Raw genomic sequence first — 57671 nt, 5'->3', positions numbered from 1 at the left:
ATCGGGTTGCCGCCGATGATCACCTGGTCGGGCCGGTCGATGAGATCGCCCTCGGGGTCGCCCGTGTAGTCGAAATCGATCAGGTCACCGCCATCCGAGCCTTCGACGATGCCGTCGGGCAGGATCGTGTTGTTGACCTTGACGGTCGCCGTGCCGGTATCGGTCTTGCCGGCCGGATCCGCGACCACGTAGTCGAAGGTCTCGGTGCCGTCGAAGCCCGTATTGGGCGTGTAGGTCACGGTGCCGTCGCCGTTGTCGACCACGGTGCCGTTCGCGGGCTGATCGAAGCTGACCAGCGTCAGTTCGGACGTGTCGTTGTCCACGTCGGTGTCGTTGCCGACCAGGTCGATGACGACCGCCTGGTTCTCGTCGGTCTCGGCGAAGTCGTCCACGGCCACGGGGCCGTCGTTCTCCGGGTTCACCGTGACGGTGACGGTGGCGGTATCGGTTTCGCCGGCCTCGTCCTCGATCGTGTAGGTGATCGTGTCCTCGCCGAAGAAGTCCGGGTTCGGCGTGTAGTTCAGCGTGCCGTCGCCGTTGATGATGACCGAGCCGTTGGCCGCCGAGGCGGACGTGACGGTCAGCGTGTCATCGGGCAGGTCCGGATCGGTGTCGTTCGCCAGGACGTTGATGTCGGTCGCCACGTCCTCGTCGGTCTCGGCCACGTCGTCCACCGCGTCGGGGCCGTCGTTCACCGGGTCCACGGTCACCGTGACGGTGGCGCTATCGGTCAGGCCGTCCGCGTCCTCGATCGTGTAGGTGATCGTGTCCTCGCCGAAGAAATCCGGGTCCGGCGCATAGTTCAGCGTGCCGTCGCCGTTGATGGTGACGGTGCCGTTGTCGGCCGAGGCGCTGATGACGGTCAGTTGGGAGTCGAGCCCGTCGGGATCGGTGTCGTTCGCCAGGACATTGATGTTGTTGACCGGCGTGTCTTCCAGCGTGGATGCCGTGTCGTCGTTGGCCTCGGGGGCTGCATCGCGACCGATGAAGGTTTCGATCTCGAAGAAGTCGAAGCGCCCGGTTTCATTGCCCGACCCGTCCAGAAGGACGACGGTGCCGTCGAAGCCGTTGCCGTTGCTGTCGGGACGTTCGTCGATGATCTTGTAGTTGCCGATCCCGCTCAGATCCAGCGTGTCGCTGTCGGTATTAATTGACGGATCGTTCGAGAAGCCACCCGAGCCGCCATCAATCGTATCATAATTGGAACCGCCGAGGATGGTATCTTGGTCTGCCCCGCCAAACAAGTAATCCTTTCCATCTCCAGCACCGCCGTCCAGAAGGTCACGTCCGGCGCCACCGTCGATCGAATCGTCACCCTCGCCGCCGTCGATCGTGTCGTTTCCACCTTGGCCGAAAATCGTATCCTTCCCTTCATCGCCGGAAATGGAGTCATCGCCGAACACTTCGTCCGCAGAGTCCGCCGCATCGTCGCGAACCGTGGCACCGTTTTCCAGAGTGGCACCCTTTAGCGTCGCGAAACCGGCCTGGTCGCCTAGGACCAGCGGCGCCGAGCACGATGTGTGAATATTCATGCTCTGCAGCAACTGACCGCCAGCCTGGTCGTAAACCTTGAAGAAGGTCTCGCTGTCGAACTTCTCGCCATCGGTCGTAGTCGCAGTGAATTCATCTCCAATCTTGACGGATCCCTCGAACAGGACCACTCCGTCCTTGTCGGTGACCACGACATAGCCGGTGTCGTCGCTATCGCTGCCCTGCACAGGCCCGATCTTGTGCTTGTCGTCAGTGAAGCCACCTTCGACCGTTGACGACGGCCCGTTATAAAGAAAAGTCAGACTGGTAGGCTTCCCACCGTCCGCATCGCACAAGTCCGCGCCATGGCTTTGGCCCGTTTCTCCATCATCGCCATAGATCAGATCGTCATCCAAGCCGCCGTGGATGGTATCGTTTCCACCTTGGCCGAAGATCGTGTCCTTCCCTTCATCGCCGGAAATGGAGTCATCGCCGAACACCTCGTCCGCAGGGTCCGCCGCATCGTCGCGAACCGTGGCACCGTTTTCCAGAGTGGCACCCTTTAGCGTCGCGAAACCGGCCTGGTCGCCTAGGACCAGCGGCGCCGAGCACGATGTATGAATATTCATGCTCTGCAGCAACTGACCGCCAGCCTGGTCGTAAACCTTGAAGAAGGTCTCGCTGTCGAACTTCCCGCCATCGGTCGTAGTCGCAGTGAATTCATCTCCAACCTTGACGGATCCCTCGAACAGGACCACTCCGTCCTTGTCGGTGACCACGACATAGCCGGTGTCGTCGCTATCGCTGCCCTGCACAGGCCCGATCTTGTGCTTGTCGTCAGTGAAGCCACCTTCGACCGTCGACGACGGCCCGTTATAAAGAAAAGTCAGACTGGTAGGCTTCCCACCGTCCGCATCGCACAAGTCCGCGACCTTCTGGTCAGGGCCGGCATCACCGTAGATAAGATCGCCGTAGTCGCCACCAAGAATGGTGTCATCCTCATCTCCACCAATGAGAGTATCGTTTTTCTCACCGCCGGTAATCAGGTCTTTACCGTCGCCGCCGAAAACAAGGTCCTCAGATCTGCCGCCATGCAACTCGTCGTCACCGTCGCCGCCGTAGACGGTATCCTTGCCGTCGCCGCCGAACGCCGTGTCGTTGCCTTTGCCGCCGTCAATGTAGTCGTCGCCAGCTCCGCCTTCGAGCAGGTCGTTACCCATGCCCTCTTCGGGCGTAGTTACTTCATTGATAGGGTTGAAGGCGATATCGGTGATGTTAATGCCGCTGTCGGCATCATTGATCTGTTCGTGAACAACGCTGATCTTGGTCACCGGACCGGGAATATTGACCAACACCGAATAGTAGTCGCTATTATCGTCCTTGTACCCGCCCTCGGACGTAACCGTGCTGCCATTCTGTGTCAGCTTGTCACCGGCCTCTAGGGTCACCGACACCGGCCCATCCGGACCTTCGGCGAGAATCGTAACACGGCCACCGCCATCAATGTCGTTGATCCGGAATTCGACGTTCGCCACTTCGGAGTCGAAGGTGAAGTCGTACTGGTACTTGTCACCGTGGTCCTGGAGATCGGATTCGAACGAGCTATTCTCGCTGACCGCCGCATCCAGATCGTCGGTGTTCTGGTGGCTCGTTTCGTAGGTGTTGCGAACGTCGTGGTCCCAGTCCTTCAGCTTCGTCTTGGTGAAGGTCACGTCGACGTCGCCGGTATCCTGGGTGAAGTTCTGGACGTGGTTGTTGTCGCCGAAATTCGGACCCTTTCCCCAGTCGAACAGGGCACGATCGCCAAGCTGCGCTCCGCCATCGCCGACACCATCGCCCATCAGAGTATCGTTGCCTTCGCCCCCTATCAGAGTGTCGTCGTCATCGCCGCCATTCAGCAGGTCGTCATACTTTCCACCGTCCAGAAAATCGTTCCCATCCCCACCGAAGAGGGTGTCTTTACCATCGCCGCCGGACAAGGAGTCGTCACCGACATCGCCATACAACGTATCCTCCCCTTTCTCGCCCATCACGGTGTCATTGCCTTTTCCAGCAAGGACCAGGTCGTTGCCGGCCCCTGCCCGCACGATGTCGTCGTTGCTGCCCACGTTGCCCAGGATCGCGTCATTCGCGTCGATACGATCACCATCGGGATCACCGGTGTAACCGGTGTCGATCACGTCATCGTTTTCAGTGCCTTCGACGATACCGTCTTTGCCGGATCCATAGGTCATCTCAATCATCTCCATCTGGGACGCCGTCGCAAAGCGACACGCCCGGGCGTACTGCCAGACGTCCTGCGTACTGCTGGACGACTGATCCTGACCGCGATGCGGCCGGCTAAAATGTCTTGTGTTGTCGTGGGTGAAAAACTTCCCCCAGAGCAGACACGTTTCGCACTTCGGTCTGGCTCAGCCCCAACCTCGATGCCGGACGTCCCCCAACGCCCGATCGGTTTCCCGATGCATTTGTTCTACCAGATTGCCCCCCACCTCCTAGCGAAAAGAGGCGAAATCCTGTCGCCGCCTCGAACGACCGTACGGAATTTCGGCGTCCGGGACGAAGCGGGCCCTGGGTGGGATTGTTCGGTAGATGAACGCAGTTTCGGGGCATTTTCCGTGATTTATTGAAAAAATCTCCGGTTTTCGGCGGGATTGAAGAGATTGGCCAGACAATCGCAGCGCGAGCAAGACCCATTGTTTCCGGAAAATTTCACCCCCGGATGCGCAATCGGGTCAGCACTATGGCGTAAACATGGCAAGCGGCCGCCACGCGGATTGTCCTGTTGGCGCGGACGATTCATCCCCCGGCCGCAGATTGTTCGAGGAGCGTGAAGAGATTCACGAATCGTTAAGTCTCGGAGACCAACCTGAAGATCGGAGTCTGCAAGGCGATAGCGCATGAATCGCCGGTTTGGAGGCCTTTTGTCGCAGCGTCCGGCAGGGGCCAATCGATCCGCGCCCCGTCGATGTCCACCGTGACGGACTCGGAGGCCACGGAAACGATCCGGGCCGGGAGGACGGCCGGCGCGTCGGTCACCCGGGGGCCATCGCCCCCCAGGAACGTTGCCCGTCCCGGCGCGACCACCAGCCCCCAGGGTTCGTCCTCGCGCGCGGCGAAGGGCATCGGCACCGTCTGTCCCGCCACGTGCAACGTCGCGCCCGCCCCGTCCCGCGCGACCCGGCCGGGAATCAGGGCCGTGTCCATGGCGGTGTCGCTGATACGCCCGCCCGCGATACGCAGCTGGCGGTCGGCTAGCGCGAGGCTTTCGTTGGTGTCGTGGGTGACGAACAGCGCGGGGCAGCCCGCCGACCGGATCGCACGGGCCAGGTATGGCAGGATGTCCCGCTTCCGGGCAGGATCGAGCCCGGCCAAAGGTTCGTCCAACAATAACAGCCGCGGACGCGCCGCGAGCGTGCGCGCCAGGGCCACGCGCCTTGCCTCGCCCCCCGACAATGTGTCCGGCGCCCGTGAGATGAGTGGGCCCACGTCCAGCGCCTGCACCACGCGCTCGACCTCGGGCCCGGGCGTGCCAGCACGTTGGGCGCCGTAGGCGATGTTCTCGGCCACGCTCAGGTGCGGAAACAGCATCGCACCCTGGAAGACGAGTCCGACCCCGCGCCGGTGGGCCGGCAGCGGATCCAGCCGGTCGCCGTTCAGGGTGATGGGCCCCGTCGCGGGCAGCACGCCGGCCAAGGCCCGCAGGAGGGATGTCTTGCCGGCCCCGGAGGCGCCCACCAGTGCAGTCACACCACGCGCGGGCAGATCGGCCCACAGCCGCAGATCCAGCCCGGGATGCCGGATCGTCAGGTCGAAGGACAATCCGTCAGACACGCCAGCGGCTCCGACCCACGCCGTAGACGAGCACCAGCACCGCGAAGCTGCTGACCAGCAATCCGGCAGACAGGATATGTGCGGTGCGGTATTCCAGCGTTTCAACCGCCGAGTAGATCTCGACCGAGATCACCCGCGTGCTGCCGGGGATATTCCCGCCTACCATCAACACGACGCCGAATTCCCCCAGCGTGTGGGCGAAGCTCAGAACCCCCGCCGTGAGCACGCCACGCCGGGCCAGCGGCAGCGCCACGCTGCGGAAGGCGTCGAAGGGCGCGGCGCCCAGCGTCGCGGCGGCCTGCATCATGCCGCTGGGCAGCCCGGCGAAGGCGGTTTGCAACGGCTGCACCGCGAAGGGCAGTGAATAGAGGCATGAGGCAACGACAAGCCCCGCGAAATTGAAGGTCAGCGTGTCGCCGGTCAGACGCAGCCAGAAACCGCCAAGCGGGGCATCGGGGCTCATGAGCAGCAGAAGGTAGAAGCCGAGAACCGTCGGCGGCAGCACCAGCGGCAGCGCGGTCAGCGCCTCGATCAACGGTTTCAGCCGGTTGCGCGTGTTGGCCAGCCACCATGCCAGCGGCAGCGACACCGCCAGAAGGATCACCGTGGTCACGGCCGACAGCCGCAACGACAGCCAGACCGCGTCCCAGATCATCGCGCGGGCACGTCGTAGCCGTGATCCACGAGGATCGCCGTGGCGGTGTCGGAGCCGAGCCAGTCCCAGAACCGCGCGGCGGCCGGAACCTCGGCCGCGGACGCCAGCCACACGGCATCCTGCGCGATGGGGGCGTGCAGATCATCGGCAACCGCCAGGACGGACACGTCGCGCCGGGCCCGCAGGTCCGGCAGCAGCGACGCGGCCAACAGGCCATAGTCGGCATTGCCAGTGGACAGCCAGACCGCCACCTGCCCCACGTTTTCGGCCAGGAGCGGCTGGACCGCGTCGAGACCCAGCCCCCAGGCCGCGAGCGTCTCGACCGCCGCCACGCCGTAGGGCGCCAGCGCCGGATCGGCCAGCGCGATCCGTTGACCCCGCAGAAGATCGACGGGCGCGCTTTGCGGATCGACCCCCTCGGGCGCCACCAGCACCAGCCGCCCCAGCGCGTAGGGCTTGCTGGCCCGGCCAAGCCCCTCGCGCATGAGCCGCTCGGGCCGCGCGCTGTCGGCCGACAGGAAGATGTCGAAGGGCGCGCCGCGCGTGATCTGGACGTAAAGCTTGCCCGTGGCGCCATGCGCGATGCTGACCGCATCGCCCGTCTCATCCGTGAACGCGCGCGCCAGCGCCTCGGCCGCTGGAAGCGCATTGGCCGCGACGGCCAGACGGACGGTGTCGGCCAGCGCCGTGACGGGCTGAGCCAGAAGCCAAATGATCAGGAATAACCGCACCATGGGCCGGTTAAGCCCGAGCGCTGGCGGGGATGCAATAGCGACGAAAGGGCGTGGGATGATGGCGGACCATAGAGGATTCGAACCTCTGGCCTCTGCCTTCGGAGGGCAGCGCTCTATCCAGCTGAGCTAATGGTCCTTGGCGCCTTCCCTAACCGGGTCGGACTGCTTCGACAACTGCAAATCGCGGCAGGACGCGTCGGGCCGCACGGCGAAGTGGAAATCGGTGCGCAACCGTGCTACAACCTCTGCGTGCGCAATTTTCGCGCCTTCATTTGACGATTGCATTTTTAGCATTCTTTTCAAATCAAAGGATATTTCCATGACGAACATGGCTCACGGACTCTCCCGAATCGATACGTTCCTGCGCGACTGTCTTGGCGGTCACGGCACCAATGCGGCCCCGCTGCCGCAGACCTTCGGCTATCTTTTCGAGGCGAACCCCATCACCGGCAACCTCAGCCGTAAGACGATCGTCGACGGCTTCGACGCGCTGGTGGAAACCATGCGGAGCGACAAGGTCGAGGATGGTCCGGCGGATGCGGGGCAGACCTTCTTCGGTCAGTTCATCGACCACGACATCACGCTGGACACGACCAGCGCCATCGGCCAGCGGATCGACCCGCGTTCGGTGCGCAACGTGCGCACGCCGAACCTGGATCTCGATTGCGTCTACGGCGACGGCCCCGAGGCCAGTCCCTACCTCTATTCCCACGATCACGAGGGCTTCATGCTGCTGGGCCGGCCCGACAGCCCCCATGACCTGGCGCGCAACTGCCATGGCCGCGCGCTGATCGGCGATCCCCGCAACGACGAGAACATCATCGTCAGCCAGGTGCATGCCTCCTTCGTGATGCTGCACAACATCCTGATGACGATGCTGGAAAACGACGAGGCCGCGGGCCACGACATCCATGCCTGCGCTCAAATGGGTGTACGTCGGGATGTCTGGCACGAGGTCATCCCCGAGGCCATGGTCGGATTCGAAGAGGTGCGCCGTTTCATCCGGCTGCACTACCAATGGCTGGTCCTGAAAGACTTCCTGCCCAGCTTCGTCGAGCAAAGCGTCATCGACGAGGTGCTGGCCCACGATCCCTTCCACGACCGGGGTCCGATCATGCCGGCCGAGTTCTCGGTCGCGGCCTACCGGTTCGGCCACGCCACGGTGCAGGCGAAATACGACCTGAACGCCGACAAGACCGGGGTCGGCCTGTTCACCATGGAAGGGTTCGGTCCGCGCGATGCCGCGAACGATCTGGAAATGGCGCGGTTCTTCGGGGCCGACGCGCAGAAGGCCCTGCCCGTTGGGATCAAGATGGCCAAGACCCTGTTCGAACTACCGAACTCGGTGGTGGCGAAGCCCCTGATGTGGGCCGACTACGAGATCCCGCTGCCGCAGGCCAAGAAGCTCGCCCTGCGCAACATCCTGCGCGACCGCACCGCCATGCAGGTGATATCGGGCCAGCACGCGGCGGCGCGGCTGGGGCTGGACGTTATCCCGGCGCCCGAGGTGCTGCAGGACCATCACATCGACAAGACCCCGCTGTGGTTCTACTGCCTGCAGGAAGCCTCGACCTTCGGCAACGGGCGGCTGACCGGCGTTGGCGGGCGCATCGTCGCCTCGGTCCTGATCCGCGCGATGAAGCTCGACCCCGAAAGCGTGCTGAACCTGCAGGGCTTCACGCCGTGGTCGGGTTTCGGCGATCACTTCTCGATGGCGTCGCTGATGCAGTTCGTCGAGACCCATCGCGACGATGTCGCCCATCGCGAGGATCTTTACTGCCACTGACCTCCATGCGGCCCGGGTGTGCGCCCGGGCCGTGCCGTCAGGCGAACAGGTCGTGGCAGAGCTCCAGACCGTCGACCAGCGCGTCCACGTCGGCGCGCGTGTTGTAGACGGCGAAGCTTGCCCGGGTGGTCGCGGCGACGCCCAGGTGATCCATCAGCGGGCCGCAGCAATGCTGGCCCGCGCGCACCGCGATCCCGCGCTTGTCCAGAACGGTCGAGATGTCGTGCGGATGCGCCGCGCCGTCCAGCGTGAACGAGAAGATCGCGCCCTTGCCCGGCGCGCTGCCCTGCACGTTGACCCAGTTCAGCCCCGCAAGCCGCGACTGGGTATAGTCGCGCAAGTCCGCCTCGTGCGCCGCGATGGCGTCCAACCCGACATTGGTCATCCAGTCCAAAGCGGCACCCAGCCCGATCTGCTGGACGATACCCGGCGTGCCCGCCTCGAATTTCATCGGCGCATCGTTGTAGTCGATCCCGTCGCGGCGCACCTCGCGGATCATGTCACCGCCGCCCATGAAGGGGCGCATCTCGGCCATGCGGTCGGGGTGAACATAGATGCCGCCGGAGCCCGATGGCCCGTAAAGCTTGTGGCCCGTCACCGCGTAGAAGTCGCAGCCGATATCGCTCACGTCCACTGGCATGTGCACCGCCGCCTGGCTGCCATCGATCAGGGTGGCGATCCCGCGCTCGCGCGCCGCGCGACAGATGGCCTTCACGTCCACCACCGTGCCCAGCACGTTCGACATGTGGGTCATTGCCACCAGCCGGGTCTTCGGCCCCATGGCGTCGATCACCGCCTGCGGGTCCAGCGACCCGTCGGCTGCCGGCTCGATCCACTTGATGACCGCGCCCTGCCGTTCGCGAAGGAAGTGCCACGGCACGATGTTGGCGTGGTGCTCCATCACCGACAGGATGATCTCGTCACCCGGCTCGAACCGCGGCATGGCCCAGGCATAGGCGACCATGTTGATGCCCTCGGTCGTGCCGGTATTCATCACGATGCTGTCTTCGGAGGCCGCGTTCAGGAAACGGGCGAGCTTGCCGCGCACGGACTCGTAATTCTCGGTCGAGATCGTGCTGAGCGTGTGCAGCCCGCGATGCACGTTCGCGTAGTCCTCGGCATAGGCGCGCGTGATCGTGTCGATCACCACCTGCGGCTTCTGCGCCGACGCGCCACTGTCGAGATAGACCAGCGGCTTGCCGTTGATCTGCCGCGACATGATGGGAAACTCGGCGCGGATCGCGTCAACATCGAACATGGAATACCTCCTACCGGGGGACAGTTATGCCCACCAGCGTCAGCAAGAAAGAGAGGCCAAGTGCCACACCCACCATGACGAACAGGATCATCCCGAACACCCGGCCGAGGCTGGTAAAGCCGTGAAGCTCGGCGATGAAATTCGTCAGCAGCCAGAAGAACAGGACCATGCCCAGAAGCGTCAGGGCGGATCCCAGCACGGGCAAAGCCAGCAGAAGCAGCATCTGCACCAGCTGCACGCCGACCATCATGACCTGGAGCCACGTGACCGCCAGGATCGCGCCATTGAAGCTGCCAGTGCCCTTGAACTTCTTGCCGACCCAATCGATCAGGAACACCGACACCACCAGGACGGCGAACTGGATCAGCCCCACCATCAGCGGCGAAAGGGTGATGATTTCCTCGGGCGGCACCTGTTCGCTGCCCGTGACCTGGACGACGAAGACGGCGTTCACGGCCACCGAAAGGATCAGCGACAGCACCGCGACCAGCGTGAGAGCCTGCCACAGCACGTCGCGCGGCAGACCCATCTCGAGCAACACGCGGAAGGTCGGGCGCGGCGCGCGCAGGGTGCTGACCACGAGCTGACCCAGCGTGGCGGGAGACATCAGGTTCATGCGGTTCTCCCGAACTCGAACGTGTAGAGCCCGGCGAGCCACAGCACCAGGAACGCCACCAGCGCCACGATGCCGGTCAGGTCGAGCGCAGGTCCCGGCCCGATGAAGCCCGCGACCAGACCCCAGAGCAGCCAGAGCGGCGCGGCCGCGAGCAACCCCCAGAACAGGGCCATCCGCGACTCGAGCCAGCTGGCCCGGCCACCGAAGACCCGCGCGACCAGGTGGCTGATCGCCGCCAGGCCGTACATCGCCAGCGGCGCGATGAAGAGCCACCCCAGAAGCGCACCGCCGAGAAGCATGTTCAGCTCCTGCCCCGACAGATGCGCCTCGCGCGACAGGCGAGGCCATTGCGCCACGAAGATCAGGGCACAGGCCAGCATCAGCGTGACCAGCGCCCGCGCCTCGCCCCGGCCGTCGCCACTGCCGTGAAGACGGCGGCGCAGCACCGGGCCGGGGCCACGATAGCTGGCCAGGATGTCTCCGGTCAGGGCCACCCGGTCAGACCGCGTGCCGGCCCAGCCAGGCGGCGAGACGTTCGTTCAGCTCGTCGGCCAGCGTCTCGTCCTCGATCTCCTGCAAGGCCTCGGCCAGGAAGGACAGGACGAGCAGGTCCTCGGCGCGCGGCTTCGGCACCCCGCGCGAGCGCAGGTAGAACAGCGCATCCTCGTCGATGGCACCGGTGGTGGAGCCGTGCGAACAGGCCACGTCGTCGGCATAGATCTCGAGCTCGGGCTTGGCCAGGAACTGGCTGTCGTCGTCCAGCAGCAGCGACTGGCTGATCTGGTAGCCGTCGGTCTTCTGCGCGTCCTTCTTCACCAGGATCTTGCCCTGGAACACGCCCACCGCGCCGTTCTTCAGCACCTTCTTGAACACCTGGCGGCTTTCGCAGCGCAGCGCGTCGTGGGTGACGAACACGGTGTCGTCGTGGTGCACCGGGTCGTTCTTGCCGTCGCCGATCGCGGCGCCCGCCACGTGGGCCACGGCGTCGTCGCCGGTGAAGCTGACGATCTGTTCGTTGCGGCTGAGCGCGCCGTTCAGCGACAGCGTGAAGCTCTTGTAGGTCGACCGCGCGCCCAGCTTTGCGAAGGCATGGGTGTTGGTGCGGCGGTCGTGGTTACGGCCCTGGTCGCGGACATGGTGCAGCGTGGCATCGTTGGCCACGTCGACCTCCATCACCGTGTTGCAGCGGGCGCCGGGCGCGCCGACTTCCAGCAGCGTCAGTTCGGTGTCCGCGTGCAGACGCACCAGGTGGTGCAGGACCGGGTCGCTGTCGTCACGCTCGTGGACATAGCGGATCAGGATCGGCGTCTCGACCTTGTCGGTCACGTCGATGATCAGGCCATCGGTGGCGAATGCGGTATTCAGCGCGGCCAGCGGACGCTGGACCGGCGTTTGACCCTCGAGCTCCAGCTTGCCGTAAAGCGCCGAGGCCCAGTCGATATCGTTGTCCTGCGACACGGCCAGGCGCGTGATCGCGACACCCGCGGGCAGATCGCCGTCCGAGGCGTCGGCGTCGAACACGCCATCGCGGAACACGAGCGTGCAGGCGCCCTTGTCCGAGAAGACGGGGTTTTCGTCGCTTTCGTCCATGGGCGCCGCGGCCGGAGCCTCGGGCGCGATCAGGTCCTTCGGGCGGGTGAAGCGCCAGTATTCGTCACGGGGCTGCGGCAGGCCCATCTGCACCAGCCGTTCGGCCGCGTCCTGGCGCGCGGCCAGGCTCCAGCCGCCGCTGACGGGGATCTCCAGATCGGCGAGCCGTGCGTCGGTCGCGTCCTGTTTTGCCTTGGGAAGGGCCATTACGCACCCTCCGCCAGCAGGTCGCCATAGCCGTTCTTCTCGACTTCCAGCGCAAGCTCGGGCCCGCCGGTCTTCACGATGCGACCGTCGGACATGATGTGCACGACGTCCGGCCGGATGTGGTCCAGAAGCCGCTGGTAGTGGGTGATGACCAGGAAGGCGCGGCCTTCGTCCCGCAGCGCGTTCACGCCCTGGGCCACCAGCTTCATGGCGTCCACGTCGAGACCCGAGTCGGTCTCGTCCAGGATGCACATCTTGGGTTCCAGCATGGCCATCTGCAGGATCTCGTTGCGCTTCTTCTCGCCGCCCGAGAAGCCCACGTTGACCGGGCGCTTCAGCATGTCGGCGTCGATCTGCAGGTCCTTCGCCTTGGCGCGCACCATCTTCAGGAAATCGGCCGAGCTGACCTCGGGCTCGCCGCGCGCCTTGCGCTGGGCGTTCAGCGCCGTGCGCAGGAAGGTCATGTTGCCCACGCCGGGGATCTCGACCGGGTACTGGAACGCCAGGAACATGCCGGCGGCGGCGCGCTCCTCGGGGTCCATGTCCAGGATATCCTCGCCTTCCAGCGTCGCGCTGCCGTCCGTCACCTCGTAGCCGTCGCGGCCCGACAGCACGTAGCTGAGCGTCGACTTGCCGGACCCGTTCGGCCCCATGATCGCGTGCACCTTGCCCGTCTCGACGGTCAGGTCCACGCCCTTGAGGATCTTCTTGTTTTCCTCTTCCAGCTCAACATGCAGGTTCTTGATCTCAAGCATCGTCATCATCTTCCTTCGTCTGCGGCGGCGCTCACGCCGCGGTGTTTTCCGGCGGGCCCGCGCGGGTCCCGCGTCTTGGGGGCGTCCTAGCAAGGACGCGCGCGGGCCGAAAGGCACCGCGAAATCTCGTGGCCGGCTTTCAGGCCGCCTGGTCGGGCAAGCGGTCCACGTAGCTCTGGGCCGCGTTGCCGTCGATGGATCCGCGCGCCACCAGCAGGTCGAGGCAGCGCACGGCAAGGTCGAAACTTTCCAGCACCGCGTCCGACAGGATCGCCAGGTGCTTCAACTGTTCATCCGGCACCGCCTCGGGCACCATGATGTCGCGGACGAACGCCGCGTCCCCGTCAATCAATTGGTTGCCGTGACGGCGCTTGTGAAGGCCGGTATTCATGCCGCCCCGCAGGGACAGGGCCTTCATGTGAAGGAACTTGTGCAGCATCAGCCCCGCCGCGCGCAGGGCCGCCATCTGCGCGTCGAGTAGAGGCTGGTCTTCGTAGATGGGCAGGAACCCCACCTCGGTGATCACGACCGACGTCCCGCGCAGCCGGTTGGCCGCGCCCTCGAACACAAGCAACTCGCCGCCCTGCACGTCGATCTTCAGCAGATCGAACGCGTCGGGGTCGGACAGGTCGTCCAGCCGTACGGTGTCGACATCCACCCTTTGCTCGACCGTGGCCGGCTTCGACATGCGTTGCAGGTAGGCGTGGGTGCCCGCGGCCGGCTCGAGCAGCGATGTCAGCGACGGCATCCGGCACACTTTCAGCGTGCGGCGGGCGCCATCTCCCACGGCATGCGGAAGGTAGGTCTCGTTCTCGCGGCTTTCCAGCCGGGCGAACGCCGTGGGGTCCGGTTCGAACCCCCAGACGTGGCAGCCGCCCATGTCGCGCAGGTTGGCATAGGGGTTGTCGTTGATCGGGTTGGCGCCGACCTCGACCACGCGGGTCGGCCGCTCGGGCGACAACACGGCGATCAGGTCGCCGACGCGGTCCGCGTCGAAATGCCGTTGCGCAGCCCCCGCCATGTCAGCGCCGGCGCCTGTCTCGCAGAAACGCGAAGGCCACGACCCAGCCGACGAACGCCGACACGAGGGCGGCGATGACGACCCGCGGCAGGCCGCCCGCCATCCACCACGACGCGGACAAAAACAACCCCATGACGGTGGCGACGCCGATGATGACGCTCGCGATCCATCGCTTCGATTCGGGGACGCGGATCCGGTCGAGGCCGCTCATGCAGCGGCCCCCGACGGGATCAGAGAGAGGCTTGCCTGTAGCTGCCCATGTCGACCGGCAGCTCGAACTTCATGGAGGTGGCCGTCTCGGGGAAATACAGCGTGGCCCACAGCTCGGGCGCTGCCTCGGCAAGATGCGTCTCGCCCACCAGCATCGCCAGGAAGCCGGCGGCCAGGGCGATCTGCAATTCCGGCTTGTTGAGGCGCAGGGCGATCATGGCCAGCACGGCCAGCACCGCGCCCAGGCCCACGCCGCCCAGCAGAAGAAGCGTCGCGGCCAGCAGGTAGTCCAGGCTGTAGACGACCGGCTCCAGCCGCGCCGACAGGATGTTGCCCGCCAGCAGCGCGGCGCCACCGGTGATGCCGCCCACGAGAACGCGAACCGGCGTCACTGCTGCCGCCACGGTCGGCAGACGCAGCTGCGCCCCGCCCTCGGGCAAGGCCGAAAGCTGGCAAGTCATGGTGCCCGCGGCGCCCGACCGAATGGCTGCGATCCGTTCCTCGAAAGACTTGTTCCGCGTCGCCACGTGAACCCTCACTTTTTGCCGACCCTGCCCTTTCAGACAGGATTGACACTGATTCCGCAGTGAGGCGAAAAAATGGCGGTCGTGCGGAATTCATCCGACGGACCCCTCCAAGCTGATCGCGACAAGCTGCTGGGCTTCCATGGCAAATTCCATGGGCAGCGCCTGCAGGACCTCCTTGCAGAAGCCGTTCACGATCAGAGCCACGGCCTCTTCCTCGTCCAGCCCGCGGCTTTGGCAATAGAACATCTGGTCGTCGTCGACCTTCGAGGTCGTGGCCTCGTGCTCGACCCGCGACGAGTTGTTCTTGACCTCGATATAGGGAACCGTGTGCGCGCCGCAGTCGCCGCCGATCAGCAGGCTGTCGCATTGCGTGTAGTTCCGGCTGTTCTTGGCCTTCGGGTGCATGGAGACGAGACCGCGATAGGTGTTCTGCGCGTGTCCCGCGCTGATTCCCTTGCTGACGATCCGCGACCGGGTGTTCTTGCCCAGGTGCACCATCTTGGTGCCGGTATCGGCCTGCTGCCAGTTGTTGGTGATGGCGATCGAGTAGAACTCGCCCTGGCTGTCGTCGCCGCGCAGGATGCAGGACGGGTATTTCCAGGTCAGCGCCGAGCCGGTTTCCACCTGGGTCCAGCTGACCTTCGACCGCGCACCGCGGCAATCGGCACGCTTTGTGACGAAGTTGTAGATGCCGCCCTTGCCGTTCTCGTCGCCCGGATACCAGTTCTGGACGGTCGAGTATTTCACCTCGGCATCGTCCAGCGCCACGATCTCCACCACGGCCGCGTGCAGCTGGTTGGTGTCGCGCATGGGCGCGGTGCAGCCTTCCAGGTAGCTCACATAGCTGCCTTCGTCGGCGATGATCAGCGTCCGCTCGAACTGGCCCGTATTCTCGGCATTGATGCGGAAATAGGTGCTCAGCTCCATCGGGCAGCGCGTGCCCGGCGGGATGTAGACGAAGGACCCGTCGCTGAACACGGCCGAGTTCAGGGTCGCGAAATAGTTGTCCTGCGTCGGCACGACGCTGGCCAGGTACTTCTTCACCAGCTCGGGATGCTCGCGGATGGCCTCCGAGATCGAGCAGAAGATCACGCCCGCCTTCTCGAGCTCCTTCTTGAAGGTCGTGCCCACCGAAACCGAGTCGAAGACCGCGTCGACGGCGACCTTGCGCTCACCGTCCTTGGCCTCGGCCGGGGCTTCGTCGGCGCCCTCGACTCCGGCCAGGACCATCTGCTCCTTCAGCGGGATGCCCAGCTTCTCGTAGGTTTCCAGCAGCTTGGGGTCGACGTCGTCCAGCGACTTGGGCTTTTCCGTCATCGAGGCCGGCTTGGCGTAGTAATACTGCTCCTGGTAGTCGACGGGCGCGTAACGCAGCATCGACCAGTCGGGCTCTTCCATCTTCTGCCAGCGCGCGAAGGCCTCCAGCCGGAAATCCAGCATCCATTGCGGCTCGTCGTTGCGCTCCGAGATCAGGCGCACGATGTCTTCCGTCAGGCCCTTGGGCGCGAAATCCATCTCGATCTCTGTGTTCCAGCCGTGCTTGTAGGTGCCCGACAGCTGGGCCACGGCATCGACCGTCTCCTGGTCGACGCCTTCCTTGGCCTTGTCCTGCAAAGTGGTCATCTCGGTCATCGTGATCTCTCCTTCTCAGGCGGCGCGCGCCCGGTATTTCTGGTGGGCGGCGCTCCATGCGTCGACGAAGCGCGCCATGTCATCCTCTGTCGTGTCCGGCCCGATCGAGACGCGCAGGGCCGATCCGGCCGCCGTCGCGTCGAACCCCATGGCCGCCAGCGTCCCGCTGCCGCGCAGCTTGCCGCTGGAACAGGCCGATCCCGCGCTGACCGCGATCCCCGCCAGGTCCATCTGCATGACCTGCGTCTCGCCCTTCCAGCCGGGGGTGACAAGGCAGGTCGTGCCGGGCAGGCGTCGCGCCCCTTGCCCCACGAATGTGGTGTGCGGGGCCGCATTGTCCAAGGCCGATTCCAGCGCGTCACGCCGACGCGCCACGTCATCCCAGAGACCGGCGGCCAGGTCGCGCGCGGCCGCCTCGGCGGCGGCGCCGAAACCCGCGATGGCCGCCACGTTCTCGGTGCCCGACCGGCGCCCCATCTCCTGCCCGCCGCCGCGGATCTGCGCGGCCAGGTCCAGCCCGCGCCGCAGCACCAGCGCGCCGACCCCCTTGGGCCCGCCGATCTTGTGGGCCGAGACGAAGGCCATGTCGGCGCCGGACCAGTCGAAGGCGAAGGGCAGCTTGCCGAGGATCTGCGTCGCGTCGACGACCGCGATCCCCTCGGGCAGGTCCTGCACGATCCCGGTCTCGGAATTGGCGGCCTGAAGCGCGCTGCGGCCCGGATCGGTCACCGTCACCGCACCCTGGGCATCCACGGCCAGCGACGGGTCGCACCAGGCCAGCACAGCCTCGTGCTCGACCGGCGCGCAAACGAGGCCGCGCCCTGCGCAGGCCAGCGCCGCCGCTTCGGTCGCGCCCGAGGTGAACACCACGTCGGCCGCCATGGCGCCCAGGGCCTCGGCCACCTGCGCGCGGGCCCGCTCGACGATGGCACGGGCGGCACGCCCCTCGGCGTGGATCGCCGACGGGTTGCCCGCCTGCCCCAGCGCCGCGACCATGGCCTCCCGCGCCTCGGCGCGCAGCGGCGCGCTGGCGTTCCAGTCGAGATAGCTGCGGTCGCTCACGCCCGTCCCCGCTTCATCTTTCCCCAAATACCTCGGGGAGCCGCGCAGCGGCGGGGCAGCGCCCCATATGGCGCGCGATCAGGTCTCATCCACGACCTCGAACAGGTTCGGCACCGCCGGACAGGGCGCAAGGCTGTTGTCGACCACGTCCGACAGGCGCGTCTGGTGCAGGAAGACGTAAACATGGGCGCTCAGCCCTTCCCACAGCCGGTTGTTCAGCGATTGCGCCTTGGTGCCCGAGGTGCCGCCCGACACGCCCGCGCCCAGGTGCATGGCGCTGACCGTCTCGTCCACGGCGCCCAGCACGTCCGCGACCCGGATCTCGGAGGCCGGACGCGCCAGCTTGTATCCGCCGCCGGGTCCGCGCACCGATTCCACCAGCTTGGCGCGGCGCAGCTTGACGAAGAGCTGCTCCATGTAGGCCAGCGAGATCTTTTGCCGCCGGCTGAGTTCGGCCAGCGACACCAGCGCCCCGTCGCCCTGCAAGGCAAGGTCGCTCAGTGCGACCATCGCGTAACGCCCCTTGGTGCTCAGCTTCATACGATCCTCAAACGCCCGTGACAGTTGACGTTCTGACGAACGCCCTCTACCTGCTGACAGACTTGGCGACAGGCCCGGCCCGGCGCCAATTTAGAACGTTTCTAAGGTGGCAGACGCTTTCCGTCAACTAAGCCCGGCCCACCGCAGACAAGAAAGATCGTGCGCCCATGCCCGAGGTTATTTTTCCCGGCCCCGAAGGTCGCCTGGAAGGTCGCTATCACCCGCAGAAGGTCCGCGACGCGCCCATCGCCATCGTGCTGCACCCGCATCCGCAATTCGGCGGAACGATGAACAACCGGGTGGTCTACAACCTGCACTACGCGTTCCTGAACCTCGGCTTCACGGTCCTGCGCTTCAACTTCCGTGGCGTGGGCCGCAGCCAGGGCGAATACGACCAGGGCGTGGGCGAGCTGTCGGATGCCGCCGCGGCGCTGGATTACCTGCAAAGCATGAACAGCAACGCCAAGCATTGCTGGGTCGCGGGCTTCAGCTTCGGGGCGTGGATCGGCATGCAGCTGCTGATGCGGCGGCCCGAAATCACCGGCTTCGTGTCCGTCAGCCCGCCGGCCAACATGTACGATTTCAGCTTTCTCGCCCCCTGCCCCAGCTCGGGCCTGATCATCAACGGCGCGAACGACCGCGTCGCCCCGCCGAAGGACACCCACACGCTGGTCGGCAAGCTGCACGAGCAAAAGGGCATCACCATCACCCACGAGGAGGTCGAGGGCGCCGGCCACTTCTTCGAGGATCCGCACATGGAGCCGATGATCGGCACGGTGCAGGATTACGTGAAGCGGCGGCTGACCGAGAACTCCCGCTGATCGACGGCCGGGCCACCCGGCCCGGTCAGTGCAGGGTGTCGGAGAACACGTTGATGACGACGACACCCGCCAGGATCAGGGCGAGCCCCGCCAAGGCGGGGGCGTCCAGGACCTGGCCCTGCCAGATCCAGGCGACCAGCGTGATCAGCACGATCCCCACGCCCGCCCAGATCGCGTAGATGATCCCCGTGGGCATCACCCGGATCGGGATCGACAGGCAGTAGAACGACCCCACGTAGCCGACCACGCACAGGATGCTGGGCAGCAGCCGCGAAAAGCTGTTGGACCGCGCCAGCGCCGTGGTCGCCATCACCTCGAGCACGATGGCCGTCATCAGGAACAGGTAGGCGCGCGTCATCGACGCGCGCCCTGCCATGCGATCCCTGCGGACATCAGCCCACCAGCTTGGCGGTGATCTCGACCAACCTTCGGGCCTGGAACGAGATGGACCGGCGATGCACGTCCTCGAACTCGCCCGCAGCCTTCGAGAAGCCGTAGGGGTTGCCGTTATCCTCGAATTTCACGCCGTCGGTATAGCCCGGCGCGACGATGATCGTGCCCCAGTGCATCGCGGTGGTGTAAAGCGACTGGAGCGTCATCTCCTGCCCGCCGTTCGGCGTGTTGGACGATGTCGTGGCGGTGAAGGTCTTGTTGGCCAGGGCGCCCTTCTGCCACAGCGCGCCCAGCGTGTCGAAGAACACGCGCACCTGGCTGGCCACGACGCCGAACCGGGTGGGCGCCGAAACGAAGTAGCCGTCGGCCCATTCCATGTCGTCGGGCGAAACCTCGGGGATGTCCTGCATCTTCTCCAGCTGCGCCTTCCAGGCGTCCTGCCCCTCGACGACCTCTTTCGGGGCCGTCTCGGCGAAGCGGCGCAGCCGTACGTCGGCGCCCGCCTCTTTCGCGGCCTCGGCGGCGGTCTGCGCGACCGTGTGGTTGGTCCCGTAGGTTGAGTAGAACAGGATCAGGATTTTCGGTGTGCTCATGGGAATGCTCCTTGGTTCGAGCCGTCTGCTCGGTCGATGTTATGTGCCATAGATCGGATCTGCCGGCCCGGTGTCATCCTTCGCCGATGAACATCGCCTGTGCGAATGGGCGCGACAGTGAGCAGACGGGGCCCTAGCGCTTGATGATGATCCAAAGCGCGTGGACGATGCCGGGGATGTAGCCCAGGATCGTCAGCAGGATGTTGATCCAGAAATGCTTGCCCAACCCTTCCTGCAGGAACACGCCCAGGGGCGGCAGGATGATGGCGATGATGATGCGAATGATATCCATGTGTTTCTCCTTCCCCGCCAAGACGTGTGGCGGACCGATTCGTTCCGGATCGCGTCGGTATACATCCGCATACAATTATTTTCTTTCAGCGCGCCGCCGTTTGGTCTAAGACCGGCGCAAATCCAGATTTCAGCGAGGATCCCATGTCTACGACCCCGGATATCGTCTATACCACCGTCGACGAGGCGCCCGAACTGGCCTCGGCCTCCCTTTTGCCCATCGTCCGCCGTTTCGCGCTGGCCGCGGGCATTTCCATCGACACCAAGGACATCTCGCTCGCCGGGCGGATCCTGGCGGCCTTCACCGACCATCCCGACGACCTGGCCTGGTTGGGCGACTGGGTGAAGACGCCCGAGGCGAACGTCATCAAGCTGCCGAACATCTCGGCCTCGGTGCCGCAGCTGGATGCGGCCATCAAGGAACTGCAGGCCCAGGGGTTCGATATCCCCGACTATCCCTACGATCCGCAGACCGACGCCGAGAAGGCCGCGCGCGCCAAGTACGACACGATCAAGGGCTCGGCCGTGAACCCCGTCCTGCGCGAAGGCAACTCCGACCGCCGCGCGGCCCCGGCCGTGAAGAAATTCGCCCAGAACAACCCGCACCGCATGGGCGACTGGTCCAGCGACAGCAAGACGCGCGTCGCCTCGATGGAGGACGGCGACTTCTTCTCGAACGAGGCATCGGCCACGCTGGACGGTGCCGCGACCGCCAGGATCGTGCTCGAGACGGCCAATGGAGAAACGGTGTTGAAGGACGGCGTCAGCTACCCCGCCGGGACCGTGGTCGACGCCACCTACATGAGCGCCGACAAGCTCGACGCGTTCCTCATGGACGAGATCGAGAAGACCAAGGCCGACGGCACGCTGTTCTCGCTGCACATGAAAGCCACGATGATGAAGGTCTCGGACCCGATCATCTTCGGCCACGCGGTGAAGGCCTGGCTGAAGCCGGTCTTCGACAAGCACGGTGCCAAGCTGGACGAGTTGGGTGTCGACCCCAACGGCGGCCTCGGCGCCCTGCTGGCAAAGGTCGAGGGCCACGACGAGATCATGGCCGATATCGAGGCCGTCCGCGCGGAACGTCCGCCCATGTACATGGTCAACTCGGACAAGGGCATCACCAACCTGCATGTGCCCTCGGACGTCATCATCGACGCGTCCATGCCCGCGCTGATCCGGGACGGCGGCAAGGGCTGGGGCGCGGATAACGGCCAGCACGACACCACCTGCGTCATCCCCGACAGCTCCTACGCGCCGGTCTACGATGAGACGATCAAGTTCTTCAAAGAGAACGGGAAACTCGACCCGGCCACCGCCGGAACGGTGCAGAATATCGGCCTGATGGCGCAGAAGGCCGAGGAATACGGCTCGCACCCGACGACCTTCGAGATCCCCGAGGCCGGCACCGTGAAGATGGTGCTGGAGGACGGCACCGTCCTGCACAGCCACACGGTCGGCAAGGGCGACATCTGGCGCGCGGCCTCGGCCCGCAAGGCGCCGATCGAGGACTGGGTGAACCTGGCCATCGACCGCCAGCGCGCCACCGGCTACCGTGCCATCTTCTGGCTGGACGAGAACCGCGCCCACGACCGCGAGCTAATCGCCTACGTCAAGCCGATCCTCGAAGCCAAGGGCGTGGCCGACAAGTTCGAGATCATGGCCCCGCGCGAGGCGACCCGCGCCTCGCTCGAGACGATCACCAAGGGCGACAGCACCATCGCCATCACCGGCAACGTGCTGCGTGACTACCTGACGGACCTGTTCCCGATCCTCGAGCTCGCCACCAGCGCCAAGATGCTGTCCATCGTCAAGCTGATGCAGGGCGGCGGCCTGTTCGAGACCGGCGCCGGCGGCTCGGCGCCCAAGCACGTGCAGCAGCTGGTCGAACAGAACCACCTGCGCTGGGACTCGCTCGGCGAATTCTGCGCGCTGGCCGAGAGCTTCAAGTTCTTCGGCGAGGCCCGCGACAACGCCCGCGCCCGCATCCTGGGCGAAGCGGTCGAAACCGCCACGCAGGGCATCCTCGACCACGACCGGTCGCCCTCGCGCAAGGTGGGCGAGCCCGACAACCGCGACAGCCACTACTGGTTCGCGCGGTACTGGGCCGAGGCACTGGCGTCGCAATCCGACGACACCGACCTGGCCGCCGAGTTCAAGCCCATCGCCGCGGCGCTGGCCGAGAACGAGGACAAGATCGTGTCGGAACTGGCCGCGGCCCAGGGCCAGCCGGCCGAGATCGGTGGCTACTACCACCCCGACGCCGACAAGCGCGCGGCGGTGATGCGGCCCTCGAGCACGCTGAACGAGATCATCGGCTGAGATCGAGCCGATCACGGGGCGCCCGGCCAACGGGCGCCCCTTCGCAAATACACGCCCCCGCGCGACCAACGGCCTTGATTGCCCGTTTCCAAGGCATCCGCACAGGAATCGCGCCCTTATCCCGCGAAACCGCGCCGATTGGCCTTGATCCCGCGGCGCACCGGGAAAACTGTCTCCCATGTCGGATGAAAACCTGAAGCACTCAGCGCTGGAAGACGCCCAAGGCCTAGGGCTGGGCGTCTTCCTGTGCTCGGTCGGCATTCACGTGCTGACCCACCTGGGCCTCGTCACGGGGCAAACCGCGGGGCTGGCCGTGATCCTGTCCTACGTCACGGGCTGGAGCTTCGGCGCCGTCTTCTTCGTGGTGAACCTGCCCTTCTACGCGCTGGCGTGGCAGCGGCTGGGGCGGACCTTCACCCTGAAATCCCTGGGCTCGGTGACGGTGCTGTCCATCCTGACCGAGCTCATGCCCATGGGGTTCCGGATCGAATACGTGCAGCCCGCGCTGGGCGCCGTCCTGTTCGGGGCGCTGACCGGTCTGGGGCTGCTGGCCATGTTCCGCCACGGCGGCAGCCTGGGCGGGATCGGCGTTGTGGCCCTTTACGTGCAGGACACCACGGGGTTTCGCGCGGGCTACGTCCAGCTGATCTTCGACGCGGTGCTGTTCTCGGTCGCCGCCTTGCTTTTCCCGCTGTCCATCGTCGCGCTGTCGCTGCTGGGCGCCGTGGTTCTGAACCTCATCATCGCTGTCAATCACCGCCGGGACCGCTACGTCGCCACCTGAGGTAACGAGAGCGGCACGGTATGTGGGACCTGATGATCGCGGCCTGGGAGGTCTTCCCCGAGCCCATGCGCAACCAGATCGAGGGGTTCGGCACCGCGTTCTGGCGCGTCCTGCCGCAGCTGGTGGCCGCGCTCGTCTTCGTGGCGGTCATGTGGGTCGTGATCCGGCTGGTGCAGTGGATCGTGCCGCGGTCGCTGAAGAAGGCGCGGATGCGCCGCGCCCTGCGCGACGTGGTGATCATGCTGCTGACGGTGGGGCTGTGGCTGTTCACGGCCCTGATCGCCATCACCATCGCCTTTCCCACCGTGACACCCGGACGCGCGCTGGCGGCGCTCGGCGTCGGGGGTGTCGCCATCGGCTTCGCCTTCAAGGACGTGTTCGAGAACTTCCTCGCCGGCATCCTGCTGCTGATCCGCGAGCCGTTCTCGGTCGAAGATTACATCGAATGCGAAGGCATCGACGGCCAGGTGGAGAACATCACCATCCGCGACACCCACGTGCGCCAGACGGACGGACAGCTGGTCGTGGCGCCCAACGCCATGTTCTTCAAGAACCCGGTCACCATCCGCACCTCGACCGGCCTGCGCCGCACGACCGTGATCTGTGGCGTGGCCTACGGGGAAGACGTGGACCACTGCCGCACGGTCATCACGGCGGCGGTGCGCGAGGTCGACTCGGTCCGCGATGACGTGCGCGACGTGCAGATCTTCGCCCAGGAATTCGCCGACAGTTCGATCAATTTCGAGATCACGTGGTGGACCGGATCCAAGCCCGTGGATATCCGCCGGTCCCGCGACAAGGTGGTCGCCGCGGTGAAACGCGCGCTGGACGACGCGGGCATCGAGATCCCGTTCCCCTACCAGACGCTGACCTTCAAGGAACCGCTGACGATCCTGCAGCAGACTAAGGACGGCGACCGGGCCGGGCCGGGCTGAGCTATTCGCGGTATCGGGCCGGCAATTCCGCGTTTCGTCGCCGCGCCGCGGCGGAAGTGCTGGTCAAGGACGCGCGCGGGCTGTAAGGCGCGGCCAACCCCTGTTACCTGTCCGCAAAGGCAATCCCCATGGATCTGCGCAATATCGCCATCATCGCCCACGTCGACCACGGCAAGACCACGCTGGTGGACGAGCTGCTCAAGCAATCGGGCGCCTTCCGTGAAAACCAGGCCGTGGCCGAGCGCGCCATGGACAGCAACGACCTGGAGCGCGAGCGCGGCATCACCATCCTGGCCAAGAACACCTCGGTCGAGTGGAAGGGCACGCGCATCAACATCGTCGACACTCCCGGCCACGCCGATTTCGGCGGCGAGGTCGAGCGGATCCTGTCGATGGTCGATGGCGTGGTCCTGCTGGTGGATGCCGCCGAGGGCCCCATGCCGCAGACCAAGTTCGTGACCTCGAAGGCGCTGGCGCTGGGCCTGCGCCCGATCGTGGTACTGAACAAGGTCGACAAGCCCGACGCCGAGCCCGACCGCGCGCTGGACGAGGTGTTCGACCTGTTCGCCGCGCTGGATGCCGATGAGGATCAGCTGGATTTCCCCCATCTCTACGCCTCCGGCCGCAGCGGCTGGTGCGACCCCGAGCTGGACGGGCCGCGCAAGAATCTCGACGCTCTGTTCAACCTCGTCGTGCGCCACGTGCCGCCGCCCAAGCAGCAGAAGCACGCGGATGAAGACTTCACCATGCTGGCCACCACCCTGTCGGCCGACCCGTTCCTGGGCCGCCTGCTGACGGGCCGGATCGAAACCGGCCGTATCAAGGCGGGCGCCACGATCAAGGCGCTGTCGCGCGCGGGCCAGCAGATCGAGCAGTTCCGCGTCAGCCGCATCCGCGCCTTCCGGGGTCTGGATTACACCGATATCGACGAAGGCGTGGCCGGCGACATCGTCACCCTTTCGGGCATGGCCAAGGCCACGGTTGCCGACACGCTCTGCGCGCTGGCCGTTGAAGTGCCGCTGGACGCGCAGCCCATCGACCCGCCCACCATCACCGTGACCTTCGGCATCAACGACAGCCCGCTGGCAGGCCGTGACGGCAAGAAGGTGCAAAGCCGCGTGATCCGCGAGCGCCTGATGAAAGAGGCCGAGCAGAACGTCGCCATCAAGGTCGCCGACACGCCCGGCGGCGAGGCGTTCGAGGTCTCGGGCCGGGGCGAATTGCAGATGGGCGTGCTCATCGAGAACATGCGCCGCGAGGGCTTCGAGCTGTCGATCTCGCGCCCGCGCGTGGTCATGCGCGATATCGACGGCGTCACCCACGAGCCGGTGGAAGAAGCGACCGTCGACGTGGACGACGAGTATTCCGGTGCCGTGATCGAAAAGCTGACGGGCGCCCGCAAGGGCGAGCTTGTCGAGATGAAGCAATCCGGCGCGGGCAAGACCCGGATCGTCGCGCGCGTGCCGTCGCGCGGGCTGATCGGCTACCACGGCGAATTCCTGACCGACACGCGCGGCACCGGCGTGCTGAACCGCGTGTTCCACGCCTGGGAGCCGCACAAGGGCCCGATCCCGGGCCGTCGCGCCGGCGTGCTGATCTCGATGGAGAACGGCCAGTCGGTGGCCTACGCGCTGTGGAACCTCGAGGATCGCGGCGATTTCTTCATCGGCGCGCAGGAGGACGTCTACACGGGCATGATCCTGGGCGAGCACAATCGCGAGAACGATCTCGAGATCAATCCGCTGAAGGGCAAGAAACTGACCAACGTCCGCGCCTCGGGCACCGACGAGGCGGTGCGCCTGACCACGCCCGTCACCCTTACACTGGAACAGGCCATCGCCTATATCGACGATGACGAACTGGTCGAGGTCACGCCCAACGCGATCCGGCTGCGCAAGCGCTTCCTCGACCCGCACGAGCGCAAGCGGCAGGCCAAGGCCGCGGGCTGAGCCGGTGGGAGCGAGGGGCGCTGCCCCTCGCGCTCCCCGAGGTATTTGGGAAAGATGAAGCAAGAAGGGGGACGAGGCGTTTGAACCTGTCCCCCTTTTCATGTCTGGCGGAAGCGTTGGGCGCGGCGCCCTATTCGTCTATCTCGACGATGGAGAGCTCGCGCTCGGCCGCGCCCTTGGCGTAGGACATCGCCTCCTGGTAGGCATCCGAGCGATTGCAGGCCTCGGCCGCCTCGACCGACGGAAAGCGCGCGACCACGTTGCGTGGGCGATCCGGCCCCTCCAGCTGCACGTAGCGGCCGCCGCGGGCGATGAAGACGCCGCCATGCTCGGCGATGGCCGTCGTCGCCCGCCGGGCGTATTCGCCATAGGCGGCGTCGTCGCTGACCTTCACGTGGGCGATCCAGAGTGCGGGCATCTCAGGCCTCCTTCAGCACGGTTTCAACGGCGGCGATGGCGGCGTCCGCGTTCTCGGCGCTGCGCCCGCCGCCCTGGGCCATGTCGGGCCGGCCGCCGCCGCCCTTGCCGCCCAGTTCGGCCACCGCGGCGCGCACCATGTCCACGGCCGACACCCGGTCCGTCAGGTCCTTGGTCACGCCCGCGGCCACCGCCGCCTTGCCGCTGTCGGCCGCGATCAGCAGCACGGCCGCCGATTTCAGGCGGTCCTTCTGCGCGTCGATCAGGCCGGGGAGATCCTTGCCGGTCACGCCTTGCAGCACCTGCGCGGCGAAGGGAATGCCGCCCACATCCCGCGTCTCGATGCCGCCATCCCCGCCGCCGCCCATGGCCAGGTCGCGCTTCAGTTGCGCCACCTCGTTGGCCAATGCCTTGCGCTCGTCCACCAGGCTGCGCACGCGGGCCTCGGCGTCCGGGATCGCGGATTTCAGGTCACCGGCGATGCGCGACAGCGTCTCGGAGCGGCCGATCAAGTGGTCCAGCGCCGCCTGCCCCGTCACCGCCTCGACCCGGCGCACACCCGCGCTGGACGCGCTGTCGGCGGTCAGGACGCACAGCCCGATCTCGCCGGTGCGCGCCACGTGGGTGCCGCCGCAAAGCTCGATGGACCAGTCCCGGCCGTCCAGGCCCTTGCCCGTGTCGGCGCGGCCCATGGAGACGACGCGCACCTCGTCGCCGTATTTCTCGCCGAAAAGCGCCTGGGCGCCCAGTTCACGCGCCTGGTCGGGGGTCATCAGCCGGGTCTCGACCGCGCTGTTCTGGCGGATGAAGGCGTTCACGCTGTCCTGCACCGCGGCCATGTCCTCGGCCGAGAGCGCCGCGTTGTGGCTGAAGTCGAAGCGCAGCCGGTCCGGTGCGTTCAGCGACCCCCGCTGGGCCACGTGGTCGCCCAGCCGGTCGCGCAGGGCTTCGTGCAGCAGGTGGGTGGCGGAGTGATTGGCCCGGATGCGCGCGCGACGATCGGGATCGACCGACAGGCGCACGGGCGCGCCGGGGCGCAGCTCGCCCTCCTCCACGCTCGCGAAATGGATGAAGACGCCGGCCACCTTACGCGTGTCCGTCACCCGCAGGCGCAGGCCCGGCGCGGTGATGGTGCCGGTATCGCCGACCTGGCCCCCGGCCTCGGCGTAGAAAGGCGTCTGGTTGGTGACGACCTGCACGCTGTCGCCCTGCCCGGCGCTCTCCACCACGTCGCCGTCGCGGACCACCGCAAGCACCTGGCCCTCGGCGTCCAGGCTGTCGTAGCCCAGGAACTCGGTCACGCCATGCTTGTCGGCCACGTCGAACCAGACGCTGGCATCCGCCGTTTCGCCCGACCCGGCCCAGGCGGCGCGGGCCTGCGCCTTCTGGCGCGCCATGGCGCTGTCGAAGCCCTCGGTATCCACGCCGCGCCCCCGCTCGCGCAGGGCGTCCTGGGTCAGGTCCAGCGGGAAGCCGAACGTGTCGTACAGCTTGAATGCCGTCTCGCCGGGCAGCGCGGCGCCCTCTGGCAGGTCGACCAACGCATCGTCCAGCAGCTTCAGGCCCCGCTCGAGCGTCTGGCGGAAGCGTGTCTCCTCGCCCAGCAGGGTTTGCTCGATCATGGCCTGGCTCTGGCCCAGTTCGGGAAAGGCCTGTCCCATCTGGCCCACCAGCGCAGGCACCAGGCGGTGCATGACGGGGTCGGCCGCGCCCAGAAGATGCGCGTGGCGCATGGCGCGGCGCATGATCCGGCGCAGGACATAACCGCGCCCCTCGCTCGACGGCAGCACGCCGTCGGCGATCAGGAACGAGGTCGAGCGCAGATGGTCGGCGATCACCCTGTGGTGCACGTTGCCGTCGCCATCCGGGTCGGTGCCCGTCACGCTCGCCGAGGCTTCGATCAGGGCGCGGAACAGGTCGGTGTCGTAGTTGTCGTGCTTGCCTTGAAGCAGGGCCCCGATCCGTTCCAGCCCCATGCCCGTGTCGATGGATTTCGACGTCAGTTCGGTCCGGGTGCCGTCCTCGAACTGCTCGTACTGCATGAAGACGATGTTCCAGATCTCGATGAACCGGTCGCCGTCCTCCTCGGGCGAGCCCGGAGGGCCGCCCCAGACCTCGGGACCGTGGTCATAGAAGATCTCGGTGCAGGGGCCGCAGGGACCCGTGGGGCCGGCGGACCAGAAATTGTCGTCGGTGGCGATGCGGATGATCCGCTCGTCCGGCAGGCCGGCCACCTTCTTCCAGATCGCGACGGCCTCCTCGTCGGTGTGGAAGACGGTCACAAGCAGGCGATCGGGGTCGATCCCGAATTCCCTGGTCAGCAGACCCCAGGCAAGGGCGATCGCCTCTTCCTTGAAATAGTCGCCGAAGCTGAAATTCCCCAGCATCTCGAAGAACGTGTGGTGGCGGGCGGTGTAGCCGACATTGTCCAGGTCGTTGTGCTTGCCGCCAGCGCGCACGCATTTCTGCGCGGTTGTCGCACGGGTGTAGTCGCGGGTCTCGACGCCGGTGAACAGGTTCTTGAACTGCACCATGCCCGCCGCGGTGAACATGAGCGTGGGGTCGTTGCGCGGGATCAGCGGAGAGCTCGGGACATGGGCGTGTCCGTGCTTCACGAAATAGTCGATGAAGCTCGATCGGATGTCGTTCAGGCTAAGCATTCTGGTCGCGGATCCTTCAGGCTGCGGCATTTGGCCGGTCTATCGCCGTGACCCCGCGCGGGCAAGCGGGCTGGAATGCAAAAGGCGCCCCGCGGAGCGCCTTGGCATGGAGATCGCGTGCTGGCCGACGCTTCAGTCGTCCATCAGCGGGTCGTCTTCGTCATCGCTGCTGCCGGTCTGGAAATCCAGCCCGTGGGCGCCGCGGATCTTGTCCTCGATATCCAGCGCGATGGACTGGTTCTCGCGGAGGAATGCCTTGGCGTTCTCGCGACCCTGGCCGATGCGCTCGTCCCCGTAGGAATACCAGGAGCCGGACTTGTCGACGATGCCCGCTTTCACACCCATGTCCAGCAACTCGCCGGTCTTCGAGATGCCTTCGCCGTACATGATATCGAACTCGACGACCTTGAAAGGCGGTGCGACCTTGTTCTTCACGACCTTGACCTTGGTCTGGTTGCCGACGACCTCGTCGCGATCTTTGATCGAACCGATGCGGCGAATGTCCAGACGGACCGAACTGTAGAACTTGAGCGCGTTGCCGCCGGTCGTCGTCTCGGGGCTGCCGAACATGACGCCGATCTTCATGCGGATCTGGTTGATGAAGACCACCATGCAGCCTGTCCGGCTGATCGAACCGGTCAGCTTGCGCATGGCCTGGCTCATCAACCGGGCATGCACGCCGACCGAGCTGTCGCCCATGTCGCCTTCCAGCTCGGACTTGGGCGTCAGGGCGGCGACCGAATCGACCACCACCATGCTCACGGCGCCCGAGCGGACCAGCGTATCGGTGATCTCGAGCGCCTGTTCGCCGGTATCAGGCTGGCTGATCAGCAGCTCGTCCAGGCTCACGCCCAGCTTGCGGGCGTATTGCGGATCGAGGGCGTGCTCGGCATCCACGAAGGCACAGACGCCACCCTTTTTCTGCTCCTCGGCGATGGCGTGGAGCGTCAGTGTCGTCTTGCCCGAGCTCTCGGGGCCGTAGATCTCGATGATGCGGCCCTTGGGAAGCCCGCCGATGCCCAGGGCGATATCCAGACCGAGCGAGCCGGTGGAGGTCGCCTCGATGTCGGGGAACTGGTTCTCGCCCCCGAGCTTCATGATCGAGCCCTTGCCAAATTGGCGTTCGATCTGCGCCAGCGCCGAGTCGAGCGCCTTCTGCTTGTCGGTGTTGCGCTTTTCAGCCATGTCCAGAAGCCCGGTCTTGCCCATGATTTCGGTCCTTATTCCATGTCCGCCCGCGGGCAGCAATGAGATGGTTTGTTCCGTTATTGTTCCTCGCCTTATGGGGCCAAAACGGGAACAAATCAATCCCAATCTTTGCTAGGCATTAAGGATGAACAATCCGTTAACATCAAAGCGGGCGGTTCCGGAGTGACCGTCCGGGCCATCGGCCTTCTGGTGCCCGCGGGACGGCGCGAGATCCCAATGCGGCGAACCGGCCCCGGATTCGCCCGGTGCGGATTGGCAAGAGCGTTCGGGGCGCCGCCCGGCCAAATCGGGATCGGGCCTCACCGCTTCTATCCTTCTTCGAGGTGTATAGGCCGGGACGTTCCAGCGGGCGCTCAGCGTTCGAGATGGGCATCCACGGCGGCGGTGAGGTCGATCAGGGAGAATGGCTTGGGCAGAAAGGTCGAATTGGGAATGTTGGCCTGGCTCTCGGAAAAGCTCTCTTCGGCGTATCCGGATACGAAGATGACACCCGTATCGGGGCGCTCTTCCAACGCCTCTCGGACCCAGCTCGGACCGTCACGTCCCGGCATGATGATGTCGGTCACGAAGATGTCGATCTCCAGCGATCCGTCCGCGGCGATATCCAGCGCGCGTTCGGCGTTCTCGGCTTCGATCACGTGGTGACCGCGCAGCCTGAGGGCCCGGGCGGCGAAGGCGCGGACGGGGGCTTCATCCTCGACCAGCAGGATGCGCGCCTCGCGGTCGGTGGGCTGCGCCCTGACATGAGCGCCCGCGGAGGCGCTGCGATCGGCCTGGCCGTCATGTGCGGGAAAGTAGAGCGAGAACATGGTTCCCTTGCCCACCTCGGATTGAACGAAGATGTAGGCCCCGGTCTGCTTCACGATACCGTATGCCGTGGACAACCCCAGCCCGGTGCCCTCGCCCGTGCGCTTGGTCGTGTAGAAAGGTTCGAAGATCTTCGGGAGCTGGTCCTCGGGGATGCCGATGCCCGAATCCTTCACCTCGACGACCACGTAGGCGCCCGCCGGCATCTCGACCCGGTCGCGCGTGACGGGCGTGTCCAGGCGGACCGTTTTCGCACGGACCTCGACGGTGCCACCTTCCGGCATGGCGTCGCGCGCGTTCACCACGAGATTCATGATGACCTGCTCCAGCTGGCGCTTGTCCGCACGCACCATTTTCAGGTCGGAGTCATTGCGCACCGACAGGGTCACCTTCTCGCCCACCAGCCGGTTCAACAAGTGACTGAGGTCGGACAAGGTATCGCGCATGTCCAGCATCTCGGGGCGAAGGGTCTGCTTGCGCGAGAAGGCCAGCAACTGCCCGACCAGGGACGCCGCGCGATTGGCGTTCTGGTTGATCTGTTCGAGGTCGGCGAAATCCTGGTCGCCGGGATCATGACGGAGCAGAAGAAGATCGCAGTGCCCGCTGATCGCCGTCAGCAGGTTGTTGAAATCATGGGCCACGCCGCCCGCCAGCTGTCCGATGGCCTGCATTTTCTGGCTCTGGACGAACTGCGCCTCGAGTGTCTTGAGCTCGGTCGCGTCGTGCAGAAGGGCCATGATCCGCCGGTCGTGCTCGGGCGCGGCGAGCGTCAGCGTGACCTGCACGAACAAGTCACCCGCCACGCGGGACGCGCGCACAACCTCGGGTCGGTTCAGGGCCCGGCCGGCACGGGCGTCGGCCAGCCATTCGTTCACCTGACGGCCCAGCCCCTCGACCAGGGTCGAAAGCCCGACCCGTTCCTCGGGCCCCAGCGCCAGCAAGTGTTGTGCGAGCGCGTTCGATCGTGCCACCGTCCCGTCGTCATGCAGTTCAAGGATGGGAACCGGGAGATCGTCCAGCGTGTAGCGACCAGGCACTGATGCAACATCCCCGGTTTCGGGCAGGTCGTCCGTTGGTCCGAGCGTTACCTCCACCGTGCCGAGCGCGATATCCCGCGATCGCACGGTGAAGGTCCGGGAGCCGTCGGTCGTTTCGAGCTGGATCGGCAAGCCTTGATCGAGCGCCCCGTCGAGACCGATATCACTCAACCGGACGGGCGGCCCTGCGAAGAGGTCCAGCGCGGCCCCGGACATCCAGAGGATGCTCCCATCCGGATCGCATCGCAGGATCGGATCTTCAGCGTTCGTGCCTTCCGAGTCGCTGCGGACGGTCCAGACCACCCGGTCGCTGCCGATTGCTGTCGCGTGTAGCCGCGCCGCGCCCACCCGCTCTTGCGCCACGCCGTCCGCGCCCGCATCCCCCAGAAGTCTCGCGAGGGTTTCGGCGGGATGGGCCGCGGCGCCCGTCAGCGGCGCCAGAAGCTCCGTCGCCGCGCGCATATCCGAACCGGCCGCATCACGGGCGGCGTCATTGGCCCATAGCAGAACCCCGTCCCCGTCGGTCACGAAAGCCGGCGTGTCGTCATGGGTCAGCAGATCGCGCAGCGTTGTGTCGCGATGTTCCGCAGTCCGCGGTCCGAGGAACAGCAAGGCGGCCAGCATGGCGGCCAGCATCAACAACGCCGCCGCCGCGGAGATAAGCGCCGCACCCGTGACAACGCCCGGCACGATCAGGCCGATCGCAAGCAAGACCGCCCCGACCACGACCACACCGCCCAAGCCCGCCCGGCGAAGGCCGGACGGCGGATCGAACGAGAGACGGAAATCGGACACAACTCGGACCTTCTGCTCGGGGCCGCCTTGTTCGCACGGCAAGGGTTAACGCCCGCTTAATCGCAGTTTGACGGTCAAACGCGACGGCACAAGTCCTAGCGGCGAGTGAAAACAGCCAGGAAGAACCCGTCGCCGCCCTGTATCGGCGTCCATGTCCGCGTGAGGTTCAAGCGGTAACCTTCAACATCGGCGAGAAATTCATCTACCTGGCGATTATTCTCATCATCCAAGAGAGAGCACGTCGCGTAGGCGAGCGAACCGCCCGCCGCGACGTGGCGCGCCGCATCGCGCAGGATCCCGGCCTGAAGCGACAGCACGTCGTCGAGCATGGCACGATCCGCGCGAATCTTGCCTTCCGGGCTTCGTCGCCAGGCGCCACTCCCGGTGCAGGGCGCATCGACGAGAACCAGGTCGAAGGGAGGCTGCGACAACAGCTCGCCGCCGTCCACGAGATCGACGGATTGCCCGGCCCGCCGCGCACGCTCGGGAAGGTCTGCCATGCGTCCCGGGATGCCGTCATGGGCGACGTAGCGGGCCCGGTGCCGGTCGGCCATGGCTAGCGTCTTGCCCCCGCCGCCGGCGCAGTAGTCGAGAACACGCGTGGTGCCGTCGAGCGGAAGCGCGTCGACCAGCGCCTGGCTGGCCCCGTCCTGAAGGTCTACAAGCCCGTCGCGGAACGCCTTCGATAGATGAACCCTGCGCGAATTTTTCGTGACACGTAGGGCGCTTGGCGAGAGATCGTCATCCTGTGTCTCAATGTCCTCGGCACCCAAGGCGGCACGCGCGGAGTCCCGCGATGTGCGGGACAGATTGACCCTCAGAAATACGGGCGCCCGATCCCGCAGGGCCTGCATCACGGCTGCGAAGTCCGGACCGAGACTGGACTGCAGTTCGTCCGCCAGCGTCGGGGGGCAGTCGAGAGACGCAAGCTGAGGGATCGGGGCATCCGTCGGCCGCTCGCCGGCTTCCAGCGGCGCGGGGCCGTAGCCGGCGCCGGTGAAAACCGAGTCCAGCTCCGCTCCGGTGTCGTGCAGGTAGCCGATCATGCGCGCGCGCCCCGTCTCGCCGCCGCCCCGGGCCGCGCTGGACCACCAGCGGCGCAGCACGTCGAACACGAGGTCGCGCACGGCGGCGCGGTCCTTGGACCCCGCGTGGCGCGCGCCGCGGGCCCAGCGGGTCAGGACACGTTCGGCCGGGTCGCCCGCGGCGATCCGGTCGAGGCATTCGATGGCGGTCTGCACGCGCGCGGCCGGTGTCATTGCATCACCTTCGTGCCGCAAGCCATTGGAATATCAGGCGCCGCGGTAGTTCGGGCTTTCGCGCGTGATGGTCACGTCATGGACATGGCTTTCCTTCAGCCCGGCCCCGGTCACCCGCACGAACTGGCAGTTCTGGCGCATTTCCTCGACGGTCGCGCAGCCGGTATAGCCCATGGCCGCACGCAGACCGCCCACCAGTTGGTGAATGATCGCGCCCGCCGACCCCTTGTAGGGCACCTGTCCCTCTACCCCTTCGGGCACCAGCTTGTCCGACGCGGCGTCCTTCTGGAAATACCGGTCGGCCGATCCGCGCGCCATGGCGGCAAGCGAGCCCATGCCGCGATAGGCCTTGAAGCTGCGGCCCTGGTAGAGGATCACCTCGCCCGGGCTTTCGTCGGTGCCGGCCAGCATCGAGCCCACCATGGCGCAGGACGCCCCGGCAGCGATGGCCTTGGCGAAATCGCCCGAGAACTTGATGCCGCCATCGGCGATGACGGGCACGCCGCCGGCCCCCTGCATCGCGTCCATGATCGCGGTCAGTTGCGGCACGCCCACGCCCGCGACGACACGCGTGGTGCAGATGGAGCCCGGCCCGATCCCGACCTTGATGGCATCGGCGCCCGCATCGACAAGCGCCTTGGCGCCATCGGCCGTGGCGACGTTGCCGGCAATGATCTGGACCTCGTTCGACAGGGTCTTGGCGCGCTTCACCGCCTCGGCCACGCCGGCGGAATGGCCGTGGGCGGTGTCGATGACCACCACGTCGACGCCGGCATCGACCAGCGCCTCGGACCGCTCGAAACCCGCGTCGCCCACGGTCGAGGCTGCGGCCACGCGCAGGCGGCCCAGGCTGTCCTTGCAGGCCGCCGGGTTCAGCACCGCCTGCTCGGTATCCTTGAGGGTCAGAAGGCCCGTCAGCTTGCCCTGCCCGTCGGTGACCAGCAGCTTCTCGATGCGGCGGGCTTTCATGAGCCTCTTGGCCTCTTCCAGCTCGACCGGCTCCTGCAGGATGGCCAGCTTGTCGGACGTCATCATGGCGCTGACCGGGGTGCGGTCATCGCTGGCGAAGCGCATGTCGCGATTGGTCACGATGCCGACCACACGGCCCGATCCGTCGACCACCGGGAAGCCGGTGACGCGGTAGCGTTCCTGCAACGCCTTCGCGTCGGCCAGGGTCTGGTCGGCGGTCAGGGTGATGGGGTTGTAGACGATCCCCGACTCGAACCGCTTGACCCGGCGCACCTGCTGGGCCTGCTCCTCGACATCGAGGTTGCGATGGATCACGCCGATACCGCCGGCCTGCGCCATGGCGATGGCCATGCGCTGTTCGGTCACCGTATCCATGGCCGAGCTCAGCAGCGGCACGTTCATCCGGATGTCGCGGGTGGCGTAGGTGCGGGTATCCGCCATCGACGGCAGCACGGTGCTGGCGGCGGGCAGAAGCAGGACGTCATCGAAGGTCAGCGCCTCGCGAATCTCCATTGGGAATCCTTTCCATCGGAGTCTTCGTTTGACGCGTCCCTATTTCACGGACCCAGGGGAAAGGAAAGCCCTCATCCACCCACGGCGCGGCGTGCATCCGCGGCAAGCCCGCGCATGGCCCGGGCCAGCAGGGACATGTCGCCGCCCACGGCGATGAACGTGCCGCCAAGTTCGCGCAGGCGACCGATTTCCGAGGCATCGAAGGTGATCATGCCGACCGCCTTGCCGGCCGCGGCGATGCGGCGCGCGGCGTCCTCGATCGCGTCCTGCACCTCGGGGTGCTTGGGATTGCCCAGGTGCCCCAGCGACGCGGCCAGGTCGGCGGGTCCGAGGAACACGCCATCCACGCCTTCGGTCGCGGCGATGGCGTCCAGGTTGTCCAGCGCGGCGCGGGTTTCGGCCTGCACCAGCAGGCAGATCTCGTCCCCGGCACTGGGCAGGTAATCGGTGTTGGCGCCGAACCGGGTCGCCCGCGACATGGCGGCACCGACACCACGCACACCTTGGGGCGGATAGCGGGTCGCGGCGACCATCTCGGCGGCCTGCTCGGCCGAGTTGACCATGGGGATCAGCAGGGTCTGGCAGCCGATATCGAGCGCCTGCTTGACCATGCGCACATCGCCCACCGGCAGCCGGATCGCGGGCGCGGCGCTGCCCCCCGCCATGGCCTGCAACTGGCTGTGGATGATGGGAATGTCGTTCGGTGCATGCTCGCCGTCGATCAGGCACCAGTCGAAGCCGGAATGGGACGCCATCTCGGCCACCGTCGGATGGGCCGAGGCCAGCCACAGGCCGATCTGCACCTCGCCGCGGGCCAGCGCCGCCTTGATCGGGTTCTTGGGGGCGGGCATGGCGGGATCCTTGCGACTGTGACAACGGCCCGACGCTAGGCCGTTTGCGCCGCCGTGGTAAAGCCGCAATCGCCGACAGGGACGGTCGCGCCATTGGCCGCACCCATAAAAAGACCTTTTTTCCGCAGCTTGCGGGACGGACTTCGCGGGTATCCCGAATCCCACTTGAACCCGTGGTTTTGCGCGACATGATACGATCATCATTGAACGCGGCGAGACAGCCGCCTCTGATAGGGAGAGAGAGATGACCAACATGATGGGCCGCGTGGCCTTTGCCGCGCTTGCGACCGCCTTTGCCACCGAGGCGATGGCGGTGGAATGGAATGCCTCGCTTTGGGGTCAGCGCCGCGCTTTCACCGAGCATGTCGAGAAACTCGCCGAGCTGGTCGAGGAGAAGACCGACGGCGAATTCACCATCAACATCAGCTATGGCGGCCTGTCGAAGAACACCGAGAACCTGGACGGGATCTCGATCGGCGCGTTCGAGATGGCCCAGTTCTGCGCGGGCTATCACCGTGACAAGAACCGCGCGATCACCGTGCTCGAACTGCCCTTCCTGGGTGTCGAGAACCTCGAGCAGGAAGTCGCGGTGTCGAACGCCGTCTACGCGCACCCGGCCGTGGCCGAGGAAATGTCGCAGTGGAACGCCAGGATGCTGATGACCAGCCCGATGCCCCAGTACAACCTGGTGGGCACCGGCGAGCCGCGCGACGAGCTGGCCGATTTCGAGGGCATGCGCGTGCGCGCCACCGGCGGCCTGGGCGAGGCCTTCGCGGCCGTGGGCGGCGTTCCGACCTCGGTGACCTCGTCCGAAGCCTACCAGGCGATGGAATCGGGCGTTGTCGACACCGTGGCCTTCGCCCAGCACGCGCACCTGTCCTTCGGCACCATCAACGAGGCCGACTGGTGGACCGCGAACCTGAACCCCGGCACCGTGAACTGTCCCGTGGTGGTGAACATCGACGCCTACGAGTCGCTGAGCGATGAGCATCGCGAGGCGCTGGACAGCTCGGTGTCCGAGGCGATCGACTACTACCTCGAGAACTACGGCGAGCTTCTGGCCCGCTGGGACCAGGTGCTGGAAGAGCGTGGCGTGAACAAGGTCATGATCTCGCAGGACGAGCTTGCCGCCTTCCGCGAGGTCGCGACGCCGATCCACCAGGAATGGATCGACACCATGTCCGCGCAGGGCCTGCCGGCGCAGGAGCTCTACGACCTGGTCAACTCGACCCTCGAAGAGGCGAAGTCGGGCAGCTGATGCACCGACACGCGCCCGGGATACGGTCCCGGGCGCACGTCTCACCTTTGACCCTTGCGACGCCGCGGCCCCTGATCCGCGGCGTCCGAGCGAATTCGGTACGGGAAAGGGTATGCCATGGCCGGAGCCGCCTCCGTTCTCGAGAATGACAGCACGATCAGCCGGCTCGACCGGAGCCTGTCGGTGCTGGAACGCTTCATGTCGCTGATCGCGGGGCTGGGCGTGTTCGCCCTGATGCTGCTCGCGGTCGTATCGGTCACGGGCCGGCAGTTCTTCAACCGCCCCCTGCCCGGCTACGTGGACTGGATCGAGCTGGCCATGCCGCTGATCGCGTTCATGGGCATCTCGTACATGCAACGCCTGGGCGGTCATATCCGCATGGACATCGTCATCGGGCAGCTGAAGGGCCGCATCCTTTGGGCCGCCGAGTTCATCACGACGCTGGCGATCTTCCTGGTCATCGTGGCGCTGATCTGGGGCAGCTGGTCGCATTTCCTGCGCAGCTTCGACCTGGGCTCGCCGCTCTGGTCACGCGACAGCACCATCGACATCGGCCTGCCGATCTGGCCCGCCAAGCTGATCGTGCCCATCGCGTTCTTCGTCCTGTCCCTGCGGCTCGCGTTGCAGCTCTGGGGCTTCGGCCGGGCCTTCGTGAAGGGCGACCCCGAGCCGGTGGCCGTGCCGCTGATCCTGTCGGCGGCGGAACAAGCGGCGCTCGAGGCGCGCCAAATCGAGGATCGCGACTGATGGACAGCATCGAAATCGGCCTGTGGGTCACGGGCGGCCTGCTGGTCCTGGTCGTCCTGGGCATGCGCGTGGCCTTCGCCGCCGCCTTCGCGGGGCTCGTGGGCCTCATCTGGATCTTCTGGTCGCGCAAGGGCTACGACGCGTCCGAGCTCGGCTGGGCCATGACGGTGGCCATCAAGACCGCGGGCCAGGTGCCCCACGGCAAGGTGGCGAGCCAGGCGCTCAGCCTGATCCCGACCTTCATCCTGATCGGCTACCTCGCCTATTACGCGGGCCTCACCAAGGCGCTGTTCGAAGCCGCCAAGCGCTGGATCGCCTGGGTGCCGGGCGGGCTGGCCGTGTCCACCGTCTTCGCCACGGCGGGCTTCGCGGCGGTGTCCGGCGCATCGGTGGCCACCGCCGCCGTGTTCGCGCGCATCGCCATCCCCGAGATGCTGAAGGTGGGCTATGATCGCCGCTTCGCCGCGGGCGTGGTGGCGGCGGGCGGCACGCTGGCCTCCCTGATCCCGCCCTCGGCCATCCTTGTTATCTACGCGATCATCGTCGAACAGGACGTGGGCAAGCTCCTGCTGGCGGGCTTCATCCCCGGCGTCGTCTCGGCCTTCATCTATGCCGGCCTCATCATCGTCCTCGCGCTGACCATCAAGGGCTTCGGCCCGCCCGTCACCGGCTTCACCTGGCGCCAGCGGATGCAGTCGCTGCCGCCCGCGCTGCCGATCCTGGCCGTGGTCGTGATCATCATCTTCTTCGTCTACAACCCCTTCGGCGGCGACGCCTGGGGCACGCCGACCGAGGGCGGCGCGGTGGGCGCCTTCATCGTATTCCTGATGGCGCTCTGGCACGGCATGCGCTGGCCCGAACTGAAGGACGCGCTGATCGAGACGGCCAAGCTGTCGACCATGATCTTCGCCATCATCTGGGGCGTTCTGATCTACGTGCGTTTCTTGGGCTTCGCCGACCTGCCCGGCGCCTTCGCCGACTGGATCACGTCGCTGGATCAGGCGCCGATGCTCACGCTGATCATGATCCTGCTCGCCTACGCGGTGCTCGGCATGTTCATGGATGCGATCGGCATGCTGCTTCTGACGCTGCCGGTGGTGTTCCCGGCGGTGATGGCGCTGAACGGCGGACCGTTCGTCACGGCCGAGGAGAGCGCGTTCGGCATGAACGGGACCATGTGCGCGATCTGGTTCGGGATCCTGGTGGTGAAGATGGCCGAGTTCTGCCTGATCACGCCCCCCATCGGGTTGAACTGCTTCGTGGTGGCGGGCGTGCGGCCCGACATCTCGGTTCAGGACGTGTTCCGCGGCGTGATGCCGTTCTTCCTGGCCGACGCGGTGACCATCGCGACGCTGGTGGCCTTCCCGTCCATCGTGCTCTGGCTGCCGTCTCTGGCCTGATCCCACGGACACAGCAGGCGCGTGGGCGGATCGCTGACCGCCCGCGCGCCGGTGCCCAGCTTGAAACGGGTCAGGCCCGGGAGGCGGACGAGATCGATCAGCCCAAGATCCATGCGCGTGCAACCCTCGTCCCGCGCCGCGCACATGGCGTGCCACAGAAGCAGGTTGTGGGCCGACGCCCTGCGCCCGGCTGGCGTCGTCTGGCCCAGGTGATAGACCGCCTCGCGCCCGTGGCGCAGTAGGCAGACCCCGGCGATCGGGCCGCCACGTTAAAAGGCGATCCAGCTTTCGACCGTGCCCGGCGACACCCGCTCAAGCTTTGCGAGCCAGCGGTGCGGCAAGGCGCGAAAACCGCGGCGGCGGCGCATCTCGGCATCGCGCCCGAGCAGCCAGTCGGGGCAACCCGGCTCCCGCGTGACCGACAGGCCCGCTCGTCCGGCGCAGGTCAGCCGGTTGCGCCATTTCTTCCGCAGGCCGGCACGCAGGTCGCCCGACAGGTCCAGCACGGCCCTCTGGGAGCCTTGCCGAAGGGCACGCCCCGCATCGGGCGACAGGACGAAGACAGCTCCGGGCCAGGCCAACCGTATCGTCTTCAGCGCGCGCGGCGTGTCTGCACCCCGCAGCCAATGGATGCCGCCCGGCAGCCAAAGCAGGCACAGCGGCCCGATCCCGCGTTCGATCACCTGCGTCACGCCAAGACACGACGCGTTTCCGATCCGCAGGCGGTGCACGGTGGCGCCCAACCGTTCCGCCGCAGCGCCGTAGGCCCACCCCTGCACGAAGGGCGCGTCCACGGTCAAAGCGTCCCAGTCGCGGCGCAGCGGAGGGTCGCGCGTGATCTCCATGGCACCGAGCGTGACGGCAAAGGGTTAATCACCCCCTAACGCGAAAGGGCGGCGCCCGGCGCCGCCCTCTTGCCGATCCTCTCGGCCGGTTCAGTGCTTGGAGATGCTGAAATCCGTCATCGTCGCCGTGCGGGCCAGGCCGCCATCGCGATAGAGCAGCGACACGCCATCCTTGAAGACATGGACCTTGGACGGGTCGGCGCCCAGCTTGACCGTGTTGCCGCGCAGGCCCTTGTGGATGCCCTGCAACTTGGCGATCACGGCGGCGTCGCCCTTTTCCAGCGCTTCCATGTCGGCATTGCCGGTTTCGAAGTAGAGCAGCGTCACCTCGCCAAGCGCCTCGGTGATGTCGACCTTGCCCTCGAAGATGTACTCGCCGCCCCGGGCCTCGACGAAATCCTCGGGCCGCACGCCGACTTTCACCTCGGCGCCCATGTCGGCCTCGGTGGACGGGTAGTCCGACACCGCCGTGCCGCCGCCGTTGATCGCGATGGTCGTCTTTTCGCCGGTGCCGGTGATCTTGCCTTGCAGCAGGTTCATGGCCGGGCTGCCGATGAACTGGGCCACGAACTCGTTCTCCGGCTTCTCGTACAGCTCCAGCGGCGTGCCCACCTGCGCGATGCCGCCGCCCGCCAGCACCACGATGCGGCTGGCCAGGGTCATCGCCTCGACCTGGTCGTGGGTCACGTAGATCATGGTCGAGTTCGGCATGTTCTCCTTCAGCTGCGCGATCTCGATCCGGGTGGCCACGCGCAGGGCTGCGTCGAGGTTCGAAAGCGGCTCGTCGAACAGGTACACCTTGGGGTCGCGGACGATGGACCGGCCGATGGCCACGCGCTGGCGCTGGCCGCCCGACAGGGCCTTGGGCAGGCGGTCGAGGAACGGCTCGAGCTGAAGGATGCGGGCCGCCTTGGTGATGGCCGCGTCGATCTCTTCCTTCGACTTCTTGGCGATCTTCAGGGCGAAGGCCATGTTGTCGCGCACCGTCATGTGCGGGTAGAGCGCGTAGGACTGGAACACCATGGCGATGCCGCGCTGCGCGGGCGGCACGTTGTTCACCACCTGCCCGTCGATCTTCAGCTCGCCGCCGGTGATCCGTTCCAGCCCCGCGATCATCCGCAGTAGCGTGGACTTGCCACAGCCCGAGGGGCCGACGAAGACGATCAGCTCGCCCTGCTTGATGTCGAGGTTGATATCGCTCAGCACCTGGACGCTGCCATAGGATTTGGCGACGTCGGTCAATTTGAGATCGGCCATGAAGTTCCTCCCGTTCTTATTGGCCCGCGACCGCGAACGCGGCACTCCAGGGCGGCAATGTCAGTATTCTGTCCGCGCGATCCGAGGCGAAGGGCGCGCCGTCGTCCAGGTGCCATTCGCCGTCCGGCAATTCGGCGGTCTGGGCCGTGTCGGTCAGGTTGAAGGCGCAGAACAACCGCTCGGACCCGTCGTCGCGGATCAGCGTCAGCACGTCATCGTCGGCGCGCACCACCTTCAGGCCGCCCTTGGCCAGGCTTGGATGGGTCTTCCGGAACGCCAGCATGGTCCGGTAGAAGTTCAGGACCGAGCTGTCGTCGCCTTCCTGAACGCTCACGGCGTGATCCAGGTGCTCGACCGCCACGGGCAGCCAGGGCTGCGCGTCCGAGAACCCGCCGTTCCGCCCCGTGGTCCAGGGGATCGGCGTGCGGCAGCCGTCGCGGCCCTTGAACTTGGGCCAGAACCGCTTGCCGTAGGGGTCCTGCAAATCCTCGTACCGGACATAGGCTTCGGTCAGGCCGAGCTCTTCGCCCTGGTAGAGGCACACGGTCCCCTTCATGCACATGAGCAGCGCGGCATAAAGCTTGCGGGCGGGGACAGTCAGGTTGAACCGCGTCGCGTAGCGCACGACGTCGTGGTTCGAGAACGCCCAGCAGGCCCAGCCATCGGTGACGATCCGGTCGAACCGTTCCAGCACCTGTCGGATGCGGCTGCCCGACGGATAGACGGTGCCCAGGAAGTCGAAATCATAGGCCATGTGCAGCAGGTCGTCGCCGGCGGTGTAGTCGCGCTGCGTCTCCATCCCACGCTGGGATTCGCCCACTTCGCCGACCGAGGTGATCGCCGGGTATTCCTCCATCAGCGCGCGCAGGCGGCGCAGGAAGTCCAGGTTCTCGGGCTGGGTCTTGTCGTACAGGTGATCCTGGAAATTGTAGGGGTTCACGGCCGGCGCCGTGTTCTCGTTCCGCTCTTCCGGGTTCAGGGGCGGGTTGTCGCGCAGTTGCTTGTCGTGGACGTAGAAGTTCACGGTATCCAGCCGGAAGCCGTCCACGCCCTTTTCAAGCCAGAACCGCGCCACGTCCAGCAGCGCGTCCTGCACCGCGGGCGTGTGGAAGTTGAGGTCCGGCTGCTCGGACAGGAAGTTGTGCAGGTAGTACTGCATCCGCTCGCCGTCCCACTGCCAGGCCGAGCCCCCGAAGATCGACAGCCAGTTGTTGGGCGGGCTGCCATCGGGCTTGGCCTCGGCCCAGACGTACCAGTCGGCGCGTGGGTTGTCGCGGCTGGCGCGGCTTTCCTGGAACCACGGGTGCTGGTCGCTGGTGTGGCTGAGAACGAGGTCGATCAGCACCTTCAGACCCAGCCCGTGCGCCCGGTCGATCAGCGCGTCAAAATCGCGGATCGAGCCGAACATCGGGTCCACATCGCAATAGTCGCTGACGTCGTAGCCGAAATCCAGCATGGGCGACTTGAAGAAGGGCGAGATCCAGATCGCGTCCGCCCCCAGCCGCGCGATGTGGTCCAGGCGATGGATGATGCCCGGCAGGTCGCCGATCCCGTCGCCATCGGTGTCCTGATAGCTGCGCGGATAGATCTGGTAGATCACCGCGCCGCGCCACCAGTCCTTGTCCACCGGGCCGTCGGGCCGGGGTGCGGTATCGGCCATTTCCGAAAGAAAGCTCATGGATTACTTCACCGATCCCGCCAGCAGACCGCGCACGAGGAACCGCTGCATGGTGAAGAACACCAGGAGCGGCACGGCGATGGACACGAAGGCGGCGGTCGCCAGGATCCCCCAGTCGCCTCCGCGTGAGCCCAGAAGGTCGTCGGCGATCTTCACGGTCATCACCTTGCTGGCGTCATCGGACGGCAGGAACACCTTGGCCACCAGCAGGTCGTTCCAGGTCCACAGGAACTGGAAGATGCTGAACGCGGCCAGCGCGGGCAGCGACAGCGGCAGGATGATCCGCACGAACAGCTCGAAATCGGTGGCCCCGTCGACCTTGGCCGACTCGATGATGTCGCGCGGCAGGCCGACCATGTAGTTGCGCAACAGGTAGACCGCCAAGGGCATGCCGAACGCCGTGTGCGCGAACCAGATGCCCATGAAGCTCTGGCCGATGCCCAGCTTGTTGTGCAGGTTCAGCATCGGCACCAGCGCAAGCTGCAAGGGCACGACGAGCAGACCAACGACCACCGCGATCAGGACTCCCCGTCCGGGGAAGTCCATCCACGCCAGCGCGTAGGCCGCGAAGGCCGCGATGAGAATCGGGATGATGGTGGCCGGGATCGTCACCGTGAACGTGTTGATGAAGGCCTGGTCCATGTTGTCGGCCGTCAGCACCTGTTCGTAGTTATCGAGCGTGAAGTTCGGTGGACTCGCAGCCGCGAAATACACCCGCTGCCCGCGTGATCCCGGATCCTCGGGCGAGACGTACCGGTAGGTGCCGTCCGCGTTCACCGTCAGCGTTTCGCCATCGCCCAGGTCGGCCTCGGTCCCCGCATCGAACTCGGTCGGGTTGGCGCCGCGCGTGCCGAAGGCCACGACCTCGCCACCGCCCCCGGGAAAATAGCTCTGCGCCTCGGGGTCGTCGTAGATGTTGCCCGTCACCACGAACATGTCGCCGTCGGGCGTGGCCTCGGCCGACGTGCGCCCGCGGGCCGTCAGCTCCACCGCGAAGGGCGCGTTCCACCAGCCGCTGGCCGAGATCTGGTCGCGGTCGCGGAACGACGACACGAACAGCCCGATGGTCGGGATCAGCCATAGCAGCACCAGCAACAGCACCGAGATGTGGGTGGCCCAGGTCAGGGACGATTTCTGTCCTGCGATATTGTCCATTTACTTGCTCCTCCCTCGCGCGGACCGGCTCAGCGCATTTCCTTGCGCGCCTGGACGATGTTCCAGATCATCACCGGCAGCACGATCAGCATGATGACGAAGGCGATGGCCGTGGCGCGTCCGTCGTCGCGGAACATGAAATCCATCATGTAGGATGGCAGGATCTCGGTCCCGAAATTGCCCCCCGTCATGGTGTAGACGATGTCGAACACCTTGAGCACGAGGATGGTGATGGTGGTCCAGACCACGACGATGGTCGCCATGATCTGCGGCACCTTGATCTGGAAGAACAGCTGCCAGGGATTCGCGCCGTCAAGGATCGCAGCCTCGATCGTCTCTTCGGGGATGCCGCGCAGGGCAGCCGACAGGATCACCATGGCGAACCCGGTCTGAATCCAGATCAGGATGATCATCAGGAAGAAGTTGTTCCAGAACGGAATCTGCAGCACGTCGACCGGATCGGTGAAGCCGAGGCTGGCGCGGATCGCGTTGATCAATCCGATATCGGCGTCATTGGCGTAGACGAATTTCCAGATCAGCGAGGCGCCCACGAAGCTGATCGCCATGGGCATGAAGATCAGCGACTTGGCGAGGTTGCCCCAGCTCAGCTTGTCGGTCAGCTGCGCGGCCATCAGGCCGAAGAAGGTCGCGCCCGCCGGCACCACGATGGCCCAGAGGAAATTGTTGAAGAACGAGATGCGGAAATCCTCGGACGCGATCAGCGAGGCGTAGTTTCCAAGGCCCACGAACTCGTCCGGGTTTCGCCCATAGAGCGAGCGGAAGAACGATCCGATCACCGGGTAGACCAGGTAGAGCCCCAGCACGAACACGGCGGGGAACAGGAACAGCCAGGGCCGCACCTGGTTCGCGCGGTTGATGTTCTGGCCCGCCTTCTCGCCCTTGGCCGGAAAGATCACCTTATCCAGCAGAAGGTTGGAGAAATAGAAATAGGCAACGCATCCGCCGACGCCGATGAGGATCGTGATGATCCCTTGCAAGATGACTGGCATCTCGTCTCCCCCCTGTGTCGTGGGCGGCATCTGCGGCCACCCTTGGGAATAGTCTGCGCGCAAGCGGACCCATGAAGCAACCGCCAAGTGCCGGATTTTCGGCGGAATCACGCGGGATAGCGTCGCACCCGGTCGGACGGAAAAGGGCGCCCGGCACGATGCCGGACGCCCCCTGTTTCGCGTCGTCACATGATCCCGCGGATCAGTTCTTCAGGTTGTCCCAACGCTCCTGGATGGCCGTGGCGGTCGCCTCGGCGTCCTGGGTGCCGGTGGTGAACTCGACCATCTGGGTCCAGAAGGCGCCCGCGCCGATCTCGCCCGGCATCAGGTCAGACCCGTCGAACCGGAAGGTCGTCGCGTTCAGCAGGATGTCGTTCGTGGCCCGCGCCGGATCGGACGGGAACACCTCGGGGTTGATCGAGGTCAGCGGCGACAGCAGGCCGCCCTGGGCTGCCCAGATCTCGTGCGCGATCGGCGTCTTCAGGAAATCGATGAAACCGCGGGCGGTTTCGCTGTCCTCGGTGATGGCGAACATGGTGCCGCCGCCCAGCACGGGCGTCTCGCCGCCTTCGGGCGCGGGGAAGTAGAAGAAGTCGACATCTTCACCCACCACGGTGCCTTCGGGGAAGAAGGTCGGGATGAACGTCGCCTGCTTGTGCATGTAGCACTCGGGCGGGAACTGGAAGAGGCCACTCGGGCTGTCGCGGAAATCGGTCGTGGCGGCGGCTTCGCGGCCCCCGTTCACGTAGCCTTCCTGCAGGAAGGTGCCGTATTCCTCGATCGCGGCGACGACGACCGGATCGTCGAACGGCATGTCGTTGGTGACCCAGTTGTCATACTGCTCGGGCGTGGCCGTGCGCAGCATGATGTCCTCGACCCAGTCCGTGGCCGGCCAGCCAGTGGCCGCGCCGGAGCCCAGGCCGATGCACCAGGGCGTCACGCCGTCTTCGGCGATCTGGGCGGTCAGTTCCTTCAGCTCTTCGTAGGTCTCGGGAATCTCGTAGCCCGCTTCCTCGAACTGCTCGGGCGAGTACCAGACCAGCGATTTCACGTCGATCTTGTAGGGGAAGGCGTACATCGCGCTTTCGCCGTCGGGGCCTTCGAAGGTCGCCAGGTCCACCCAGCTTTCCCCGGCCGAGTAGTTCTCGGCGATGAAGCTCGCGGTTTCCTCGTCCAGCGGCGTGATCGAGCCGCGCGAGGCGAGGTCGGCCACCAGGCCCGGCTGCGGGAAGGCGGCCAGGTTCGGGGCCGAGTTCGCCTCGGTCGAGATGACGATGTCCTGCTCGAAGCTGTCCGAGCCGGAATAGTTCACCGTCGCGCCGGTCGCTTCGGCGAAGTAGGCGGCGACCGAGTTCATCAGCTCGGCGTCCGCACCGGTCCACGGACCGGCGATGTCGATGGTTTCGCCGCTATAATCGTTGTTGGCGGCGAATTCCTCGTAGCTGTCCCAGCTGAAGGCGCCTTCGCCCACCGGGAAGACCAGCTCCTGGGCGGCGGCCATGCCGGATCCAAGGGCCATGGTCGCGGCGCTGGCAAGAAGAATATGTCTCATGCAATCTCTCCCAAATTTGTGTCGTGCGCCTTGGGGCGCATCGTTGTGCAGGGGCCGGACAACGGTCCTGCTCCCCCCTTTTCGTCTGCGCTCAAGACAAGCCCAAGGGATGACGGGTGTCAACCGATGGGCCCCGGGACGCCCCTTAGTGACATGATTTTCATCGATTTTCGCCGCAGCGCAGCATCGCGGGCGCAGCGCGATGACCCGCGATCGGCCGGGGCATTTTCTTGCAGCCCCCCGCATTTCCGTCCTATCACGCGAAGGCCCGCGCAACCGCCCCAAGGAAGGCCACACCATGCCCGCATCCCCCGTTCGCACGGTCGTCGCTGATGTCGGGGGCACGAACACCCGTGCCGCGCTGGCGCTGGACGGGGTGGTGCAGCCCGAGACCATTTCCAAGTTCCGCAACCAGGGCCGCGAGGGTCTGGGCGAGATCCTGGGCGCCTTCCTGTCGGAGCAGGGCGTCAGCGACTGCGCGGGCGCGTGCATCGCCATGGCGGGGCCGGTGATGGATGGCGTCGGGCGGCTGACCAACGTCGGCTGGACCATGACCCGCGCCGACCTGGCCGCGTGCACGGGCGCCGAAACGGTGGCGATCCTCAACGATTTGCAAGCCCAGGGCCACGCGGTCGATCACATATCGGACGACAACCTGCGCCAGCTGGTGCCGGGGCCGACGGGCGCCGATCACAACGCCAAGCTGGTCGTGGGCATCGGCACCGGCTTCAACGCCGTGCCCGTCTTCCGCACCGAGACCGGGCGATACGTGCCCCCCTGCGAAAGCGGCCACGTCACCTTCCCGGTGCTGTCCGAGGACGACATGTCGCTGGCCCGCTTCGTGTCGACGGCCCACGGGTTTCCCGGGGTCGAGGACGTTCTGTCGGGCCGGGGCCTCGAGCGGACCTACGCCTGGGCGGGCGGCGAGACCACGCGCAAGGATTCGTCCCAGATCATGGCGGCGCTCGAGCAGGGCGACGACCCGGTGGCGATCCGCGCGGCCGAGGCGTTCGTGCAGGCCATGGGGCGCGTCACGGGCGACCTGGCCCTGACCCACCTGCCCTTCGGCGGGATCTACATGATCGGGGGCATGGCACGCGCCCTGACGCCGCACCTGGCGCGCTTCGGCTTTGACGAGGCGTTCCGCGCGAAGGGCCGGTTCTCGGACTTCATGATGCAATTCGCCGTGTGGGGCGTGGAGGACGACTTCGCCGCGCTCACCGGTTGCGCGCAGCACCTCGAGGGCCTCATGGCCGCCGGCATCACCCACGGCTGAGCCGCTTGCCGCGCCCTATTCGGCGGCCATCTTGCGCTTCTTCAGGGCCCGGCCATAGGGCTCGGGCGGATCGAAGGTCTCGGCGCTGGCCCGGCGCCAGCGCTTGAGATACGTGTCCTCGCGGTCGGTATTCTCGTTCTCGATCAGGTAGTTGTGCTGCATGTAGGGCCAGGCGTCGCTGGCCTCGACCATGGAGCCGTCGGCCTCGCGCTTCATGAAGTGATGGGGCAAGAAATCGCGCGGATCGTCCAGGCCCGCCGCGCCCGCCATCTCGGCCAGCGCCCGCATGGTGTTGCGGTGGAAGTTCGCCACGCGCGGCGCCTTGTCCTTCACCACCAGCGCGCGCTGGCGCACCGGGTCGGTCGTGGTCACGCCCGTGGGGCAATGGTTGGTATGGCAGGCCTGCGCCTGGATGCAGCCGACCGAGAACATGAAGCCGCGGGCCGAATTGCACCAGTCCGCCCCCATGGCGAAGGCCTGTGCGATGTCGAAGGCATGGATCAGCTTGCCACTGGCCCCGATGCGGATGCGTTCGCGGATATTGGCCCCGCGCAGGGTGTTGTGAACGAAGGTCAGGCCTTCGGTCAGGGGCATGCCCACGTGGTTGGCGAATTCCAGGGGCGCGGCGCCGGTGCCGCCCTCCTTGCCGTCGACGACGATGAAATCCGGGTAGATCCCGGTGGCGATCATCGCCTTGACGATGCACATGAATTCGCGCCGGTGGCCGATGCACAGCTTGAAGCCCACGGGCTTGCCGCCCGACAGATCGCGCAGCCTGGCGATGAAGGCGCACAGCTCGCGCGGGGTCGAGAACTCGGGATGACCGGCCGGCGAGATGCAGTCCTTGCCCATGGGGATGTCGCGCGCCTCGGCGATTTCCTCGGTGATCTTGGCCGCCGGCAGCATGCCGCCATGGCCGGGCTTCGCGCCCTGGCTCAGCTTGATCTCGATCATCTTGACCTGGTCGTCGGCGGCCTTCTCGGCGAACTTGTCGGGGTCGAACCGCCCTTCGTGGGTGCGGCAGCCGAAATAGCCCGACCCGATTTCCCAGATCAGGTCGCCACCGCCCTCGCGGTGATACTTGCTGATGCCGCCTTCGCCGGTGTCATGGGCGAAACCGCCCGCCTTCGCGCCCATGTTCAACGCCCGGATCGCCGCCGCCGAGAGCGACCCGAAGGACATGGCCGAAATGTTGTAGAGCGAGGCGTCGTAGGGCTTCTTACAGTCCAGGCCGCCGATGCTGACGCGGAAATCGTGCCGGTCCAGGTGGGTGGGCACGATGGAGTGGGTCATCCACCCATAGCCGCCCTCGTAGACCTTCTGCTTGGTGCCGAAGGGGCGCGCGGCCTCTTCGTTCTTGGCACGCTGGTAGACGATCGACCGGTCCTCGCGGCTGAACGGCTCCTCGTCGTGGTCGGATTCGATGAAATACTGGCGGATCTCGGGGCGGATCTTCTCGAAGAAGAACCGGATATGGCCCAGGATCGGGTAGTTGCGCAGGATCGCGTGATGCGTCTGGCGCATGTCGCGCACGCCCACGGCCGTGAGAGCGCCGAACACCAGGACGCCGAGCCAGGCCCAGCCGGACAGCGGCACCAGGGCTAGACACACCACCGTCAGCGCCGCAGCCGCGGCAAGCGCGCTGAAGCGGCTATAGTTTTCCAGCATCTTCATGGCGGCCGCCTTTCCGAATTGCCCGACATATGGGCATCATGGGTGGGCCACGCCTGCGCTGCAACCGTTGTGATCGGTCACATGCCCCGGGTGAAGACCAGCCCCATGCTGTCGCGCAGGACGATCGGCCCCGAGATGTAATCCGGCCCGATCCCCGGCGTGCGCAGCGCGCAGGTCCAGCCCGCGCCCTTCAGCCCTGGGATCTTCAGGCGCAGCGGGTCGAATTCGCCGGACGGCCCGCCCTCCATATGCGTGATGGTATAGACCTCGCGCCCCTCGTGCTTCCGGTACGAGGTGAACAGCACGCGACCGTCCACAGGCTGCACGTAGTCGAAATAGTCCTCGGGGCCGAGATTCTGCCGCAGCCACCGGTTGGCGCGCCGGAAATTGCGCAGATCCAGCATGAACTGGGTCTGCCGCTCGTCCAGCGCGGACATGGAGTTCGACACGTTGCAGTATTCGTGCATGTCGTCCATCCACGCGCGCGCGATCTTCTTCAGGTCTGACACGGTGAAGGTGCCGGGCCCGGCCAGCGGCGGCTCGACCTGGTTCAGCAGCTTGGCGATGTGGTCAAGGTCGTACTCGGTCACCTCGACCAGGGCGGGCAGGAACTCGAAGAAGCGCGCCAGGTCGGCCCGCGTCTCATATCCCAGCTCTTTCAGGCGGCGGAAATTGCCCGGCACCGAGTAGCGGTACTCGTCCACCTGCCATTTCAGGCTGATCGCCTCCTCGGCCACGACCTTCACACCGTACTTGTCGTCCTGGTTGCGGATGAAGCCCCAGTTCGCCCGCGCGGTGGCATTGAGAAAGTCCATGGGCACGCCCGGCAGCGCGGCGTAGGTCAGCATGGACACCGCCGGGTTGTCGTATGCCTTTTCCAGGATCTCCATCTGGGTATCGCCAAGCCGCGTATTGATATTGAGCTTGGGGTTCACCTGCGTGCCTCGCCGCAGCGTGTCGTGGTTCGCGGTGCCCGAGATCCAGTTGGCCCCCACCGACAGGACCTCCTTGATGCGCCACCACTTCGAAAGCCAGAAGCCGTAGATGAAGGGCGTGTTGTGCGCGAAGGTCAGCGGCCCCCACTGGAACACGTCCGGGTCATCGCGCTGGTTCTCGATCACGGCGCGGTAGGTCGAGCTCAGCTCCCAGTCCTCCTGCGGCCAGGGGCGCCCGTCCTCGAACACGAACCAGGGGTAATACTTGGTGCCCGCGACCTCCTGCACCATGTCGGACATCAGGTCGAGATAGTCGTCGTCGTGGCGGAGCTCCTGCGTGCCGGCGTCCCACCACTTGAAGTCCTGCGCGCCGTCGACGCGCACGCCGTCGGCGCCGAAATTCACCTTGCGGCGCTGCAACTCCAGCATGATCGCGCGGACGGCCGGGTTCTTGTAGTCCATGTTCTGGCCGTACATGTTCGGCCCGGCGAAGAAATGGTGGTTGAGCGCGTCCAGTCCCTGGTTGTCGGAATGGCCGAACACCACGTCGAAGATCAGCTTCTTGGGCCTGGTCGGGAAGTTGTGCAGAACGGTGGCAAAATCCACCAGCTCGTCCGGGCGCCCCGATTCCAGCAGCACCGGGTTCACGGTCGCCATGCCGGAGATGACGATATCGTAGCCCCAGTTCGTGGTGTCGGGCCGCGTCAGGTCGACGGTGATCTCCTCGTCCGTGGCGCCGTCCAGTTCCTCCCAGAAGGCCGGGCCGGTCTCGTAGGTCGTCGTCGGCTCGACCGGCAGAAGCTGCACGGCGTCGTAGCCCATGAAGATCTGGTCCAGGGGATCGAGCGTCAGGTCGTTGGCGACCCGTTCGCCCATACGTTCGAACTGGCGGGTCAGCGCGGCCAGGGTGCCGCCGGCTGTGGCGGTGGGCACGTGGATCTGGAGGATGTTGGCGGGCGGGTCGAACTTGTGCGGCGTGTCGCCCGCGAATTGCGCCCAGTACGCCTTGTCGCCGCGCCGGTCCAGCATGGCCTTCACGTCGTAAAGCTCGGCGGGCGCGAAGGCACCGAAAGGCAGCGACATGGCGAGCGGATCGAGGATCCGGTGCCAGGTGTCCTGCGCGTCGCGCCAGACGAGGCAGTAGAAATCACCGCCCTGTTCGCGGTTGCCCGCCATCATGCCCCTGGCGGCGCAGAAGGTATGCGCCTCGTAGCGCGAGACGGGCAGGTAGATCCGGTCGAACGTGACCTGCTGGTGGGCGCGGGTCAGGTCCAGCGGCCCCTTGGGCGACAGCACTTCCAGGAACACGTCGCCTTCGGGCACGCGCTGGTCCTGCAGCTCGGGCGTCCAGAACCCGAAGGTGGCCACGTCGCCGTCCACCTGCCCGCCCAGCATGGGGGCAATGGCGGTATGGGCGTCGAAGGCCGTTTCCGAGTGGTTGAGCAGTTGGCGGCACTTGTAGGCCAGGCCTTCGGCAACACCCGTCTCGGGGGTCACACGGTCTTTGAGCGGCATATCGTCCCTTTCTCAGGCGCGCACGTCCGGATCGGTGCGGCCCGTGTAATGTTCGATCTTCGCGATCTCGTGGGCGGCGGCGATGATGTCGGCCAGCGCCTCCTGCGTGTCGCGGTCCTTGGCGTCGGGCGCATCGCTCTCATCCTCGAGATAGACACGCAAGGTGGCCCCCACGGTTCCGGTGCCCGAAAGACGGTAGACCACGCGGCCCCCGCCCTCGAAATGCACACGGATGCCCTGTCTTTCGGCAACCGAGCCATCCACCGGGTCGGTATAGGCGAACTCGTCCGCCGATGCGACGGTGCGCCCGGCGACGGTGGTGCCGGCCATGCCTTCGAGCCGGCCCCGCAGGTCGTCGAACATGGCGTTCGCCCGGTCGGCGTCGACCCCTTCGAAGTCGTGGCGGGTGTAGAAGTTGCGACCGTACTCGGCCCAGTGGTCGTGGACGATTTCCCGGACGCCGGTCTCCTTGGCCGCCAGGATGTTCAGCCACAGCAGGATGGCCCACAGCCCGTCCTTCTCGCGGACATGGTCGCTGCTGGTGCCCGCCGACTCCTCGCCGCAGATGGTGATACGCCCGTCGTCCAGCAGGTTGCCGAAGAACTTCCAGCCCGTCGGCGTCTCGTAGCAGTCGAGGCCCTTCTTCGCGGCCACCGCGTCCAGCGCGCGGCTGGTAGGCATGGACCGGGCGACGCCGGCAAGCCCGTTGACATAGGCGGGCGCCAGGTGGGCGTTCGCTGCCAGCACGGCCACCGAATCCGAGGGACCCACGTACATGCCGGGCCCGACGATCATGTTGCGGTCGCCGTCGCCGTCGCTGGCCGCGCCGAAATCGGGCGGATCCTCGCCATGCATGATGTCCATGAGCTCCCTCGCCCAGATCGGGTTCGGATCGGGATGACCGCCCCCAAAATCGGGCTTGGGCACGGCGTTGAGGACCGAACCCTCGGCCGCGCCCAGCCTGTCCTCGAACAGCGCCTTGGCGTAGGGTCCGGTCACGGCGTGCATACCGTCGAAGCAGATGCGGAACCCGCCTTTCACCATGCGCTCGATCGCGGGCATATCGAACAGTTGCTCCATCAGTTCGACATAGGCCGAAACCGGATCGACGACCTCGATCACGGTATCCCCCAGGGTGAGTTCGCCGAGATTGGAGAGATCGACGTCCTGCGCCTCGAGAATGTGGTACTGCGTGATCGTCTTGGTGCCCTCGAAGATCCGCTTCATGATCTCTTCGTTGGCCGGGCCGCCGTTCGACTGGTTGTACTTGACGCCGAAATCCTCGTCGATGCCGCCGGGATTGTGGCTGGCGGACATGATAAGCCCGCCATCGGTCTTGCGGCTGCGGATCAGGTTCGACGCGGCGGGTGTGGACATGATGGTGTCCTTGCCCACGATGACCCGGGCCGCGCCCCCGGCCGCCAGCATGCGCAGGATCACCTGCGCGGCGGGCCCGGTGAAATACCGTCCGTCACCGCCCAGGACCATGGTCCTGCCGGCGACCCCGCCGATGGCGTCGAAAATCGACTGTACGTAATTCTCGAGGTAATGCGGCTCCATGAAGGTGCGGGTCTTCTTGCGAAGGCCCGAGGTGCCCGGCTTCTGACCCTCGATGGGTTGCGTGTCGATGGTCAGGATCTCCATGGGTCTCGTCCTCGTCTATTTGCTTTGAGCATAAGTCTGGTGGTCTCAGCCACGGCGTCAAGGTTACCCAGCGCATCCGGCGCCACGCCTAGCGGCCGGCGCCAGTTGGGATGTTCGTGAACGGTGCCCGGCAGGTTCGGCTGCTCGACCCGGCCCAGCAAGTCCTCGATCTGCACGGCAACCAGGCGCGAGGGCGTTTCGGCCAGGAAACGGTGCAGCGCGGCGGCATCGTCGCCGCCCAGAAGACCGGTCAGCGCCGCGACCTCGTCGCGCCGCTGGGCGTGGGCCTCGGCATGGGCCGCGTCGTCGATATCGCCGATGTCACGCCGCCAGTCGATGTCGCGGCCGCGCTTCCAGCCTTCCCACGTGGGCAGATCGTGGGTGCCGAAGCTGGTCATGGCGCTTTCGGGGTAGGTGTCGGCGGCCAAGAAGGTGGCCGTGTCGGCGTTCCAGTCCTGCTGGAACTGCGCCACCCGGCAGCCGAGGATCCCCGCCTCGTGCAGCGCCGATTGCAGGCCATCGGGGATGTTGCCCAGGTCCTCGCCCACGATGGTCGCGCCCACGCGCGCGGCCTCGATCCGGGCGACGGCCAGCAGCGCGTCGCGCGGCATGGCGACGTAGGCGCCGGGCGTGCTGCGGTCCTGCGGCACCCAGAACGCCCGCTCGAACCCCAGGATATGGTCGATCCGCATCAGCCTCGCATGGCGCAGCTGCTGGCGCAGGATCGTGGCCAGCGGGCGAAAGCCCCGGTCGGCCAAGGTGTCGGGGCGCAAGGGTGCCAGCCCCCAGGATTGCCCCTTGGACGAGAACGCATCCGGCGGCGCGCCCAGCGACACGCCCGAGGCGAACAGCGTCGGGTCGGCCCAGGTCTCGGCCCCCATGGGTTGCGTGCCCACGGCCAGGTCCACGTAAAGGCCGAAGCGCATGCCGGCGGCGTCGGCGGCCTTGTGCACCGTGGTCAGGTCGCGCTCGGCCCGCCACTGCAACCACGCGTGGAACGCGATGGTGTCAGTGTTCTCGGCGGCGAAGCTGGCGACCTCGGCGCTGTTCGGATCGCGGTAGGGCGTGGGCCAGTCGGTCCAGTAGGGCCCCAGCGTGTCCGACAGCGCCTGGTGCAGGGCGAACAGCTCCAGCGCCTCGCCCTCGGCCGCGCGCCAGTCGGCGAAGCCCGGTGCGCCCGCGTCGAACTCGGCCCGCAGGGCGGTGCGCCGCGCGCCCTGGTCGGCGGGCCAGTCCAGCAGCTCTCCGCCCGGCGCATCGATCGCCCGCTCGGGCGCGATGTGGGCGACCGACAACCGCCCCCGGTGCGACGGCGAATAGGGGCTGAAGGCCTGCGGATCGGCCGGGAAACCGGCGTGGACCGGGTTGATGCCCACGAAATCGGCCCCCGCTTTCCCGAGCGCAGCCACCGCGGCGGCAAGGTCGGCATAGCTGCCGACGGCACCGTCCTGCCCCAGCCCGTAAAGCGGCAGGGTCACACCCCACCCGCGCGGGGGCAACGGCACCTGACGCGGGGCGACCAGCAGCGTCGTCACCCAGCCTGCGCCATTCAGATCGTGGATGCCCACGGGCAGCGCGCCCGTCTCGGCCCCCTGCCCCTTGCGCGTCTCGCCATCCTCGAGCGTGAGGGTCCAGCCCTGCCCGTCCAGCGCCGCCAGGCGATGCGCGGTGTCGGCGTCCAGAACCAGCCAGCGCGGCAGCGGCCTTGCGGCGTCGGCGGCATCGAGCATGTCCAGGTGCCGCGCGGCCGCCAGCGGATCGGTGGGCGCGCCCATCGCCGCCAGCATGGCGTCGCGTGTCTCGGCGCCCAGGTGCTGACGGCGACCGGTCGTGTCGAGGAAGGTTTCGAGCACGCCGAGCCGCGCCGCCAGCCTGTCGCGCGGGTCGCTCATGACGTGTGGATGTCCAGGACGAAGACAGACACCGACTGTCCCGGGATCTTCACCTGGTCCGACACGACGTCTGTCTGGCGCCCTCCGCGCGCGGTATCCACGCGCCAGACCCAGTGGGTGTTCTCGGGCGGATCGGGGATGACCATGTCCACGGCGCCACCCGCGTTGAACACGGCGAAGATCGCCTGCTCGGTCTCAGCGTAATCCGGGGTGCCCGAGGCCATCCGCAGCTCCATCGCGACGCAGGACAGGTCGGGATCCTGCCAGTCTTCATCCTGCATCTGCTGCCCGTCGGGCCGCCACCAGAACAGGTCGTCCAGCCCGTCCTCGCGCCGCTGGGCATGCAGGAACAGCTTCTGCCGCAGCAGAGGGTGGTTCTTGCGGAACGAGATCATCAGCCGGGTGAAATCGTGGAACTCGGCGTCGAAGGATCCCCAGTCGATCCAGCTGATCTCGTTATCCTGCGAATAGGCGTTGTTGTTGCCGGATTGCGAATTGCCCATCTCGTCGCCCGCCAGGATCATCGGCGTGCCCTGGCTGAGCATCAGCGTGGCCATCATGTTGCGCCGGCGGCGGGCGCGGGCGGCATTGATCGCTTCCTTCTCGGTCGGGCCTTCCACGCCCAGGTTGTCGGAATAGTTCTCGCCGTGGCCGTCGCGCCCGTCCTCGCCGTTGGCCTCGTTGTGCTTTTCCACGTAGCTGACCGTGTCCATCAGCGTGAAGCCGTCATGGGCCGTCAGCAGGTTGACCGATGAGGTCGCCGGCCGACTGGAGTGGTCGAATTGCAGCGCGCTGCCGGTCAGGCGGTCGGCCAGCGCCGGCGCCTCGCCCGCGTCGCCGCGCCAGAAGCGGCGCACGGTGTCGCGGTACTTGTCGTTCCATTCCATGAAGGGCGGCGGGAAAGCCCCCAGCTGGTAGCCGCCCGGCCCGATATCCCAAGGCTCGGCGATCAGCTTCACGTTTCCCAGCACCGGGTCCTGCCGGATCGCGTCGAAGAAGGCCGCGCCGCGGTCGAAGCCGCCCTCGTCTACACGGCCCAGCGTCGAGCAAAGGTCGAAGCGGAAGCCGTCCACATGCATGACCTCGACCCAGTAGCGCAGGGAATCCATGATCATGCGCAGGACCATGGGATGATCCACGTTCACGGTGTTCCCGGTGCCGGTGTCGTTCACGTAGAAGCGCGGGTTGTCGGGCATCAGCCGGTAATAGCTGGCATTGTCGAGCCCGCGGAACGACAGGGTCGGGCCCAGCTCGTTCCCCTCGCCGGTATGGTTGTAGACCACGTCGAGGATCACCTCGATCCCCGCCGAATGGAAGCGCGCCACCATCTG

47 protein-coding genes, 1 tRNA gene and 1 pseudogene (2 of these 49 running past the window's edge) are annotated in these 57671 nt (G+C 66.3%); 10 read left to right on the top strand and 39 right to left on the bottom strand.

All coding sequences use genetic code 11. The features are described 5' to 3' along the window. The 6 genes and pseudogenes from BUB76_RS18095 to BUB76_RS01265 all read right to left on the bottom strand — a co-directional run. On the bottom strand, nucleotides 1–3311 hold the 5' portion of the coding sequence (locus BUB76_RS18095; RefSeq protein WP_084140487.1) for a DUF7467 domain-containing protein. Its footprint begins 3004 nt before the window's first position; only the first 3311 of its 6315 coding nucleotides appear in the window; the start codon lies at nucleotides 3309–3311; the stop codon falls past the left edge of the window. Between the two features lie 30 nt (nucleotides 3312–3341). Continuing rightward, a pseudogene (locus tag BUB76_RS18315) lies at nucleotides 3342–3704 on the bottom strand (calcium-binding protein); the annotation flags it as partial. A 616-nt stretch (nucleotides 3705–4320) separates the two neighbouring features. Continuing rightward, nucleotides 4321–5304, bottom strand: coding sequence for an ATP-binding cassette domain-containing protein (locus BUB76_RS01280; protein WP_175550246.1), 984 nt, complete (start codon nucleotides 5302–5304; stop codon nucleotides 4321–4323). Next, nucleotides 5297–5959, bottom strand: coding sequence for a molybdate ABC transporter permease subunit (gene modB / locus BUB76_RS01275; RefSeq protein ID WP_073125865.1), 663 nt, complete (start codon nucleotides 5957–5959; stop codon nucleotides 5297–5299). Before modB ends, BUB76_RS01280 begins: the two co-directional genes overlap by 8 nt. Next, on the bottom strand, nucleotides 5956–6693 hold the full coding sequence (gene modA / locus BUB76_RS01270) for a molybdate ABC transporter substrate-binding protein (RefSeq protein ID WP_073125863.1): 738 nt from the start codon (nucleotides 6691–6693) through the stop codon (nucleotides 5956–5958). The genes modB and modA overlap by 4 nt, the downstream gene beginning before the upstream one ends. A gap of 59 nt (nucleotides 6694–6752) precedes the next feature. Next, nucleotides 6753–6829: transfer RNA gene (locus BUB76_RS01265), tRNA-Arg, on the bottom strand. A 183-nt stretch (nucleotides 6830–7012) separates the two neighbouring features. Between BUB76_RS01265 and BUB76_RS01260 the strand changes: the two genes are divergently transcribed. Further along, nucleotides 7013–8479 carry a peroxidase family protein gene (locus BUB76_RS01260; RefSeq protein WP_073125861.1) on the top strand — a complete coding sequence of 489 codons (1467 nt, stop codon included), beginning with the start codon at nucleotides 7013–7015 and terminating at the stop codon, nucleotides 8477–8479. 37 nt (nucleotides 8480–8516) lie between these two features. Here BUB76_RS01260 and BUB76_RS01255 read toward each other — a convergent pair whose 3' ends face one another. The 11 genes from BUB76_RS01255 to iscR form a co-directional block, all read right to left on the bottom strand. After that, complete coding sequence (locus BUB76_RS01255) at nucleotides 8517–9737, bottom strand: cysteine desulfurase (protein ID WP_073125858.1); 1221 nt, start codon at nucleotides 9735–9737, stop codon at nucleotides 8517–8519. A 10-nt stretch (nucleotides 9738–9747) separates the two neighbouring features. Next, complete coding sequence (locus BUB76_RS01250) at nucleotides 9748–10353, bottom strand: YIP1 family protein (protein ID WP_073125856.1); 606 nt, start codon at nucleotides 10351–10353, stop codon at nucleotides 9748–9750. Continuing rightward, entirely contained in the window at nucleotides 10350–10847 is a 498-nt protein-coding gene (locus BUB76_RS01245) for a YIP1 family protein (RefSeq protein ID WP_073125853.1), read from the bottom strand. The genes BUB76_RS01250 and BUB76_RS01245 overlap by 4 nt, the downstream gene beginning before the upstream one ends. Nucleotides 10848–10851: 4 nt before the next feature. Then, nucleotides 10852–12150 carry a SufB/SufD family protein gene (locus BUB76_RS01240; protein ID WP_073125851.1) on the bottom strand — a complete coding sequence of 433 codons (1299 nt, stop codon included), beginning with the start codon at nucleotides 12148–12150 and terminating at the stop codon, nucleotides 10852–10854. Then, nucleotides 12150–12905, bottom strand: coding sequence for a Fe-S cluster assembly ATPase SufC (gene sufC / locus BUB76_RS01235; protein ID WP_073126501.1), 756 nt, complete (start codon nucleotides 12903–12905; stop codon nucleotides 12150–12152). Before sufC ends, BUB76_RS01240 begins: the two co-directional genes overlap by 1 nt. A gap of 139 nt (nucleotides 12906–13044) precedes the next feature. Then, a complete protein-coding gene (locus BUB76_RS01230) occupies nucleotides 13045–13926 on the bottom strand; it encodes an FkbM family methyltransferase (RefSeq protein WP_073125849.1) in 882 nt (293 codons plus the stop codon). A 1-nt stretch (nucleotide 13927) separates the two neighbouring features. Beyond that, nucleotides 13928–14137 (bottom strand): hypothetical protein, encoded by a 210-nt coding sequence (locus BUB76_RS01225; protein ID WP_073125847.1) that lies wholly within the window; start codon nucleotides 14135–14137, stop codon nucleotides 13928–13930. A 19-nt stretch (nucleotides 14138–14156) separates the two neighbouring features. Then, nucleotides 14157–14597 (bottom strand): hypothetical protein, encoded by a 441-nt coding sequence (locus BUB76_RS01220; RefSeq protein ID WP_175550245.1) that lies wholly within the window; start codon nucleotides 14595–14597, stop codon nucleotides 14157–14159. 156 nt (nucleotides 14598–14753) lie between these two features. Beyond that, entirely contained in the window at nucleotides 14754–16286 is a 1533-nt protein-coding gene (gene sufB / locus BUB76_RS01215) for a Fe-S cluster assembly protein SufB (protein WP_073126499.1), read from the bottom strand. 24 nt (nucleotides 16287–16310) lie between these two features. After that, nucleotides 16311–17357: a cysteine desulfurase family protein gene (locus tag BUB76_RS01210; protein WP_073125842.1), complete on the bottom strand. Its 1047-nt coding sequence runs from the start codon at nucleotides 17355–17357 to the stop codon at nucleotides 16311–16313. Between the two features lie 78 nt (nucleotides 17358–17435). After that, a complete protein-coding gene (gene iscR / locus BUB76_RS01205; protein WP_073125839.1) occupies nucleotides 17436–17897 on the bottom strand; it encodes a Fe-S cluster assembly transcriptional regulator IscR in 462 nt (153 codons plus the stop codon). Nucleotides 17898–18064: 167 nt separating this feature from the next. Between iscR and BUB76_RS01200 the strand changes: the two genes are divergently transcribed. After that, a complete protein-coding gene (locus BUB76_RS01200) occupies nucleotides 18065–18718 on the top strand; it encodes an alpha/beta hydrolase (protein ID WP_073125837.1) in 654 nt (217 codons plus the stop codon). A 25-nt stretch (nucleotides 18719–18743) separates the two neighbouring features. Here BUB76_RS01200 and BUB76_RS01195 read toward each other — a convergent pair whose 3' ends face one another. From BUB76_RS01195 to BUB76_RS01185, 3 genes are all read right to left on the bottom strand, one after another. Beyond that, complete coding sequence (locus tag BUB76_RS01195; RefSeq protein WP_073126497.1) at nucleotides 18744–19076, bottom strand: DMT family transporter; 333 nt, start codon at nucleotides 19074–19076, stop codon at nucleotides 18744–18746. A 34-nt stretch (nucleotides 19077–19110) separates the two neighbouring features. Further along, nucleotides 19111–19704, bottom strand: a complete 594-nt coding sequence (locus BUB76_RS01190) for an NAD(P)H-dependent oxidoreductase (RefSeq protein WP_073125835.1) — start codon at nucleotides 19702–19704, stop codon at nucleotides 19111–19113. Between the two features lie 133 nt (nucleotides 19705–19837). Then, on the bottom strand, nucleotides 19838–19996 hold the full coding sequence (locus BUB76_RS01185) for a YqaE/Pmp3 family membrane protein (protein WP_073125833.1): 159 nt from the start codon (nucleotides 19994–19996) through the stop codon (nucleotides 19838–19840). A 143-nt stretch (nucleotides 19997–20139) separates the two neighbouring features. On the opposite strand from BUB76_RS01185, the gene BUB76_RS01180 reads away from it, so the two are divergent. From BUB76_RS01180 to typA, 4 genes are all read left to right on the top strand, one after another. Further along, on the top strand, nucleotides 20140–22317 hold the full coding sequence (locus BUB76_RS01180; RefSeq protein WP_073125830.1) for an NADP-dependent isocitrate dehydrogenase: 2178 nt from the start codon (nucleotides 20140–20142) through the stop codon (nucleotides 22315–22317). A gap of 178 nt (nucleotides 22318–22495) precedes the next feature. Then, complete coding sequence (locus BUB76_RS01175; protein ID WP_073125828.1) at nucleotides 22496–23101, top strand: YitT family protein; 606 nt, start codon at nucleotides 22496–22498, stop codon at nucleotides 23099–23101. A gap of 65 nt (nucleotides 23102–23166) precedes the next feature. After that, entirely contained in the window at nucleotides 23167–24036 is an 870-nt protein-coding gene (locus BUB76_RS01170) for a mechanosensitive ion channel family protein (RefSeq protein ID WP_073126494.1), read from the top strand. Nucleotides 24037–24164: 128 nt separating this feature from the next. Beyond that, nucleotides 24165–25985, top strand: coding sequence for a translational GTPase TypA (gene typA / locus BUB76_RS01165; protein WP_073125827.1), 1821 nt, complete (start codon nucleotides 24165–24167; stop codon nucleotides 25983–25985). A gap of 130 nt (nucleotides 25986–26115) precedes the next feature. On the opposite strand, the gene BUB76_RS01160 is transcribed toward typA, so the two are convergent. From BUB76_RS01160 to BUB76_RS01130, 7 genes are all read right to left on the bottom strand, one after another. After that, complete coding sequence (locus BUB76_RS01160; RefSeq protein ID WP_073125826.1) at nucleotides 26116–26403, bottom strand: DUF1330 domain-containing protein; 288 nt, start codon at nucleotides 26401–26403, stop codon at nucleotides 26116–26118. Nucleotide 26404: 1 nt separating this feature from the next. Continuing rightward, the gene (alaS, locus tag BUB76_RS01155; RefSeq protein WP_073125825.1) at nucleotides 26405–29062 is read right to left on the bottom strand and encodes an alanine--tRNA ligase; all 2658 of its coding nucleotides are present in this window, start codon (nucleotides 29060–29062) and stop codon (nucleotides 26405–26407) included. A gap of 132 nt (nucleotides 29063–29194) precedes the next feature. Further along, the gene (recA, locus tag BUB76_RS01150; RefSeq protein ID WP_073125824.1) at nucleotides 29195–30271 is read right to left on the bottom strand and encodes a recombinase RecA; all 1077 of its coding nucleotides are present in this window, start codon (nucleotides 30269–30271) and stop codon (nucleotides 29195–29197) included. 353 nt (nucleotides 30272–30624) lie between these two features. Next, nucleotides 30625–32910, bottom strand: coding sequence for a hybrid sensor histidine kinase/response regulator (locus BUB76_RS01145; protein WP_236737826.1), 2286 nt, complete (start codon nucleotides 32908–32910; stop codon nucleotides 30625–30627). 95 nt (nucleotides 32911–33005) lie between these two features. Further along, nucleotides 33006–34169, bottom strand: a complete 1164-nt coding sequence (locus BUB76_RS01140) for an RsmB/NOP family class I SAM-dependent RNA methyltransferase (protein ID WP_073125823.1) — start codon at nucleotides 34167–34169, stop codon at nucleotides 33006–33008. A gap of 33 nt (nucleotides 34170–34202) precedes the next feature. Continuing rightward, nucleotides 34203–35651 (bottom strand): IMP dehydrogenase, encoded by a 1449-nt coding sequence (guaB, locus tag BUB76_RS01135; protein WP_073125821.1) that lies wholly within the window; start codon nucleotides 35649–35651, stop codon nucleotides 34203–34205. A gap of 71 nt (nucleotides 35652–35722) precedes the next feature. Continuing rightward, nucleotides 35723–36502 carry an aldolase/citrate lyase family protein gene (locus BUB76_RS01130; RefSeq protein WP_073125818.1) on the bottom strand — a complete coding sequence of 260 codons (780 nt, stop codon included), beginning with the start codon at nucleotides 36500–36502 and terminating at the stop codon, nucleotides 35723–35725. Between the two features lie 244 nt (nucleotides 36503–36746). Between BUB76_RS01130 and BUB76_RS01125 the strand changes: the two genes are divergently transcribed. From BUB76_RS01125 to BUB76_RS01115, 3 genes are all read left to right on the top strand, one after another. After that, nucleotides 36747–37760: a C4-dicarboxylate TRAP transporter substrate-binding protein gene (locus tag BUB76_RS01125; protein ID WP_073125816.1), complete on the top strand. Its 1014-nt coding sequence runs from the start codon at nucleotides 36747–36749 to the stop codon at nucleotides 37758–37760. 117 nt (nucleotides 37761–37877) lie between these two features. Beyond that, complete coding sequence (locus BUB76_RS01120) at nucleotides 37878–38507, top strand: TRAP transporter small permease subunit (RefSeq protein WP_073125813.1); 630 nt, start codon at nucleotides 37878–37880, stop codon at nucleotides 38505–38507. Then, the gene (locus BUB76_RS01115) at nucleotides 38507–39907 is read left to right on the top strand and encodes a TRAP transporter large permease (protein WP_073125811.1); all 1401 of its coding nucleotides are present in this window, start codon (nucleotides 38507–38509) and stop codon (nucleotides 39905–39907) included. Before BUB76_RS01120 ends, BUB76_RS01115 begins: the two co-directional genes overlap by 1 nt. Here the strand turns inward: BUB76_RS01115 and BUB76_RS18310 are convergent. The 7 genes from BUB76_RS18310 to BUB76_RS01080 form a co-directional block, all read right to left on the bottom strand. Then, on the bottom strand, nucleotides 39799–40164 hold the full coding sequence (locus BUB76_RS18310) for a GNAT family N-acetyltransferase (RefSeq protein ID WP_084140485.1): 366 nt from the start codon (nucleotides 40162–40164) through the stop codon (nucleotides 39799–39801). The genes BUB76_RS01115 and BUB76_RS18310 overlap by 109 nt on opposite strands. A gap of 12 nt (nucleotides 40165–40176) precedes the next feature. Further along, complete coding sequence (locus BUB76_RS01105; protein WP_073125807.1) at nucleotides 40177–40752, bottom strand: hypothetical protein; 576 nt, start codon at nucleotides 40750–40752, stop codon at nucleotides 40177–40179. 90 nt (nucleotides 40753–40842) lie between these two features. Then, entirely contained in the window at nucleotides 40843–42009 is a 1167-nt protein-coding gene (locus tag BUB76_RS01100; RefSeq protein ID WP_073125804.1) for an ABC transporter ATP-binding protein, read from the bottom strand. Between the two features lie 16 nt (nucleotides 42010–42025). Then, nucleotides 42026–43687, bottom strand: coding sequence for an alpha-glucosidase family protein (locus BUB76_RS01095; RefSeq protein ID WP_236737825.1), 1662 nt, complete (start codon nucleotides 43685–43687; stop codon nucleotides 42026–42028). Between the two features lie 3 nt (nucleotides 43688–43690). After that, the gene (locus BUB76_RS01090; protein WP_073125799.1) at nucleotides 43691–44842 is read right to left on the bottom strand and encodes a carbohydrate ABC transporter permease; all 1152 of its coding nucleotides are present in this window, start codon (nucleotides 44840–44842) and stop codon (nucleotides 43691–43693) included. Between the two features lie 29 nt (nucleotides 44843–44871). Then, nucleotides 44872–45852 (bottom strand): carbohydrate ABC transporter permease, encoded by a 981-nt coding sequence (locus BUB76_RS01085; protein ID WP_073126490.1) that lies wholly within the window; start codon nucleotides 45850–45852, stop codon nucleotides 44872–44874. A 202-nt stretch (nucleotides 45853–46054) separates the two neighbouring features. Continuing rightward, nucleotides 46055–47404: an ABC transporter substrate-binding protein gene (locus BUB76_RS01080; protein WP_073125797.1), complete on the bottom strand. Its 1350-nt coding sequence runs from the start codon at nucleotides 47402–47404 to the stop codon at nucleotides 46055–46057. Nucleotides 47405–47702: 298 nt separating this feature from the next. Between BUB76_RS01080 and BUB76_RS01075 the strand changes: the two genes are divergently transcribed. Then, complete coding sequence (locus BUB76_RS01075) at nucleotides 47703–48680, top strand: glucokinase (RefSeq protein WP_073125794.1); 978 nt, start codon at nucleotides 47703–47705, stop codon at nucleotides 48678–48680. 15 nt (nucleotides 48681–48695) lie between these two features. Here the strand turns inward: BUB76_RS01075 and BUB76_RS01070 are convergent, their stop codons facing one another. From BUB76_RS01070 to glgX, 5 genes are all read right to left on the bottom strand, one after another. Continuing rightward, a complete protein-coding gene (locus tag BUB76_RS01070) occupies nucleotides 48696–50354 on the bottom strand; it encodes an FMN-binding glutamate synthase family protein (protein ID WP_073125792.1) in 1659 nt (552 codons plus the stop codon). Between the two features lie 77 nt (nucleotides 50355–50431). Next, nucleotides 50432–52804 (bottom strand): glucosylglycerol hydrolase, encoded by a 2373-nt coding sequence (gene gghA / locus BUB76_RS01065; RefSeq protein ID WP_073125789.1) that lies wholly within the window; start codon nucleotides 52802–52804, stop codon nucleotides 50432–50434. A gap of 12 nt (nucleotides 52805–52816) precedes the next feature. Next, nucleotides 52817–54448 (bottom strand): alpha-D-glucose phosphate-specific phosphoglucomutase, encoded by a 1632-nt coding sequence (locus BUB76_RS01060; protein WP_073125786.1) that lies wholly within the window; start codon nucleotides 54446–54448, stop codon nucleotides 52817–52819. Continuing rightward, entirely contained in the window at nucleotides 54436–56340 is a 1905-nt protein-coding gene (malQ, locus tag BUB76_RS01055) for a 4-alpha-glucanotransferase (RefSeq protein WP_073125784.1), read from the bottom strand. Before malQ ends, BUB76_RS01060 begins: the two co-directional genes overlap by 13 nt. Next, a protein-coding gene (gene glgX, locus BUB76_RS01050) for a glycogen debranching protein GlgX (protein ID WP_073125782.1) crosses the window boundary here: on the bottom strand, nucleotides 56337–57671 show its 3' portion. Its footprint extends 759 nt past the window's final position; the window shows 1335 of its 2094 coding nt (coding positions 760–2094); the start codon falls outside the window, past its right edge; the stop codon is at nucleotides 56337–56339. The genes malQ and glgX overlap by 4 nt, the downstream gene beginning before the upstream one ends.

This window comes from Palleronia salina (genome assembly GCF_900141995.1).
Taxonomy (GTDB): Bacteria; Pseudomonadota; Alphaproteobacteria; order Rhodobacterales; family Rhodobacteraceae; genus Palleronia; species Palleronia salina.
The sequence above is the reverse complement of the archived record's forward strand: the minus strand, read 5'-3'. Positions and strand labels throughout refer to the sequence as shown.

What these genes read in the sequence shown, in the direction of transcription:
- modB (WP_073125865.1), bottom strand. Translation starts at nt 5,959, where the DNA reads ATGATCTGGGACGCGGTCTGGCTGTCGTTGCGGCTGTCGGCCGTGACC.
- modA (WP_073125863.1), bottom strand. Translation starts at nt 6,693, where the DNA reads ATGGTGCGGTTATTCCTGATCATTTGGCTTCTGGCTCAGCCCGTCACG.
- BUB76_RS01260 (WP_073125861.1), top strand. Translation starts at nt 7,013, where the DNA reads ATGACGAACATGGCTCACGGACTCTCCCGAATCGATACGTTCCTGCGC.
- BUB76_RS01255 (WP_073125858.1), bottom strand. Translation starts at nt 9,737, where the DNA reads ATGTTCGATGTTGACGCGATCCGCGCCGAGTTTCCCATCATGTCGCGG.
- BUB76_RS01250 (WP_073125856.1), bottom strand. Translation starts at nt 10,353, where the DNA reads ATGAACCTGATGTCTCCCGCCACGCTGGGTCAGCTCGTGGTCAGCACC.
- BUB76_RS01240 (WP_073125851.1), bottom strand. Translation starts at nt 12,150, where the DNA reads ATGGCCCTTCCCAAGGCAAAACAGGACGCGACCGACGCACGGCTCGCC.
- sufC (WP_073126501.1), bottom strand. Translation starts at nt 12,905, where the DNA reads ATGCTTGAGATCAAGAACCTGCATGTTGAGCTGGAAGAGGAAAACAAG.
- BUB76_RS01230 (WP_073125849.1), bottom strand. Translation starts at nt 13,926, where the DNA reads ATGGCGGGGGCTGCGCAACGGCATTTCGACGCGGACCGCGTCGGCGAC.
- BUB76_RS01225 (WP_073125847.1), bottom strand. Translation starts at nt 14,137, where the DNA reads ATGAGCGGCCTCGACCGGATCCGCGTCCCCGAATCGAAGCGATGGATC.
- BUB76_RS01220 (WP_175550245.1), bottom strand. Translation starts at nt 14,597, where the DNA reads ATGACTTGCCAGCTTTCGGCCTTGCCCGAGGGCGGGGCGCAGCTGCGT.
- sufB (WP_073126499.1), bottom strand. Translation starts at nt 16,286, where the DNA reads ATGACCACTTTGCAGGACAAGGCCAAGGAAGGCGTCGACCAGGAGACG.
- iscR (WP_073125839.1), bottom strand. Translation starts at nt 17,897, where the DNA reads ATGAAGCTGAGCACCAAGGGGCGTTACGCGATGGTCGCACTGAGCGAC.
- BUB76_RS01200 (WP_073125837.1), top strand. Translation starts at nt 18,065, where the DNA reads ATGCCCGAGGTTATTTTTCCCGGCCCCGAAGGTCGCCTGGAAGGTCGC.
- BUB76_RS01195 (WP_073126497.1), bottom strand. Translation starts at nt 19,076, where the DNA reads ATGACGCGCGCCTACCTGTTCCTGATGACGGCCATCGTGCTCGAGGTG.
- BUB76_RS01190 (WP_073125835.1), bottom strand. Translation starts at nt 19,704, where the DNA reads ATGAGCACACCGAAAATCCTGATCCTGTTCTACTCAACCTACGGGACC.
- BUB76_RS01185 (WP_073125833.1), bottom strand. Translation starts at nt 19,996, where the DNA reads ATGGATATCATTCGCATCATCATCGCCATCATCCTGCCGCCCCTGGGC.
- BUB76_RS01180 (WP_073125830.1), top strand. Translation starts at nt 20,140, where the DNA reads ATGTCTACGACCCCGGATATCGTCTATACCACCGTCGACGAGGCGCCC.
- BUB76_RS01175 (WP_073125828.1), top strand. Translation starts at nt 22,496, where the DNA reads ATGTCGGATGAAAACCTGAAGCACTCAGCGCTGGAAGACGCCCAAGGC.
- BUB76_RS01170 (WP_073126494.1), top strand. Translation starts at nt 23,167, where the DNA reads ATGCGCAACCAGATCGAGGGGTTCGGCACCGCGTTCTGGCGCGTCCTG.
- typA (WP_073125827.1), top strand. Translation starts at nt 24,165, where the DNA reads ATGGATCTGCGCAATATCGCCATCATCGCCCACGTCGACCACGGCAAG.
- BUB76_RS01160 (WP_073125826.1), bottom strand. Translation starts at nt 26,403, where the DNA reads ATGCCCGCACTCTGGATCGCCCACGTGAAGGTCAGCGACGACGCCGCC.
- alaS (WP_073125825.1), bottom strand. Translation starts at nt 29,062, where the DNA reads ATGCTTAGCCTGAACGACATCCGATCGAGCTTCATCGACTATTTCGTG.
- recA (WP_073125824.1), bottom strand. Translation starts at nt 30,271, where the DNA reads ATGGGCAAGACCGGGCTTCTGGACATGGCTGAAAAGCGCAACACCGAC.
- BUB76_RS01140 (WP_073125823.1), bottom strand. Translation starts at nt 34,169, where the DNA reads ATGACACCGGCCGCGCGCGTGCAGACCGCCATCGAATGCCTCGACCGG.
- guaB (WP_073125821.1), bottom strand. Translation starts at nt 35,651, where the DNA reads ATGGAGATTCGCGAGGCGCTGACCTTCGATGACGTCCTGCTTCTGCCC.
- BUB76_RS01130 (WP_073125818.1), bottom strand. Translation starts at nt 36,502, where the DNA reads ATGCCCGCCCCCAAGAACCCGATCAAGGCGGCGCTGGCCCGCGGCGAG.
- BUB76_RS01125 (WP_073125816.1), top strand. Translation starts at nt 36,747, where the DNA reads ATGACCAACATGATGGGCCGCGTGGCCTTTGCCGCGCTTGCGACCGCC.
- BUB76_RS01120 (WP_073125813.1), top strand. Translation starts at nt 37,878, where the DNA reads ATGGCCGGAGCCGCCTCCGTTCTCGAGAATGACAGCACGATCAGCCGG.
- BUB76_RS01115 (WP_073125811.1), top strand. Translation starts at nt 38,507, where the DNA reads ATGGACAGCATCGAAATCGGCCTGTGGGTCACGGGCGGCCTGCTGGTC.
- BUB76_RS01105 (WP_073125807.1), bottom strand. Translation starts at nt 40,752, where the DNA reads ATGGAGATCACGCGCGACCCTCCGCTGCGCCGCGACTGGGACGCTTTG.
- BUB76_RS01100 (WP_073125804.1), bottom strand. Translation starts at nt 42,009, where the DNA reads ATGGCCGATCTCAAATTGACCGACGTCGCCAAATCCTATGGCAGCGTC.
- BUB76_RS01095 (WP_236737825.1), bottom strand. Translation starts at nt 43,687, where the DNA reads ATGAGCTTTCTTTCGGAAATGGCCGATACCGCACCCCGGCCCGACGGC.
- BUB76_RS01090 (WP_073125799.1), bottom strand. Translation starts at nt 44,842, where the DNA reads ATGGACAATATCGCAGGACAGAAATCGTCCCTGACCTGGGCCACCCAC.
- BUB76_RS01085 (WP_073126490.1), bottom strand. Translation starts at nt 45,852, where the DNA reads ATGCCAGTCATCTTGCAAGGGATCATCACGATCCTCATCGGCGTCGGC.
- BUB76_RS01080 (WP_073125797.1), bottom strand. Translation starts at nt 47,404, where the DNA reads ATGAGACATATTCTTCTTGCCAGCGCCGCGACCATGGCCCTTGGATCC.
- BUB76_RS01075 (WP_073125794.1), top strand. Translation starts at nt 47,703, where the DNA reads ATGCCCGCATCCCCCGTTCGCACGGTCGTCGCTGATGTCGGGGGCACG.
- BUB76_RS01070 (WP_073125792.1), bottom strand. Translation starts at nt 50,354, where the DNA reads ATGAAGATGCTGGAAAACTATAGCCGCTTCAGCGCGCTTGCCGCGGCT.
- gghA (WP_073125789.1), bottom strand. Translation starts at nt 52,804, where the DNA reads ATGCCGCTCAAAGACCGTGTGACCCCCGAGACGGGTGTTGCCGAAGGC.
- BUB76_RS01060 (WP_073125786.1), bottom strand. Translation starts at nt 54,448, where the DNA reads ATGGAGATCCTGACCATCGACACGCAACCCATCGAGGGTCAGAAGCCG.
- malQ (WP_073125784.1), bottom strand. Translation starts at nt 56,340, where the DNA reads ATGAGCGACCCGCGCGACAGGCTGGCGGCGCGGCTCGGCGTGCTCGAA.